The sequence below is a fragment of the Chromobacterium sp. LK1 genome (assembly GCF_001043555.1).
In the GTDB taxonomy this organism is placed as follows: Bacteria; Pseudomonadota; Gammaproteobacteria; order Burkholderiales; family Chromobacteriaceae; genus Chromobacterium; species Chromobacterium aquaticum.
In genome coordinates this window covers 1-56,891 of record NZ_LDUI01000008.1, presented here as the reverse complement: position 1 = coordinate 56,891, position 56,891 = coordinate 1, and the positions used below count along the sequence as shown (strand labels likewise).

At 61.9% G+C, this 56,891-nt stretch carries 53 protein-coding genes and 1 tRNA gene (1 of these 54 running past the window's edge); 35 read left to right on the top strand and 19 right to left on the bottom strand.

Going from position 1 to position 56,891, the window contains the following annotated elements; all coding sequences use genetic code 11:
• Nucleotides 1-1,408: the 3' portion of an APC family permease gene (locus VI26_RS04880; protein ID WP_197081387.1), read on the top strand. Its footprint begins 230 nt before the window's first position; only the last 1,408 of its 1,638 coding nucleotides appear in the window; its start codon lies off the left edge, out of view; its stop codon occupies nt 1,406-1,408.
• A gap of 18 nt (nt 1,409-1,426) precedes the next feature.
• On the opposite strand, the gene cynR is transcribed toward VI26_RS04880, so the two are convergent.
• Nucleotides 1,427-2,353 (bottom strand): transcriptional regulator CynR, encoded by a 927-nt coding sequence (cynR, locus tag VI26_RS04875; RefSeq protein ID WP_048408628.1) that lies wholly within the window; start codon nt 2,351-2,353, stop codon nt 1,427-1,429.
• A gap of 109 nt (nt 2,354-2,462) precedes the next feature.
• Here cynR and VI26_RS04870 point away from each other — a divergent pair, with 109 nt between their 5' ends.
• The 5 genes from VI26_RS04870 to VI26_RS23105 all read left to right on the top strand — a co-directional run bounded on the left by VI26_RS04870 (nt 2,463) and on the right by VI26_RS23105 (nt 7,766).
• Nucleotides 2,463-3,098: a carbonic anhydrase gene (locus VI26_RS04870; RefSeq protein ID WP_048408696.1), complete on the top strand. Its 636-nt coding sequence runs from the start codon at nt 2,463-2,465 to the stop codon at nt 3,096-3,098.
• A gap of 39 nt (nt 3,099-3,137) precedes the next feature.
• Entirely contained in the window at nt 3,138-3,608 is a 471-nt protein-coding gene (gene cynS, locus VI26_RS04865) for a cyanase (protein WP_048408627.1), read from the top strand.
• A 384-nt stretch (nt 3,609-3,992) separates the two neighbouring features.
• Nucleotides 3,993-5,552, top strand: a complete 1,560-nt coding sequence (locus tag VI26_RS04860) for an OPT/YSL family transporter (RefSeq protein WP_048408626.1) — start codon at nt 3,993-3,995, stop codon at nt 5,550-5,552.
• A gap of 11 nt (nt 5,553-5,563) precedes the next feature.
• Nucleotides 5,564-6,541, top strand: coding sequence for a DUF1177 domain-containing protein (locus VI26_RS04855; RefSeq protein ID WP_048408625.1), 978 nt, complete (start codon nt 5,564-5,566; stop codon nt 6,539-6,541).
• Between the two features lie 109 nt (nt 6,542-6,650).
• Nucleotides 6,651-7,766 carry a diguanylate cyclase gene (locus VI26_RS23105; protein WP_156183744.1) on the top strand — a complete coding sequence of 372 codons (1,116 nt, stop codon included), beginning with the start codon at nt 6,651-6,653 and terminating at the stop codon, nt 7,764-7,766.
• A 76-nt stretch (nt 7,767-7,842) separates the two neighbouring features.
• On the opposite strand, the gene tpx is transcribed toward VI26_RS23105, so the two are convergent.
• Entirely contained in the window at nt 7,843-8,340 is a 498-nt protein-coding gene (gene tpx / locus VI26_RS04845) for a thiol peroxidase (RefSeq protein WP_048408624.1), read from the bottom strand.
• 248 nt (nt 8,341-8,588) lie between these two features.
• Here tpx and VI26_RS04840 point away from each other — a divergent pair, with 248 nt between their 5' ends.
• On the top strand, nt 8,589-9,137 hold the full coding sequence (locus VI26_RS04840; RefSeq protein ID WP_048408694.1) for a cupin domain-containing protein: 549 nt from the start codon (nt 8,589-8,591) through the stop codon (nt 9,135-9,137).
• A 287-nt stretch (nt 9,138-9,424) separates the two neighbouring features.
• Here VI26_RS04840 and VI26_RS04835 read toward each other — a convergent pair whose 3' ends face one another.
• From VI26_RS04835 to VI26_RS04820, 4 genes are all read right to left on the bottom strand, one after another.
• A complete protein-coding gene (locus VI26_RS04835) occupies nt 9,425-10,861 on the bottom strand; it encodes a sodium:solute symporter family protein (protein ID WP_048408623.1) in 1,437 nt (478 codons plus the stop codon).
• 315 nt (nt 10,862-11,176) lie between these two features.
• Nucleotides 11,177-13,987, bottom strand: coding sequence for an AAA family ATPase (locus VI26_RS04830; RefSeq protein WP_048408622.1), 2,811 nt, complete (start codon nt 13,985-13,987; stop codon nt 11,177-11,179).
• The gene (locus tag VI26_RS04825) at nt 13,987-14,739 is read right to left on the bottom strand and encodes a hypothetical protein (RefSeq protein WP_048408621.1); all 753 of its coding nucleotides are present in this window, start codon (nt 14,737-14,739) and stop codon (nt 13,987-13,989) included. Before VI26_RS04825 ends, VI26_RS04830 begins: the two co-directional genes overlap by 1 nt.
• The gene (locus VI26_RS04820) at nt 14,739-16,016 is read right to left on the bottom strand and encodes a hypothetical protein (RefSeq protein ID WP_231464035.1); all 1,278 of its coding nucleotides are present in this window, start codon (nt 16,014-16,016) and stop codon (nt 14,739-14,741) included. The genes VI26_RS04825 and VI26_RS04820 overlap by 1 nt, the downstream gene beginning before the upstream one ends.
• Nucleotides 16,017-16,169: 153 nt before the next feature.
• On the opposite strand from VI26_RS04820, the gene VI26_RS04815 reads away from it, so the two are divergent.
• Together VI26_RS04815 and VI26_RS04810 are read left to right on the top strand one after the other, a co-directional pair.
• Nucleotides 16,170-17,297: a succinylglutamate desuccinylase/aspartoacylase family protein gene (locus tag VI26_RS04815; protein ID WP_048408619.1), complete on the top strand. Its 1,128-nt coding sequence runs from the start codon at nt 16,170-16,172 to the stop codon at nt 17,295-17,297.
• 18 nt (nt 17,298-17,315) lie between these two features.
• A complete protein-coding gene (locus VI26_RS04810; protein ID WP_048408618.1) occupies nt 17,316-17,552 on the top strand; it encodes a DUF333 domain-containing protein in 237 nt (78 codons plus the stop codon).
• Between the two features lie 111 nt (nt 17,553-17,663).
• Here the strand turns inward: VI26_RS04810 and hisP are convergent, their stop codons facing one another.
• The 5 genes from hisP to VI26_RS04785 all read right to left on the bottom strand — a co-directional run bounded on the left by hisP (nt 17,664) and on the right by VI26_RS04785 (nt 21,897).
• Entirely contained in the window at nt 17,664-18,431 is a 768-nt protein-coding gene (gene hisP, locus VI26_RS04805; protein WP_048408693.1) for a histidine ABC transporter ATP-binding protein HisP, read from the bottom strand.
• 15 nt (nt 18,432-18,446) lie between these two features.
• On the bottom strand, nt 18,447-19,160 hold the full coding sequence (locus VI26_RS04800) for an ABC transporter permease (protein ID WP_048408617.1): 714 nt from the start codon (nt 19,158-19,160) through the stop codon (nt 18,447-18,449).
• The gene (locus VI26_RS04795) at nt 19,157-19,846 is read right to left on the bottom strand and encodes an ABC transporter permease (protein ID WP_048408692.1); all 690 of its coding nucleotides are present in this window, start codon (nt 19,844-19,846) and stop codon (nt 19,157-19,159) included. The genes VI26_RS04800 and VI26_RS04795 overlap by 4 nt, the downstream gene beginning before the upstream one ends.
• 293 nt (nt 19,847-20,139) lie before the next feature.
• Nucleotides 20,140-20,919, bottom strand: a complete 780-nt coding sequence (locus VI26_RS04790) for an ABC transporter substrate-binding protein (RefSeq protein WP_048408616.1) — start codon at nt 20,917-20,919, stop codon at nt 20,140-20,142.
• Between the two features lie 525 nt (nt 20,920-21,444).
• Nucleotides 21,445-21,897, bottom strand: a complete 453-nt coding sequence (locus VI26_RS04785) for a helix-turn-helix domain-containing protein (RefSeq protein ID WP_048408615.1) — start codon at nt 21,895-21,897, stop codon at nt 21,445-21,447.
• 111 nt (nt 21,898-22,008) lie between these two features.
• Here VI26_RS04785 and VI26_RS04780 point away from each other — a divergent pair, with 111 nt between their 5' ends.
• Nucleotides 22,009-23,244 (top strand): MFS transporter, encoded by a 1,236-nt coding sequence (locus VI26_RS04780; RefSeq protein WP_048408614.1) that lies wholly within the window; start codon nt 22,009-22,011, stop codon nt 23,242-23,244.
• A gap of 164 nt (nt 23,245-23,408) precedes the next feature.
• Here VI26_RS04780 and obgE read toward each other — a convergent pair whose 3' ends face one another.
• The 3 genes from obgE to rplU all read right to left on the bottom strand — a co-directional run bounded on the left by obgE (nt 23,409) and on the right by rplU (nt 25,313).
• A complete protein-coding gene (obgE, locus tag VI26_RS04775; protein WP_048408613.1) occupies nt 23,409-24,569 on the bottom strand; it encodes a GTPase ObgE in 1,161 nt (386 codons plus the stop codon).
• A 144-nt stretch (nt 24,570-24,713) separates the two neighbouring features.
• Complete coding sequence (rpmA, locus tag VI26_RS04770; RefSeq protein ID WP_048408612.1) at nt 24,714-24,989, bottom strand: 50S ribosomal protein L27; 276 nt, start codon at nt 24,987-24,989, stop codon at nt 24,714-24,716.
• A gap of 12 nt (nt 24,990-25,001) precedes the next feature.
• The gene (rplU, locus tag VI26_RS04765; RefSeq protein ID WP_039753142.1) at nt 25,002-25,313 is read right to left on the bottom strand and encodes a 50S ribosomal protein L21; all 312 of its coding nucleotides are present in this window, start codon (nt 25,311-25,313) and stop codon (nt 25,002-25,004) included.
• A 230-nt stretch (nt 25,314-25,543) separates the two neighbouring features.
• On the opposite strand from rplU, the gene VI26_RS04760 reads away from it, so the two are divergent.
• From VI26_RS04760 to VI26_RS04705, 13 genes are all read left to right on the top strand, one after another.
• The gene (locus VI26_RS04760) at nt 25,544-26,473 is read left to right on the top strand and encodes a polyprenyl synthetase family protein (RefSeq protein ID WP_048408611.1); all 930 of its coding nucleotides are present in this window, start codon (nt 25,544-25,546) and stop codon (nt 26,471-26,473) included.
• A 155-nt stretch (nt 26,474-26,628) separates the two neighbouring features.
• Nucleotides 26,629-26,703 (top strand) — tRNA-Arg (locus VI26_RS04755).
• Between the two features lie 197 nt (nt 26,704-26,900).
• Nucleotides 26,901-28,103: an integrase arm-type DNA-binding domain-containing protein gene (locus tag VI26_RS04750; RefSeq protein WP_048408610.1), complete on the top strand. Its 1,203-nt coding sequence runs from the start codon at nt 26,901-26,903 to the stop codon at nt 28,101-28,103.
• A 25-nt stretch (nt 28,104-28,128) separates the two neighbouring features.
• Complete coding sequence (locus tag VI26_RS24310; RefSeq protein ID WP_156183743.1) at nt 28,129-28,845, top strand: hypothetical protein; 717 nt, start codon at nt 28,129-28,131, stop codon at nt 28,843-28,845.
• 97 nt (nt 28,846-28,942) lie between these two features.
• Nucleotides 28,943-29,173 carry an AlpA family transcriptional regulator gene (locus VI26_RS04745; protein ID WP_048408609.1) on the top strand — a complete coding sequence of 77 codons (231 nt, stop codon included), beginning with the start codon at nt 28,943-28,945 and terminating at the stop codon, nt 29,171-29,173.
• Nucleotides 29,173-29,934 carry a KilA-N domain-containing protein gene (locus tag VI26_RS04740; protein ID WP_048408608.1) on the top strand — a complete coding sequence of 254 codons (762 nt, stop codon included), beginning with the start codon at nt 29,173-29,175 and terminating at the stop codon, nt 29,932-29,934. Before VI26_RS04745 ends, VI26_RS04740 begins: the two co-directional genes overlap by 1 nt.
• Before the next feature lie 281 nt (nt 29,935-30,215).
• Nucleotides 30,216-30,419, top strand: a complete 204-nt coding sequence (locus VI26_RS04735; protein ID WP_019102716.1) for a hypothetical protein — start codon at nt 30,216-30,218, stop codon at nt 30,417-30,419.
• Between the two features lie 90 nt (nt 30,420-30,509).
• Nucleotides 30,510-33,383 carry a DUF927 domain-containing protein gene (locus VI26_RS23100; protein ID WP_053074231.1) on the top strand — a complete coding sequence of 958 codons (2,874 nt, stop codon included), beginning with the start codon at nt 30,510-30,512 and terminating at the stop codon, nt 33,381-33,383.
• Nucleotides 33,380-34,114, top strand: a complete 735-nt coding sequence (locus tag VI26_RS24305) for a hypothetical protein (protein WP_156183742.1) — start codon at nt 33,380-33,382, stop codon at nt 34,112-34,114. The genes VI26_RS23100 and VI26_RS24305 overlap by 4 nt, the downstream gene beginning before the upstream one ends.
• Nucleotides 34,111-34,464 carry a hypothetical protein gene (locus VI26_RS04720; protein WP_048408606.1) on the top strand — a complete coding sequence of 118 codons (354 nt, stop codon included), beginning with the start codon at nt 34,111-34,113 and terminating at the stop codon, nt 34,462-34,464. The genes VI26_RS24305 and VI26_RS04720 overlap by 4 nt, the downstream gene beginning before the upstream one ends.
• 616 nt (nt 34,465-35,080) lie before the next feature.
• A complete protein-coding gene (locus VI26_RS23625; RefSeq protein WP_082150888.1) occupies nt 35,081-35,572 on the top strand; it encodes a Panacea domain-containing protein in 492 nt (163 codons plus the stop codon).
• Nucleotides 35,573-36,247: a hypothetical protein gene (locus VI26_RS24300; protein WP_156183741.1), complete on the top strand. Its 675-nt coding sequence runs from the start codon at nt 35,573-35,575 to the stop codon at nt 36,245-36,247.
• A 350-nt stretch (nt 36,248-36,597) separates the two neighbouring features.
• Complete coding sequence (locus VI26_RS04705; RefSeq protein ID WP_048408603.1) at nt 36,598-37,662, top strand: S9 family peptidase; 1,065 nt, start codon at nt 36,598-36,600, stop codon at nt 37,660-37,662.
• A 32-nt stretch (nt 37,663-37,694) separates the two neighbouring features.
• Here VI26_RS04705 and VI26_RS04700 read toward each other — a convergent pair whose 3' ends face one another.
• Nucleotides 37,695-38,648 carry a LysR family transcriptional regulator gene (locus tag VI26_RS04700; RefSeq protein WP_053074230.1) on the bottom strand — a complete coding sequence of 318 codons (954 nt, stop codon included), beginning with the start codon at nt 38,646-38,648 and terminating at the stop codon, nt 37,695-37,697.
• Between the two features lie 84 nt (nt 38,649-38,732).
• On the opposite strand from VI26_RS04700, the gene VI26_RS04695 reads away from it, so the two are divergent.
• The 3 genes from VI26_RS04695 to VI26_RS04685 all read left to right on the top strand — a co-directional run bounded on the left by VI26_RS04695 (nt 38,733) and on the right by VI26_RS04685 (nt 41,263).
• Nucleotides 38,733-40,229 (top strand): MFS transporter, encoded by a 1,497-nt coding sequence (locus tag VI26_RS04695; protein WP_048408602.1) that lies wholly within the window; start codon nt 38,733-38,735, stop codon nt 40,227-40,229.
• 76 nt (nt 40,230-40,305) lie between these two features.
• Entirely contained in the window at nt 40,306-40,806 is a 501-nt protein-coding gene (locus VI26_RS04690) for a hypothetical protein (protein ID WP_156183740.1), read from the top strand.
• Nucleotides 40,807-40,810: 4 nt separating this feature from the next.
• A complete protein-coding gene (locus VI26_RS04685) occupies nt 40,811-41,263 on the top strand; it encodes a GNAT family N-acetyltransferase (protein WP_197081386.1) in 453 nt (150 codons plus the stop codon).
• Between the two features lie 15 nt (nt 41,264-41,278).
• Here the strand turns inward: VI26_RS04685 and VI26_RS04680 are convergent, their stop codons facing one another.
• The 3 genes from VI26_RS04680 to VI26_RS04670 form a co-directional block, all read right to left on the bottom strand.
• The gene (locus VI26_RS04680; protein ID WP_048408600.1) at nt 41,279-42,337 is read right to left on the bottom strand and encodes an ATP-binding protein; all 1,059 of its coding nucleotides are present in this window, start codon (nt 42,335-42,337) and stop codon (nt 41,279-41,281) included.
• Complete coding sequence (locus tag VI26_RS04675; RefSeq protein ID WP_048408599.1) at nt 42,334-43,071, bottom strand: response regulator; 738 nt, start codon at nt 43,069-43,071, stop codon at nt 42,334-42,336. The genes VI26_RS04680 and VI26_RS04675 overlap by 4 nt, the downstream gene beginning before the upstream one ends.
• A 435-nt stretch (nt 43,072-43,506) precedes the next feature.
• A complete protein-coding gene (locus VI26_RS04670; protein ID WP_082150896.1) occupies nt 43,507-44,865 on the bottom strand; it encodes an efflux transporter outer membrane subunit in 1,359 nt (452 codons plus the stop codon).
• Between the two features lie 131 nt (nt 44,866-44,996).
• Between VI26_RS04670 and VI26_RS04665 the strand changes: the two genes are divergently transcribed.
• The 9 genes from VI26_RS04665 to VI26_RS04635 all read left to right on the top strand — a co-directional run bounded on the left by VI26_RS04665 (nt 44,997) and on the right by VI26_RS04635 (nt 55,503).
• Nucleotides 44,997-45,551 (top strand): TetR/AcrR family transcriptional regulator, encoded by a 555-nt coding sequence (locus VI26_RS04665; RefSeq protein WP_053074229.1) that lies wholly within the window; start codon nt 44,997-44,999, stop codon nt 45,549-45,551.
• Between the two features lie 24 nt (nt 45,552-45,575).
• Nucleotides 45,576-46,709 (top strand): efflux RND transporter periplasmic adaptor subunit, encoded by a 1,134-nt coding sequence (locus tag VI26_RS04660; protein WP_053074228.1) that lies wholly within the window; start codon nt 45,576-45,578, stop codon nt 46,707-46,709.
• Complete coding sequence (locus VI26_RS04655) at nt 46,706-49,789, top strand: efflux RND transporter permease subunit (protein ID WP_048408598.1); 3,084 nt, start codon at nt 46,706-46,708, stop codon at nt 49,787-49,789. Before VI26_RS04660 ends, VI26_RS04655 begins: the two co-directional genes overlap by 4 nt.
• 446 nt (nt 49,790-50,235) lie before the next feature.
• Nucleotides 50,236-51,804 carry a diguanylate cyclase gene (locus tag VI26_RS23620; RefSeq protein ID WP_082150885.1) on the top strand — a complete coding sequence of 523 codons (1,569 nt, stop codon included), beginning with the start codon at nt 50,236-50,238 and terminating at the stop codon, nt 51,802-51,804.
• A gap of 238 nt (nt 51,805-52,042) precedes the next feature.
• Nucleotides 52,043-52,462, top strand: a complete 420-nt coding sequence (locus VI26_RS25295) for a very short patch repair endonuclease (protein WP_082150884.1) — start codon at nt 52,043-52,045, stop codon at nt 52,460-52,462.
• On the top strand, nt 52,459-53,679 hold the full coding sequence (locus tag VI26_RS04645) for a DNA cytosine methyltransferase (RefSeq protein WP_048408597.1): 1,221 nt from the start codon (nt 52,459-52,461) through the stop codon (nt 53,677-53,679). Before VI26_RS25295 ends, VI26_RS04645 begins: the two co-directional genes overlap by 4 nt.
• Nucleotides 53,676-54,332 (top strand): Eco29kI family restriction endonuclease, encoded by a 657-nt coding sequence (locus VI26_RS23610; protein WP_082150883.1) that lies wholly within the window; start codon nt 53,676-53,678, stop codon nt 54,330-54,332. The genes VI26_RS04645 and VI26_RS23610 overlap by 4 nt, the downstream gene beginning before the upstream one ends.
• 407 nt (nt 54,333-54,739) lie before the next feature.
• Nucleotides 54,740-55,120: a hypothetical protein gene (locus tag VI26_RS04640; RefSeq protein ID WP_048408596.1), complete on the top strand. Its 381-nt coding sequence runs from the start codon at nt 54,740-54,742 to the stop codon at nt 55,118-55,120.
• 23 nt (nt 55,121-55,143) lie between these two features.
• Nucleotides 55,144-55,503 (top strand): hypothetical protein, encoded by a 360-nt coding sequence (locus VI26_RS04635; RefSeq protein ID WP_048408595.1) that lies wholly within the window; start codon nt 55,144-55,146, stop codon nt 55,501-55,503.
• Between the two features lie 526 nt (nt 55,504-56,029).
• Here VI26_RS04635 and VI26_RS04630 read toward each other — a convergent pair.
• Nucleotides 56,030-56,719 (bottom strand): Crp/Fnr family transcriptional regulator, encoded by a 690-nt coding sequence (locus tag VI26_RS04630; protein WP_048408594.1) that lies wholly within the window; start codon nt 56,717-56,719, stop codon nt 56,030-56,032.
• Between the last annotated feature and the right edge of the window lie 172 nt (nt 56,720-56,891).

Sequence of the window (56,891 nt, the reverse complement as noted above, 5' to 3'; positions counted from 1 at the left end):
CCGCTACTCCCACGGCTCCCTGCTCGGCTTCATCGCCGGCTGGGCCAACTGGATCGCCATCGTCTCGGTGATCCCGATCGAAGCCGAAGCCTCGGTGCAATACATGAGCTCCTGGCCCTATGCCTGGGCGCAGCATTTGTATTCCCAGGGCGAACTGACCCCGCCCGGCCTGATGCTGGCCGCGCTGCTGGTCATCGTCTACTTCATGCTCAACTACTGGGGCGTCAAGCTGTTCGCCAAGGCCAATAGCGCCATCACCATCTTCAAGGTGATCGTGCCGGCGCTGACCGTGGGCGCGCTGATCTACAGCGGCTTCCACCCCGGCAATCTGGGCGGCGCCACGCCGGGCGGCTTCGCGCCGTTTGGCTGGGCCAGCGTGATGACCGCGGTGGCCACCAGCGGCATCGTGTTCAGCTTCAACGGCTTCCAAAGCCCGATCAACCTGGCCGGCGAGGCCCGCAATCCGGGCAAGAGCGTGCCCTTTGGCGTGGTCGGCTCCATCCTGCTGGCGGCGGTGATCTATGTGGCGCTGCAAGTGGCCTTCATCGGCGCGCTGTCGCCGGCGGACCTGGCCCACGGCTGGCAAGGCCTGAACTTCAGCTCGCCCTTCGCCCAGCTGGCGATGGCGCTGGGCCTGAACTGGCTGATGCTGCTGCTGTACTTCGACGCCTTCGTCAGCCCCAGCGGCACCGGCGCCACCTATATGGCCACCACCTCGCGCATGATCTACGGCATGCAGCGCAACGGCACCATGCCGGAGATCTTCGGTCGCATCCACCCGCTCTACCACATCCCGCGCCCGGCGATGTGGTTCAACCTGGCGGTATCCTTTGTCTTCCTGTTCTTCTTCCGCGGCTGGGGCACGCTGGCGGCGGTGATCTCGGTGGCCACGGTGATTTCCTATCTGACCGGACCGATCAGCGCGGCCGCGCTGCGCCGCTGCGCCGCCGATCTGCCGCGCCCCTTGCGCCTGGCCGGCCTAGGCGTGGTCGCGCCGTTCGCCTTCGTCTGCGCCTCGCTGGTGCTGTACTGGGCGCGCTGGCCGCTGACCGGCGAGATCATCTTCCTGATCGTGGCCGCGCTGCCGGTGTATTTCTGGTACCAGGCCCGCGCCGGCTGGCCCGAGTTCGGCCGCGAGCTGAAAGGCGCGCTGTGGATGGTGCTCTACCTGCCGACGATGGCGCTGCTGTCTTATATCGGCAGCCGGGACTTCGGCGGCATCGGCCTCTTGCCCTACGGACCGGACATGGCGGTGGTGGCCGCGGTAGCGCTGGCCTTCTACTACTGGGGCGTCAACAGCGGTTGGCGCACCCGTTACCTGGACGCCGAGCACGACGCCCGCGCCGTCGCCGACATGGAAGCCGCCGAGAACGCGCCGCGCGGCAAGCTGGCCGGCCAGCAAGCCTAAACCCCTGCCGGGAGCCGCTCAGCCGGCTCCCGCCGCGGGCGGCCTCGCGCCGCCCTCGGCTTCCATCTCCTCTCCCAAAGCATCCAGCACTGGCAGAAGCGCCCGCAAGGCGGCGCTGCGATACCCGCCCTTGCGCGTCAGAACCGCCGCGGTGCGCGCCGGCAACGGCGTTTGCAATCCCAGCGCTCCCAATTCCGGATGCCGCCGCGTGATCGCCCACGGCAGGATGGTGGCGCAATCGCCGTGGCGGACCATTTCCAACACCGCGCCTATGCTATTGGCTTGCGCCGCGATCCGCGGCTTCAGGCCCAGGGCCTGGAAATAGCGATCGATATGGCCGCGGGTGGCGAAATCCGCGCTCAACAGCGCCCACGGCGTCTGCGCCAATGCCTCCGCGCCGAGCGCCTGCGTCCGCTGTCGCCACGGGTGGAGGCCGCCCACCACCACGGCCAGGGTTTCGCTGAATAGCGGGCGCGCGTCTATCTCCGCTGAGCGCGCCTGATCGAAAGCGATTCCCACGTCGATCTCATCCGCCAGCAAGGCCAGCTCGATCGCGTCCAGCGTCGCCTCGCGCACGCATAGCTCGATGCCGGGGTAGAGCCGGCGCAGCCGCGCCGCCAGCGGCCCCAGCAGATAACTGGCGAAGGTCGGCGTCATCGCCAGCCGCAGGCTGCCGCGTGACAGATCGCCGACGTCCCGGGTGGCGCGCTGCGCCGCCTCCAGTTCGCGCAGCGCGCGGCGCGCGTATTCCAGATAGGCGGCGCCGGCATCGGTGGGCCGCACCATGCGTCCGCCGCGGTCCAGTAGCTGCGCGCCCACCATCTCTTCCAATTGCTTGATCTGCTGCGACAGCGTGGGTTGCGACACATGCAGCGCCTCGGCCGCCCGAGTGAAATTGCCGTGCTCGACCACGGCCTGCAGATAACGGATATGTCGGAGAATCATGCGCCCAAACTATAGGAAATAATTATGGATATCATTTTATATCGGTCTTGGACCCTATAGAGAAAAAGCCTCATCCTTGGCGCATCCCTTCCCCGCCAAGGAGCAAGCCATGCAAGCCCTCATCGACGGTTTTCTGAAATTCCAACAAGAAGCCTATCCCCAGCGTTCGGCGCTGTTCCGCCAATTGGCCGATAGCCAGGCCCCCGGCGCGCTGTTCATCACCTGCTCGGACAGCCGCGTGGTGCCGGAGCTGCTGACTCAGCAAGAACCCGGCGCGCTGTTCGTGATCCGCAACGCCGGCAACATCGTTCCCTGCTACGGGCCGGAGCCGGGCGGCGTCACCGCCTCGGTGGAATACGCGGTGGCCGCGCTGGGCGTCGCCGACATCGTGGTCTGCGGCCATTCCGACTGCGGCGCGATGACGGCGATCGCCAATGGCTGCTGCCTGGACCATCTGCCAGCGGTGGCGGGCTGGCTGCGCCACGCCGACTCCGCCAAAGTGGTGAACGCGGCGCGCCGGCACGACAACGCCCGCCAGCGGCTGGACGACATGGTCAGGGAAAACGTCATCGCCCAACTGGCCAATCTCAAAACCCACCCCTCGGTGGCGCTGGCGATGCGCCAGGGCCGGCTGACCCTGCACGGCTGGGTCTACGACATCGAAACCGGCGCCATCCTGGCGCTGGACCACGCCAGCCAGCGCTTCGTTTCCCTGGCGGATTTCCCGCTGACCCGCGCCGCCTGAAAGCGGCGCCTCCCGCAAACCACAAGAAAGGACCATCCCATGCAACAATCCAATATCAGTCAGGACCTCCGCGTCGAACTGACCGCCCGCGCCCTCGCCGCCAAGGCCTTGAAGGACCTGAGCTGGGAGCAGTTGGCCGCCGGCACCGGCCTCAGCCTGGCCTATGTCACCGCCGCCGTGCTGGGCCAACACGCGCTGCCCAAGCTCGCCGCGGAGCTGGTCTGCGAACGGCTGGGCCTGAACGCGGCCGACGCCCTGCAACTGCAGGCCATTCCGCTGCGCGGCAGCATACCCGGCGGCATTCCCACCGATCCCACCATTTACCGCTTCTATGAAATGATCCAGATCTATGGCACCACGCTGAAGGCCTTGGTGCACGAGAAGTTTGGCGACGGCATCATCAGCGCCATCAATTTCAAGCTGGACATCCGCAAAGTGGAAGACCCGGACGGCGGCGAACGCGCGGTAATCACCCTGGATGGCAAGTTCCTGCCCAATAAGCCCTACTAAGAACCTGTTTACGATCTGCTGCGCGTCGGCGATACGGCGTTGAAAACAGCTTCGAAATGCTCATGTACCACACGTACATTCCGCTTTCTCAGCCGCAACGCCTTGTCTCGCTCTAGCTCGCGAGATCGTAAACAGGTTCTTTAAGAAGCGCTCCCGGCTCTTTCCGGCATCAAGCCCACTCGGATAACCATGGGCCTGCCCATACGGATATCCGGCGAGGCGGGGCCTCCCCGCCTGTTGCCTGGCGGCGCATCTTGCGCCGCCATCTTTTTCCCGCCGGCAGCCGCCGACCAAGGCCGCTTGACACTGCTGGCGCCACCCAATTAGTTTGCAAGTTAATTTTCTCCAGCCCGCCGCGCCGCCAGTCCATCAGGGGGTCACGCCATGCAGAACGACAATCCGCTCAAGCACATCCCCACTCTGGCGATGCTGATCGCGCTGTCCATCGCCGGCGCCATCATCGGCATCCAGCTGCTGTGCACCCTGGGCATCACCCCGAGCACCTCCATCATCGGCGCGCTGCTGGCGATGCTGCTGTCCAGGCTGCCCTGGGCCGCATTCCGCCACTACCGCTCCATCCACACCCAGAACCTGGCGCAGACCGTGATTTCCTCCGCCACCTTCGGCGCCGCCAACAGCCTGCTGATGCCCATCGCCGTGCCCTGGGCCATGGGCATGCCCGAGCTGATCCTGCCGATGTTCTGCGGCGTGGCCGCGGCCATGCTGCTGGATGGCTACCTGCTCTACCGCCTGTTCGACACCCGGGTCTTTCCGGCCGGCAATGCCTGGCCGATAGGCGTGGCCACCGCGGAAGCGATCCAGGCCGGCGACCAGGGTGGCCGCAACGCGCGCCTGCTGCTGGCCGGCATTGCCGCCGGCATCGCCGGCGCCATGCTCAAAATCCCGATGGCGGCCTTTGGCACCGCCTTCATCGGCAATATCTGGGCGCTGAGTATGCTGGGCCTGGGCCTGCTGCTGCGCGCTTACGCCGAGCCGGTCGCCGGCATCGACCTCAACGCCCGCTATGTTCCGCACGGCGTGATGGTGGGCGCCGGCCTGGTCGCCCTGTTCCAAGTGGCGCGCGTGATCCGCGCCAAGCAGCCCGACGGCGGCCGCGCCGCTCGCCCGGACCGCGAAGTGCGCCACGCCTTGGGCCTGGGCGCGGCGGGCTATCTGCTGATTTCCATGCTGCTGGCGCTGGCCGGCGGCCTGTGGAGCGAAATGACGCTGCCCATGCTGCTGCTGTTCGTGCTCTACGCCGCGTTCGCCGCCTTCGCCCATGAGTTGATCGTGGGCATCGCCGCTATGCACTCCGGCTGGTTTCCGGCCTTCGCCGTGGCGCTGATCACCTTGATCGTCGGCATCCTGCTCGGCTTTCCTCCGCTGGCGCTCTGCCTGCTCACCGGCTTCACCGCCGCCACCGGACCGGCCTTCGCCGACATGGGCTTCGATCTGAAAACCGGCTTCATCCTGCGCGGCCACGGCCGGGACCTGGCGGCGGAGCTGCATGGGCGACGCATTCAGATGTTCGCCGCCATCGGCGCCTTCCTCATCGCCATTCCGGTGGTGTGGCTGGTCCATGCCGGCTATTTTGCCCAGGATCTGCTGCCGCCGGCGGCGCGGGTGTTCGCCAAGACCATAGCCGCCGGCAGCCAGGCCAACCTGGCCTACACCCTGGGGCTATGGGCTCTTCCCGGCGCCATCATCCAGCTGGCCGGCGGGCCTGGGCGCCAGTTCGGCGTGCTGCTCGCCACCGGCCTGCTGATCAACAACGCCGGCGCCGGCTGGGCGCTGCTGCTCGGCATCGCTTTGCGCATCTATATCAGCCGCCGCTGGGGCGCCGCCAGCCGCCCGCCGATGGAGGTGATCGCCGCCGGCTTTATCGCCGGCGACGCGCTCGCCAGCTTCTTCGCTTCCATCGCCGCCACGCCCGGCAAACGTTAAGGACACACGCCATGAGCTTGCAACAAACCCTGCAGGTATTCGAACTGATGGACAGCGCCAAGGTGAGCGGCGCGGACATCGTCGAACTATTCGCCGCCGATCCCGGCATCCGTGCCGTCAGCCGCCGCGTTCAGGGCGTCAAGGGCGGCACCGACTTTGTCCGCATCGACATCCCCGGCGCCAACGGCAAGAACGCCGGCGGCGCCGCGCCGACGCTGGCCATCATCGGCCGCCTGGGCGGCATCGGCGCCCGTCCCGACCGCATCGGCCTGGTTTCCGATGCCGACGGCGCCATCGCCGCCGTCGCCTGCGCGTTGAAACTGGCCCGGATGCAACGCAACGGCGACGCTTTGCCCGGCGACGTGATCGTCACCACTCACATCTGTCCCGACGCCCCCATCCTGCCGCGCCAGCCGGCGGATTTCATGGATGCGCCGGTGGACGACACGACGATGAACCGCCACGAAGTGCCGGCGGAAGCGGACGCCGTGCTGTCGATCGACACCAGCAAGGGCAACCGCATTCTCAACCACAAGGGCTATGCGATTTCGCCCACCGTCAAGGAGGGTTACATCCTGCGCGTGGCGGAAGACCTGCTGCGCATCATGGAACAGAGCAGCGGCCGCGCGGCGGTCACCTTCCCCATCACCACCCAGGACATCACGCCTTACGGCAACGGGGTCTACCATTTGAACAGCATTTTGCAGCCGGCCACCGCGACAAGCGCGCCGGTCGTCGGCGTCGCCATCTGCGCCGAAACCGTGGTGCCGGGCTGCTGCACCGGGGCCAGCCATGAAACCGATATCGCGCTGGCGGTGAAGTTTGCGCTGGAGGTGGCCAAGGCGTTCGGCCGCGGCAACTGCCGTTTCTACGACGCGGACGAGTATGCGCGCCTGCTCGAGCTATACGGCAGCCTGCGCCATCTGCAACTCAGGCAAGCGACGGAAACGGATGGCGTGGAAGGGACGATAATGCCGGCCACCAGCTAAAGCGCAGCAGCCAAAACCGGAACGAACACATGGCCAAAACCGCGCTGGCTTGACCGGTACCGGGCTTTGGCTATGCTGTGATAGTCCTCTCCCGTTTCCGGTTCCATGTGTGTCGCTGATCGTCGCTTCCCTCATTGTGGCCTGCATCGGCGTGATCACTTGGCAGCACTCGGTGCGCGCGGAATTATTACTGCCAAGAAAACGCTGGCTGCAAGCTTCCTTATTACTATCCGCCGGCATGCTGCTGGAAGGCGAGATATCCACCCAGCGCGACTGGCTCCTGGCGGTGGGCAGCGGTTTCAGCAATGCCGGCATCAGCTTGCAACTGACCATCATCGCCCGCTTGATCGGTTTGCGCCCGCCGCGCTGGCTATGGCTGGCGGTGGGCGTTTACTCGGCCATCGACAAATGGGTGCCCAATCCGCTGCTCAGCACCCTATTGGACGCGCTGGAAATTCCCTTGCTTTATCTGTACGCCAGCTGGCTGTTCATGGCGGCGGAACAGCGCATCTGCAATAACCGCTATAGCCTGACCGCCTTATTGTTCCTGCTCGGCGCCATGGTGTACGGCTGGCGGGACGGCCATGGCATTTACCAGCAATACCTGGGCTTTGGCTTCATTCCGCACCAGGAACTGCCGCTGCACGCCCTGGCCTTGACCCTGGCATCCGCGGCCCAGGTGTGCGGTTCCGTGGGTTTTCTCAATATCGTGCTGCAAAAACAGAACAGCCGGCTCCAGGATGTCGCCAGCCTGGACCCGCTGACCTCGGCCGGCAACCGGCGCGCCTTGCAGCACTGGCTGGATCATCTCGACCCGTCGATGGAAATCGCCTGCGTGATCATGCTGGACATCGATCACTTCAAGGCCGTCAACGACCGCTATGGCCACTTGGCCGGCGACCAGGTGCTACAGTCCTTGAGCCAAGAACTGCGCGGCCACATCCGCGATCAAGACCTGCTGATCCGCTATGGCGGGGAGGAATTCTGCCTGGTGCTGCCAAATATAGGCATCAGCAGCGGCGAGAGAATCATAGATCGGCTGCGGCGGCAGTTCAGCCAGTTGCAGCCGCTGACGCAGCACCCCGAGGCGCGCTGCAGCTTTTCCGCCGGCATCCATCTGTGGCGCTGCCAGCAGCAGGACTTCGGCCAGGCCCAGCAATCGGCGGATCAGGCCTTGTACCAGGCGAAACAGGCCGGCCGCAATCAAGTGGTCCGCTCACGCTGAGCATCGGGCATGGCCACAAAAAAACCGCCGGGTTTCCCCGGCGGTCGTCGTGTGCAAGGGCTGAAGGCTGACGACTTTAGAGCACGGCCAGCGCGGCGTCGTAGTTCGGCTCTTCGCCGATCTCCGCCACCAGCTCGCTGTGCAGCACCTTGTTATCCTTGTCCAGCACCACCACCGCGCGGGCGGTCAGGCCGGCCAGCGGGCCGGAGGCCAGCTTGACGCCGTAATCGGCGGCGAACTGCGGATTGCGGAAGGTGGACAGGGTCACCACATTGTCGATGCCTTCGGCGCCGCAGAAGCGCTTCTGCGCGAACGGCAGGTCGGCGGAGATGCACAGCACCACGGTGTCGGCCAGCTTTGCCGCGCGTTCGTTGAACTTGCGCACCGACATCGCGCAGGTCGGGGTGTCCACGCTAGGGAAAATGTTCAGCACCTTGTTCTTGCCGGCGTAGTTGTCCAGCTTGGTCTCGGCCAGGTCGGCGGAGGTCAGGGTCAAGGCCGGGGCTTGCTGGCCCTTGGCCGGCAGCGCGCCGGCCACTTCAACCGGATTGCCGCGCAGAGTCACTGTTGCCATGTGGAGAGTCCTCGATAGGTTCTTAAAGGGGAAAGACTCCGCTAGTGTGCGGCAGAATCGCCAAAATTCAACCCCGCACAAAGTAGGGCCAAGGCGACGCATCCTTATGAAAATGCCCGCCGCGCCATGGGAAAGCGCAAATCAGCCTGACGTCGCGGCAGCGGCATCAGTATACTGTGGCGCTATTCGAAAACTTGTCGAAAATACTGAGCAGAGGCCGGCAACGGCACGCCATCGAGGTGATAGGCATGGACATTGGATTACGCGTCAAACAAGTGCGCGAGCACTTCTCGCTGTCGCAGCGCGAGCTGGCGAAACGGGCCGGCATGGCCAACGCCACCATCTCGCTGATAGAGCAGAACCGGGTCAGCCCGTCCATCAGTTCGCTATTGAAGCTGATCCAGGGTTTCCCGATGACGCTGACCGAATTCCTGACCTTTGGCGAACCGCCGCCCAGCGACCCTTACACCTTCCGCCGCGAACAGCAGCCGGACCTGGGCCGCGACGGCCTGAAGCTGCTGCTGATCGGCGCGTCCAATCCCAATCGTCAAATGCGCATGCTGCGCGAACTGTATTCGCCGGGCGCGGACACCGGCAAGGAAATGATCACCCACCCGGAAGGCGAGGAATGCGGCGTGGTGGTGCGCGGCAGCGTGGAGCTGACCGTGGACGGCCACATCAGCATCCTCTCCGCCGGCGACGGCTATTACTTCCCCAGCACCCTGCCGCACAAATTCCGCAATATCGGGCCGGACGAGGCGGAGATCATCAGCGCCAACACCCCGGCCAATTTCTGATAACCCGTTTACGATCTGCTGCGCTTCGCGCAGCATTGCACGGTGAGTACGGCTTCGAAACGCTCATATACCTTAATGACCATTCCGCTTTCTCAGCCGCTTTCGCCTTAGAGCCTGTTCAAAGTCTCGCGAGCAAGGGCGAGACAAGGCGAAAACGAGCGAAAAAGCGGAATGTACTCGTGGTACATGAGCATTTTGAGCTTGGTTTCAACGCCGTATCGCCGAAGCGCAGCAGACTTTGAACAGGTTCTTAGCTCGCGCGATCGTAAACAGGCTCTAACGCCGGATCAGGCGCGACCCACCGCGGCCAGCGCCCCGCGTCCCAGCCGCTGCGGCAGCAAGCTGCCGGCCACCATGCCGAAAATGCTGAAGCCCAGGCCCACCAGCTGCGGCGGCCAGAACGCGTCCGCCGGGCCGAACCAGTCCAGCGCCAGCCAGCTGGACAGGCCGAAGGCGATGGCCAGCAGCGCCCCCTGCGGCGTGGAACGCTTCCAGAACAGGCCGGCGAACAGCGGCGCCACCGCCGACACCAGCGTCACCTTGTAGGCATTGCCCACCATCTCGTAAATGGTGGCGTCCGACACCAGCGCGAACACCGTGGTGACGATGGCCAGGCCCACCACCGTCAGCCGCATCGCCAGCAGAAACTGGCGGTCCGACATCACCGGGATGAAGCGGCTGAGCACGTTCTCGGTGAAGGTCACCGACGGCGCCAGCAAGGTGCCGGACGCGGTGGACATGATGGCGGACAGCAGCGCGCCGAAGAACATCACCTGCGCGAACAGCGGCGTGCGCTCCAGGATCAGGCTGGGCAGAATCATCTGCGCGTCCTGCTGCATCCAGCGGCTCACCATGGTCGGATCGATCAGCGTGGCGGCGAAGCCGATGAAGATGGGCAGCATGCAGAAGGTCAGATACAGGCCGCCGCCGACGATGGACGCGCGCGCGGCGACGTTCTCGCTCTTGGCCGACATCACCCGCTGGAAGATATCCTGCTGCGGGATGGAGCCCAGCATCATGGTCAGCAAGGCGCCGACGAAACCGACGATGTCCTTGGGCGCCATGCTGGGAATCATGGTGAACTTGTCCTGCGCCGCCGCGTGCTGCAGCACCTTGACCGGGCCGCCGGCCATGTCGCCTATCAGCCAGGTCAGGTAAAGCAGGCCGGCGACGATCACCGTCATCTGGAAAAAGTCGGTCAACGCCACCGACCACATGCCGCCGAACAGCGTGTACACCAGCACGATGGCCGCGCCCAGCAGCATGCCGGCGTTGGCGCTGATCGCGCCCTGGGACAGCACATTGAACACCACGCCCAACGCGGTCAGCTGCGCCGCCACCCAGCCCAGGTAGGACGCGATGATGCACAGCGACACGAACAACTCCACATTGCGGCCGAAGCGCTGCTTGTAGAAGTCGCCTATGGTCAGCAGGTTCAAGCGGTACAGCGGCCGCGCGAACAGCAGGCCCACCAGCACCAGGCACATGGATGAGCCGAACGGGTCTTCGACGATGCCGGCGAAGCCCTTGTCGATGAAAGTGGCCGGGATGCCCAGCACCGCCTCCGAACCGAACCAGGTGGCGAACACCATGGCGGTGACGATGGGAAACGGCAGGCTGCGGCCGGCCACCGCGAAATCGCGGGCATTGCGCACGCGGGTGGCGGCATACAGGCCTATGCCCACGGACAAGAGCAGATAAACAACGACGAAGCCAATCAGCATGGGAAGGATGTTCCTCTTCTGGCGGCGCGCGCACGCGCACAAACGGAAGCCCAAAAGCAAGAGGCCGGCGGGGGCATCTGACACCCCGCCAGCCTCTCTCAATTCCTGAAAACCTTGATATCTTGCTTTGCCATCAAGGGTTTGGGGGGCGATGATAACGCAGCTTTTTCCCGCTGTGTACCCATGAAGGAATGGTTTTTTTACGCAGGCGGCAAATTGCCCGGATGTCATCCGCGGCCAGCCGCCTGTCAGCGCCCGGCGCGGCGGTGGCGGGGTCAAAAAAAGCCGCCCAGGCGGGCGGCTTTGGCGTCAGGCTCAGGCGGTTTCGCCGCCGTCGACGCGGCGGCGGGTTTGCAGGATGGGCGGCGCCCATTGCTCGCCCGGCCGTTTCTTGCGCGTGGCCAGCGTCAGTTCCGACGGCGCGAAGATATTGATGTTGTGGGTATTCGGCGTGGTGATCAGATACTGCGCCTCGGTGGCCTTGAGGAAGCCGGCGACGCGGTCGATGTTGAAGATGTCCAGGTGGGCGAACGGTTCGTCGATGAAGACGAAGCCGGACGGGTTGGACTCGTCCATCATCAGACCTATCAGCAGGATCAGCGACTTCATCACCTGCTGACCGCCGGAGGCCTCGCCGTCGTTCATGCCCATCAGGCCCTTCTGGTCGAAGTTGAACTTGAGCACCAGGCCAGCCTGGGCCAGCGCCGCGTCGTCGTTGGACAGCTGCGGCAGCTCCACTTCCACCTGGATGCCGGCCAGCTCGCCCAGACGCTTGACGTTCTGGCCGTAGGCGCGGACGGTGGCGCGCAGCTTGCCCATATAGGCGGCGCGCGCTTCGTCGGTCAGCTCGCGCGAACGGTCCACCTCGCTCTGGCGGCGCTGGCGCTCGCGGTCCAGGCCGCTCAGGTCTTCCACCAGCTTGTCCTTCAAGGCCAGCACCGCTTCATCCTGTTCCCAGTCGCCGTTCTGCAGCCGCTCTTCCAGATAGTTGAGCTGGTGCTTGGCGTCGGCGGCGGTGTCGAACTCGCTTTCGAGCGCCGCGACGTTCTCGCTCGCCAGCGCATTGGCCGGCAGCCGCTGCGCCCATTCGCGCAGCTCGGCCAGTAAGCGGCGCACCTGGCGGCGCGCCTGCTCCACTTCCTGCTGTTTGCGCTGGAACACCGCCAGGCTGTCCTGCTCGCGCTGACAGACGCGGTCATGCGCCAGCCGCGCGTCGCTATAGCGCTGATCGGCGGCTTCTTTCTCGGCGCTGGCCTCGCCCAGCGCCGCGCCCAGGCGCGCCACTTCCGCTTCCAGCCCCTGTTTGCGCGTTTCCAGCGCGGCGAACTCTTCGGCGCGGCTGTCCAGCTGGCGGATGGCGTCCATGCCGCCCAGGTATTCGGCCAGGCCGGCGGCTTCGCGCGTGGCCGCCACCAAGCGTTCTTCGTCGGCGAGGATGCGCGTGTTCAGCGTCTTCAGTTCTTCGCGAAGCGCCAGCAGCCGCGATTGGCGCGCGGCTTCGCCGAAGGCGAATTCATGCGCCGGCACGCCGATGTGGCGCGCGCCGCGGCGCTCGCGGAAATAACCGTCGCGGGTGATCCAGTCGCCATTGATGTCGGCGCCCTGCTCGGCGTTGTCGACGCGGCTGACGCTGTTCATCTGCCGATACAGCCATTCCGGCGCGTCGGCGGAGAAGCGCACCACTTCCATCAGACTGCCGGCATTGGCGCGCGGCGGGCTGCAGCGCTCCGGCACCACGAAATGGCGGTAGCGCAGTTTCTCGCCGATGCGCCAGGCGTCGCGGCGGTCGCTTTCCCGCTCCAGCAGCACCACGTGGCGATAGCCGCGCAGCAGCGCTTCCACCGCCGCCTGCCAGTTGGGGTCCAGCACTTCCACGATGTCGGACAACATCTGATGGCCGATGCCGGCATCGTCCAGCGCCGCCTTGAACTGGCGCACGTCTTCCGGCGAGCGGCCGCGGCCGATTTCCAGCGCTTCCAGGTGCTGGGAGCTATCCTGGCGCTGCTTTTTCAGTTCGCGCAGGCCGTCCTTCAATTGCTCGGCCTCGCCGCGCAAGGAGGCCAGCTTGTCGGCGAGCTGGGCGGCGTCGGCGCCGTATTCCTTACTGGCCAGCGCCTGCAGCCGGTCGCGCTCCTTGAGCTGGCCGGCCACGCCGGCGTGCTCGCCCTTGGCGGCGACAAAGGCTTCCTGCGCGCCGACGCGCGAGGTTTCCGCCGCCTTGCGCGAGGCGTCGGCGGCCACTTCCGCCGCCTTCAGCTTGGCCACCAGTTGCAGGGTGTCGGCGTGCTCGGACTGGGCCTGGTTCAGCACATGGTAATTGGCGCGGTAGTTCTGCCAGACATTGCCCAGCGAGGTCTTGGCGTCCAGATAGGCCAGCACCGGCAAGGCCTCGTCGCGCAGCCGGGCGATGCCGGTTTGCAACTGCCGCCATTCCAGGTAGCGGTTGGCGCGCGCCTTCATGGTTTCCACCCGCGTCTGCAAGGCTTCTTCCTGGCGGCTTAGCGCTTCCAGCTCCAGCTCGGTGGCGCGTTGTTCGTCGCGCGCGCGCTGGTAGTTGTCCAGCACATCCTTGTCGCCGAAGACCTGGAACACCAGGTCCAGCAATTGGCGCGGGCTGTATTCGGTGAGCTTGTCGGTGTCGCCCTGTTCCAGCGCCAGCACTTCCGCCACCGCCGGGGTCAGGCCGGCCATTTCCAGCCGGCGGCGGTATTCCTGCACCCCCAGCCATTGGGCCTGGCCTTCGGCCAGCTCCAGCGCCACGTCGCCGTCCAGGATCGCGTAGTGGCGCACCCAGTCGCCGCCCTGTTTCTTGACCCGGCACAGCAGGGTCACGGTGTCGGAGACGATGGGGAAAAAGGGTGTCGGATACAGGCCGCCGCTGGGGCGGCGCGGATTGTCCACCACGCCGCGCAGATAGGCGAAGGGTTCCTTGTTATTGCGCACATAGCGCTTGTAATCGCGCTTGCCCGAGCATTTGATCGCCAGCAGGGTGCGCATCGCGTCCAGCAAGGTGGTCTTGCCGGAGCCGTTGGGGCCGATGATGGTGACGATCTGCGCGTCCAGCGGCACGGTCAGCCGCTGCCAGAAGTCCCAGTGCACCATTTCCACCGATTTCATCTGGAACATCAGCGCGTCTCCTCTTGCGCCGCGTCGTCGGGCGGCAGATCAAACAATGGGCCGGCGGAAGCATCGTCGGCTTCCGGCGCTTCCGGCGCGGCTTCGGCGCGCTTGTCGGCCAGCGCGTCGCGGCCTTCGCGGCGCAGCAGCACATCGGCCAGCGCGCCTTCGATGATGCGCGGCGCCAGCTGGGCGTAATCTATCATCAGGTCCAGCATCGGCCCCTCGTCCAGCCAGCGGCTGCGGCGGACGATGAAGCCGAGATTGACCAGGCGGCCGAGGTTGGCGTTGAAACGGGTGCGGCCGCCCAGCGCCTTGCCGAAGTCGGCGTAGAGCGCGTCCTCGGACAGGCCGGTGGACACGGTTTCGCCGGTTTCCAGCGGCTTTTGCGCGCCGAACATATCGCTCTGGTTTTCCTTGCCGGCTTCGACGCGGGCGATCTGACGCTCGCGCTTGGGCAGGATGATCAGCGCCCACAGAATGACCAGCAGCGCCACGCCGTCGCGCGGCAGGCCCAGGTTGTTATTCAGCCAGGCGTCGCCGGAGCCGAACACCGGTTCGGTCATTTCCGGCAGCAGCGCCACCGCGATGTGCTCGGCGTAAGGATTCTCCACCAGGCGCAGGCCGACTGCGGCCAGGCTCTTGTCCAGCTCCAGGCGGAAGCTGTCGTCCAGCAGCGCCTTCTTCGCCAGCGCGTCGCCGCGCGGCACCACCCGGTGCGCCAGCAGACGGGCGGTCAGGGTTTTGATTTCTGTTTCCATTAAGAACCTTTTTGAGCCGCGCCCACCAGCCGCGCGTCGGACAGCGTGGCCACTTCGGGGTGTTCCGGCTCGATCACGCCTTCGCCGCCTTCCAGGCTGAACGGCAGCTTGGCCAGCGCGGCGACTATGCTTTGGTCGTTGCGGGTTTCCGGATCGCCGATCAACGACAGCAGCGACAGCCGATAAGCGGTTTCGTCGTAACTGTCGGCCAGCACCGCCTGGCTGATGTGGACATCGGCCGCGCCGGCCATGCCCAGCTCCAGCAGCACGTCGTACATGGCCTCGGCCTCCAGCAGGCGCTCCATTTCCGGCGCGTCCGCCAGCGGCGCGGCTTCGCCGCCCGGCAAGCTCATGTCGCCGGCCTTGGCGCGCTCGCGCGCCAGCAATTCGAATTCCGCCACATCGCCCAGCTCCGGCGTGGACAGGAAGGCCGGCTCGGGATTGATGTCCAGGCAACCGTCCAGCTTGTGCGCCAATTGCCCGGCGGCCATGCGCCGCAGCCAGTCGGCGATGTCGGTGGACGTGAGGCCGGAGCCGCCCAGATGCACGCGCTGCGCCGCCAATTGCGCCAGCCGGCGCTCGAAGGTGCCAGCCAGCGCCAGCATGCGGCTTTGCGCCAGCGCGATGGCCTGGGCCTGGTTGAGCACCAGCAGGCTCAGCGTGTCGTCCTGGGTCAGCCCCTTGATCACCTCGGTGGACTTGGCCACCCAGCGCCACACCGCCTCCAGGCGGTGCTGGGCGGCGCGGATGCGGAATTCCGACTGCGACTCCAGCGCTTCCTCGAACTCGACGTACAGCTCGTTCAAGCGCGCCAGCAAGTGTTTCAAGGCCTCGTCCGATACCTGGCCCACCGCCTGGCCGGCGGCCACCTGGCTGGTCAGATAGCCCAGCTCGACGTCGTCGCCGGCGAAATCCACCATGGTGGCCAGCGCCGCCAGCGCGATGCGCGCGCCCTCGGACAATTGGTAGACGCCGCCGTCGCTGTCATAGACCAGCAAGCCGCCCTCGCGCAGCCGCCCCAGGATGGTGGCCAGTTTGGTGTCGTTCAGATAGGCGAAACGCTGAGCGATTTCCTGCGGCGTCCACAATGGCGCTTCGGCGCGGCCGCCCAGCTCGCGCAACACCAGCAGCCGCATCAGCACTTCCTCGTCGCCGCCGCGAAACAGGGTGACGAAGACGGACAGATAGGGCCAGGCGCCGGTCAGCCGCGACACCGCCTGCAAGGAGGCGGGCTCGATGCCGGGCTGGAAAAAATCGGAGAGAGAATCCAAGGGCACTCCACCACGCGCGCGGGCGTGGAATGGCAAAAGCCATGATTGTCCGGGGGGCTTGGGCGTTCGTCAACGCATGCCCTGCGGCGGCGCTATCTTGGCCGGCCCGGTTTGGCATAAGATTCGACGATGGAGCCGCACACCGCGAGAGGAGAAGCCATGTACACCCACCGCCAGCCCTTGCTGTCGCCCAGCCTGGGCAGCCAGCGCGAGCTGATCAGCTTTCATTTCGGCGTGCCGCAAAGCGGCGAGAAAATCTATATCCAGGCCAGCCTGCACGCAGACGAACTGCCCGGCATGCTGACCGCCTGGCATCTGAAACAAGCCTTGCAGCGGCTGGACGCCGCGGGTCTGCTGCGCGGCGAAGTGATCCTGGTGCCGGTGGCCAATCCCATCGGCCTGAACCAGAACCAGAGCGAAAAGCTGCTGGGCCGCTTCGATCTGCAAAGCGGCCAGAACTTCAACCGCCATTACCCGGTGCTGTCCGAGACGGTGTACGAGGAGGTGAAAGCGCAACTGAGCCGCGACGGCAAGGCCAATACCGCGCTGATCCGCGCCGCCGCCCGGCGTCAACTGGGCGCGCTGGCGGCCGGCAGCGAATTGCAATCGCTGCGCCACACCCTGGCCAAGCTGGCTTTCGACGCCGACGTGGTGCTGGATCTGCACTGCGATTGCCGCGCCGATCTGCACCTCTACACCGGCACCCCACTGTGGGAGCAGTGCGAACCGCTATCGCGCTATCTAGGCGCTTGCGCCACCTTGCTGGCCACCGACTCCGGCGACCATCCCTTCGACGAAGCCTGCAGCCAGCTATGGTGGCAGCTGCGCGACCTGGCGGCCGCCGAGGGCCTGGACGTCCAGATCGACATGGCCTGCCTGGCGGTGACGGTGGAGCTGCGCGGCGAACGCGACGTGCATCACGATTACGCGCGCCGCGACGCCGAAGGCATTCTCAACTTCCTGCGCCACCGCGGCGTGATCGCCGAGGCCGCGCCGCCGCTGCCGGAACTGCGCTTCCCGGCCACGCCGCTGGCCGGCTCGGAAAACCTGTACGCGCCCCACCCCGGCGTGGTGGTCTACCACGTCCAGCCGGGCAGCGAAGTGGCCAGCGGCGAGCTGCTGGCCGAAGTAATCGACCCGTTGAACGACCGCTGCAGCGAAATCCGCGCCAACCGTCCCGGCATGCTGTACGCCACCAGCGATCGCCCCTACACCACCACCGGCCTGTCGCTGGCCAAGGTGGCCAGCCGCGAGGCGTTCAAATCCGGCAAGCTGTTGTCGGCCTGAATCAGAAAGGAAATCGATATGAGAATCTTGATCTGCGCGATCGCGCTCCTGGGCCTGAGCGCCTGCAGCCAGACCAAGGCCCCGGAGCAGGCCAAGGTGGGCATGGCCAACCCGGCCTCGGTGTATTGCGGTGAGAAGGGCGGCAAGCTGTTGCCGCAGAAGGACGCCCAGGGCAATGAGTACGCACTGTGCCAATTGCCGGACGGCCGCACGGTGGAGGAATGGACGCTGTTCCGCGCCGATCACCCCCAGTAAAGGGCTTATCCACAGCCAACGGCAAAATCCAAACTTATCCACAAAACAACAAAACCGCCGGCCATCGTGCGCCGGCGGCTTGTATCCCCCTTGAGCAGGGTAAGGCTCAAATCACTTCAGGCTGCCCGACAGGAAGGCCTTCAAGCGCTCGCTCTTGGTATTGCCGAACACCTCGTCCGGATGTCCTTCCTCTTCCACCCGCCCCTGGTGCAGGAACATCACGTGGTTGGACACATTGCGGGCGAAACCCATCTCATGGGTGACCACGATCATGGTGCGACCCTCCTCGGCCAGCGCCTGCATCACCTTCAGCACCTCGCCCACCAGTTCCGGGTCCAGCGCCGAGGTCGGCTCGTCGAACAGCATCACCTCCGGCTCCATCGCCAGCGCGCGCGCTATCGCCACCCGCTGCTGCTGGCCGCCGGACAAATGCGCCGGGTACTTGGCCTGGGCGCGCTCGTCCAACCCCACTTTCTGCAGGTATTTGACCGCGCGCTGGGTCGCCTCCTCCTTGGAAATCCCTAACACGTGCACCGGCGCCTCGATCACGTTTTCCAGCACCGTCATATGCGCCCACAGATTGAAATGCTGGAACACCATGGCCAGCTTGGTGCGCATGCTCTGCAGCTGCTTCTGGTCCGCCGGCATCAGTTCGCCTTGCTTGGTGGGGCTGAGACGTATCGCCTCGCCGTTCAGGCTGATGCTGCCCTGATTCGGTTTTTCCAGGAAATTGATGCAGCGCAGAAAGGTGCTCTTGCCGGAACCGGAGGAGCCGATGATGCTGATCACGTCGCCGGCCTTGGCCTGCAGCGAGATGCCCTTGAGCACTTCATGGTTGCCATAGCTTTTGTGGATGTTCTGGATATTCAGCTTGTCCATCATGGAATCCGTTTCTCAGTGTTTCGTCGGCTGCAGATAGGCCAGCCATCTGGTCTCGGCCTTGCGGAACAGCCCCACCAGGATGAAGGTGACGCTCAAATAGATCAGCGCGGCGAGGCCGAAGGCATTGAAGGAGTCGTAGGTGGCGGCGTTGACGTCGCGCGCCACTTTCAGGATGTCCGGCACGGTGGCGGTAAAGGCCACGGTGGTGGCGTGCAGCATCAGGATCACTTCATTGCTGTACGCCGGCAGCGCGCGGCGCAGCGCCGACGGAATGATCACCCTCCGGTACAAGGTGAACTTGTTCATGCCATAGGCGCGGCCGGCTTCGATCTCGCCGTAAGGGGTGGCCTTGATCGCGCCGGCGAAGATCTCGGTGGTGTAAGCGCAGGTATTCAGCGCGAACGCCAGAATGGTGCAGTTATAGCCTTCGCGGAAGAAATGGTTGAGGAAACCCACCTCGCGCACCGCGTCCAGGCTGTACATGCCGGTGTAGAAGAACAGCAGCTGCACATAGAGCGGCGTGCCGCGGAACACGTAGGTGTAGAACCAGACGCTGCGCGCCAGCCATTTGACCTTGGATACCCGCGCCACCGCCAGCGGAATGGACACGACGAAGCCGAAGGCGATGGACAGCACCAGCAACCACATGGTGACGGCCAGGCCGGACAAGTGATAGCCGTCCGACCACAGGAAGGGGCGCCAGTACTGCTGAATGATGTCTATCATAGTTCGGCCTCCCGCACGCCCATGGAATAACGGCGCTCCAGCCACATCAGCACGAAATTGGACACGGTGGTGAGCAGCAGATAGATCACCCCGGCCACCAGGGTGAAGAAGAACACCTTGTAAGTGCTCTTGCCGGCGTCTATCGACACCTTGACCACGTCGGTCAGGCCGATGATGGACACCAGCGCGGTGGCTTTCAGCATCACCTGCCAGTTATTGGAAATGCCGGGCAGCGCGAAGCGCATCATCTGCGGAAACTGGATGCGGCAAAACACCTGCCAAGGATTCATACCATAGGCGGTGCCGGCCTCCAGCTGGCCCTTGGGCACCGAGATGAAGGCGCCGCGCAGCGTTTCGGTGAAATACGCGCCGTAGATGAAGCCCAGCGTCACCACGCCGGACACGAAGGGATTCAAATCTATCCGCTCCATGCCCCGCCACTCGGTCAGACGGTTGATGCCGATCTGCAGGCTGTAGAAGATCAGCAGCATCAGCACCAGGTCCGGTACGCCGCGGATCAGCGTGGTGTACAAGGTGGACACCCCGCTCAGCAGGCGATTGCTGGACAGCTTGGCGCCGGCGCCGACCAGGCCGATCAGAAAGGCCAGCAATAAGGACAGCACCGCCAGCTCCAGCGTCACCAGCGTGCCTTCCCAGATAATGGAACCGAATCCATACAAAAACATGCTCATCCCCTTTCAGGAGCGGCGGCGCAACGCGTCGCGCCGGTCCTGACTTGCGCAAAAGACGAGCCGCCGACAAAACGGATGGCCTATGGCGGCCACGGAAGCGCTGCGGGTTCCAATGCAGCGGTTTTGTCGGCGGCTGGCTAGAACCCGTTCAAAGCCTGCTGTGCGTCGGCGATACGGCGTTGAAAACAGCTTCGAAATGCTCATGTACCACTTGTACATTCCGCTTCCTCAGCTGTTTTCGCCTTGTCTCGCCTTAGCCCGCGAGGCCTTGAACAGGCTCTTAGCGTTTACTTGCCGTAAACGTCGAAGTTGAAATATTTCTTCTCAAGCTTCTTGTAGGTACCGTCTTTGAGCATGCCGGCGATGGCCTTGTCGATGTCGGCCTTCAATTCCTTGTCTTCCTTGCGCAGGCCGATGGCGGCGCCTTCGCCCAGGGTTTGCGGATCCACCAGCTCCTTGCCGGCGAAGCCGAAGCCCTTGCCGTCCGGCTTCTTCAGGAAACCTTCGTCAGCCTGCACCGCGTCTTGCAGCGAAGCGTCCAGACGGCCGGCCACCAGGTCGGACAGCACTTGGGTCTGGTTCTGGTAAGGCACCACTTCCACTCCGGCCGGCGCCCAGTGTTTCTTGGCGTAGGCTTCCTGGATGGTGCCCTGCTCCACGCCCACGCGCTTGCCCTTCAGCGCGGCCGGAGTCGGCATCAGGCCGGAACCGGTCTTGGCCACCATCCGTGTCGGGGTGTTGAACAATTTGGCGGAGAAGCTGATCTCTTTCATCCGCGCCTCGGTCACCGACATCGAGGACAGCACGCCGTCGAATTTCTTGGCTTTCAAGGCCGGGATCATGCCGTCGAAATCGTTTTCCACCCATACGCATTTGGCTTTCAAACGCTTACAGATTTCATTGCCCAGATCGATGTCGAAGCCGACCAGCTGGCCATTGGAGGCCTTGGATTCAAACGGCGCGTAGCTTGCGTCCACGCCGAAACGGACTTCCTTCCAGTCCTTGGCCCATGCCCCAATCGATGCGGTCATCAGACCCAAGGCCATCACAGCCAACGCTTTCTTCATTTGCTTCTCCTCATAGACTTCATCTACAGCCAACGGTGAAAACCCCGAGCCGACAGCCCGGCATATGCATTTCACAAGATAAAGCGCTTGGGGCTTTTGCCCTCTGGTTTGGTCCAGCTCCGCGAGGGGCTGAGCGGTTCATGTTATATAAATAGAGCAATTTGTCTATACCGTCTCCGCTGCCCGCCGCCAACACCGCCCTTATCTAAGCTTACGTCATGTCATCTGAAAAAATTAATGACTGGGTATTTCAGCGATCCGGCGAATTCGCGGCCTGTTGAGGACAAAATACAACATCCAAGCGCCCACACAAGTAACGCTTGGTATCGGAATGGGTGTACCTGCAAGTGAAAAAGTCTTCACATGAACAAACTACCGTCCCCTGCCGGGGGCGCTGTTCAAATGGCAGACGAGGACAAGGCAGACAGGTAAGAAGGCGGGAAGGGTAAGGGGCCGCAGCCCTGAAACATGAGGGAAGGATCAGCCCAGCGTCTGGCTGCGCGGCGGCTCCGGCGGCCTATCGGCTCACGCCAGCTTGCGCACCTCGGTGGCCTCAGGCGCAAGCTCGACGCCGTCCGCGTCCCTGGGCGACATCAAGGGCACGGGCTGGCCGCTCTGCTTGTCCACCAATAAGGAATGGCGCTCGCCCGGCGCGAACAGATGCCGCTCGCCCCACTGGCGCAAGGCCAGCACCACCGCGAACAGGCTTTCCCCCTTCGCCGTCAGCACATACTCCTGATAAGCGCTGCCGTCCGAAGCCGCCTTGGTGGCGAGGATTCCGGCATCCACCAGCTTGCGCAGCCGGTCGGACAAGATGTTGCGGGCCACGCCCAGGCTGCGCTGGAAATCGCCGAAGCGGCGCATGCCGTCGAAGGCGTCGCGCACGATCAGCAACGACCAACGATCCCCCACCACATCGACGCCGCGGGCGACGGGACAAGGCTCATCTTTCATGGTCATGATCTTGCGGGGCGACATCGGCTTTCCTTGCATGCGGTGGTGAATGGGGCAATCAGTTGCATTTTAAAACCAGATGTCCTAGTATTCAATCGGTTTCATTTTGCAACTAGATTAAATGAACTCGAGACCATGAACGCCAGGCACACACCATCGTCACCCTTGAAGCGCGCGCCGGCGCGCCCGGCCAATATGCCCGCCGGCCTGCTATGGCTGTTTGCCGTCGCCAGCGGCCTGAGCGTGGCCAACGTCTATTACGCCCAGCCCCTGCTGGACGCGCTGGCCCGTGATTTCGCCATCAGCCAGGCCGCCATTGGCGGCGTGGTCACCGCCACTCAGATCGGCTGCGCGCTGGCCTTGCTGCTGCTGGTGCCGCTGGGCGATCTGCTGGAGCGCCGCCGGTTGATGAGCGCGCAGCTGCTGGCGTTGGCAGCCGCGCTGGCGGCGGTGGCCATCGCGCGTTCCGCGCCGGCGCTGCTGGCCGGCATGCTCGCGGTCGGCCTGCTGGGCACGGCGATGACGCAGGGGCTGATCGCCTACGCGGCCAGCGCCGCCGCGCCGCATGAACAAGGACGCGTCGTCGGCGCGGCGCAAAGCGGCGTCTTCATCGGCCTGCTGCTGGCGCGGGTGTTCGCCGGCGCCGTCAGCGACCTGGCCGGCTGGCGCGGCGTCTACCTTGCCGCCGCCGCGCTGATGCTGGCGATTGCGCTGCCGCTGTGGCGACGGCTGCCCGCGCTGGCCGTCGCCAAGCCCTCAATGCGCTACCCGGAGCTGATCGCCTCCATGCTAACGCTGCTGCGGCGGGAAAAGACGCTGCAAATCCGCGGCATGCTGGCGCTGCTGATGTTCGCGGCCTTCAACATTTTCTGGAGCGCGCTGGTACTGCCCTTGAGCGCACCGCCCCACAACTACTCCCACACCGCCATCGGCGCCCTGGGCCTGGTGGGCGCCATCGGCGCGCTGGCCGCCGCGCGCGCCGGGCACTGGGCCGACCGCGGACATGGCCAGCGCACCAGCGCGGCGGCGCTGGCTCTGCTGCTACTGGCCTGGTGGCCGCTGGCGCTGATGCCGCAATCGCTGGCGGCGCTGCTATTAGGCATCGTGCTGCTGGACCTGGGCGGCCAGGCGCTGCACGTCAGCAACCAGAGCCTGATTTTCCGCGCCCGGCCTGATGCCCATAGCCGGCTGGTCGGGCTGTACATGCTGTTCTACGCGCTGGGCAGCGGGCTGGGCGCAATCGGCACCACCGCCGTCTATGCCCATGCCGGCTGGCAAGCCGTATGCTTGCTCGGCGCCGCCGTCAGCCTGCTGGCGCTGTTGTTCTGGTGGGCGACGCGGCGGGCGATGCCCGCGATGGCGGATCGATAAAGAAAAAGGCCAGTCGCGAGACTGGCCTTCTTGCTTGCAGCGGATGCCGAACCCGCCCAAAGTCTAGCGAGCAAGAGAGAGGCGGCTGAGAAAGCGGAATGTACCTAGGTACAAGACGGATTCAACGCAGCATCGTCTAAGCGCAGCGGACTTTGGACAGCTTCTTACTCTTCCGTCGTGTCCTGATGCATCGCCGCATCCGGAGTAATCATGGTCTGACGCGCGGCGGCGGCCTGCTTCTGAGCCTCGTCCGCCTGCTTGCGCTGCTCGGCGCGCACCACGTCCAGATAGGACATGATGGCGAAGGTCAGTTCGCGGGTGCCTTCATGGTTCAGCGCGGAAATGCTGAACACGCGCGGCGCCGTGAGATCGAAGCCGAAGCGGTCGTCCGGCTGCTGTTCCGGCCAGCCATAGGCCTTGAGGAAGGCGGACACCGTCAGTTCACGCTCATCCGGCGGCAACATGTCCACCTTGTTCAGCACCAGCCAGCGCGGCTTGCCGTGCAGCTCATCATCGTACTTCTTCAATTCCTCGACGATGGCGCGCGCCTCGCGCACCGGATCGACATTGGGATCGAACGGCGCCACGTCCACCACGTGCAGCAGCAGGCCGGTGCGCTGCAAATGCTTGAGGAAGCGATGGCCCAGGCCGGCGCCTTCCGCCGCGCCCTCGATCAGGCCGGGAATGTCGGCGATCACGAAGCTGCGGGTATCGTCCATGCGCACCACCCCCAGATTGGGATGCAGCGTGGTGAACGGATAATCCGCCACCTTGGGGCGCGCCGCCGACACCGCGCGGATGAAGGTGGACTTGCCGGCGTTGGGCATGCCCAGCAGGCCGACGTCGGCCAGCACCTTCAACTCCAGCTTCAGCGTGCGCTGCTCGCCCTGCTCGCCCGGCGTGCACTGACGCGGCGCGCGGTTGGTGGAGGATTTGAAATGGATATTGCCCAGGCCGCCCTTGCCGCCGCGCGCAATCATGATGCGCTGGCCGTGATGGGTCAGATCCGCCACCAGCTCGCCGGTGTCGTGGTCGGTGATCACCGTGCCCACCGGCATTTTCAGCTCGATGTCGTCGCCGCCCTTGCCATAGCAATCGGCGCCGCGGCCGCGCTCGCCGTGTTCGGCCAGGTATTTCTTGACGAAGCGGAACTCCACCAGGGTGTTGACGTTCTCGTCCGCCACCGCGTACACGCTGCCGCCCTTGCCGCCGTCGCCGCCGTCCGGGCCGCCGAAAGGAACGAACTTCTCGCGGCGGAAACTGGCCACGCCGTTGCCGCCGCGGCCCGCGAACACTTCAATGCGGGCTTCATCGATAAATTTCATGTTTTCAACCTCTGTTCTGGCGAGGAGTCAGGGGTCAGGATGGACTCGCGGCCACCCTCACGCCTTGCCCCTCGGGTATGAAAAAAGCCCTATCACAGGATAGGGCTTTCCCCGGAGGATCCATAGATCCCTAAGAAAGCGAATTTATTCGCCGTCTACGCCGGTGTACGGAACCACATTAACGATCTTGCGCTTCATTGCACCTTTAACGGTGAATTCAACGTAGCCGTCAACCTTGGCGAACAAGGTGTGATCCTTGCCCTGACCAACGTTTTCACCAGCGTGGAAGCGGGTGCCGCGCTGACGCACGATGATGGAACCTGCCGGAATCAGTTCGCTGCCGTAAACCTTAACGCCCAGGCGTTTGGCTTCGGAGTCACGACCGTTGCGGGAGCTACCGCCTGCTTTTTTGTGTGCCATGACTGTTTATCCTTACTTCGAAATCGCGTCGATGCGGATTTCGGTGAAGTTTTGACGATGACCCTGATGTTTCTGGTAGTGCTTACGACGACGCATCTTGAAGATGCGGATCTTGTCGCCACGACCGTGGGAAACAACGGTGGCCTTAACAGTAGCGCCGGCAATCATCGGGGCGCCTACAACAACCTGTTCACCGTCAGCAATCATCAGCACTTCTTCAAGTACGATCTGGCTGTCGACGTCTGCAGGTATCTGTTCTACTTTGAGTTTTTCACCAACGACAACTTTGTACTGCTTGCCGCCGGTTTTTATGACCGCATACATTCGCATGTGCTCCTGATAATAAAATCTCGCCGCTCTAGCGCGGGAGAACGCGAAACTATACGGACCCGCCATCAAGTTGTCAATGATTTCATCGACTTAGTCCGGCAGTACGCGGCCCATGGCGGCTGGAGCGGCTTTTCTGGTAACATTCCCGGCTTTGGCGTACCCAATTCATATAACTGGTTGAGATCGTGTCCACCCCGCTTTTCCGTACACTGATAGCCGACGACATGCAGGCGGTCGACCGCGTCATCCGCGCCCGACTGCACTCCGATGTCGTCCTGATCCGCCAGGTAGCGGAATACATCATTTCCGCCGGCGGCAAACGCCTGCGCCCGGTACTGACCCTGCTGTCCGGCCGCGCGCTGGGCCACGGCGACGCGCAGCTGCACGAATTGGCGGCGATGATCGAATTCATCCACACCGCCACCCTGCTGCACGACGACGTGGTGGACGAATCCGACCTGCGCCGCGGCCGCGAAACCGCCAATGCGCTGTTCGGCAACGCCGCCAGCGTGCTGGTGGGCGACTTCCTCTACACCCGCGCCTTCCAGATGATGGTCACCACCCGCAATATGGACATCCTGGCAGTGATGGCGGAAGCCACCAACATCATCGCCGAGGGCGAGGTGCTGCAGCTGCTCAATATCGGCAACACCGACGTGACCGAAGACGAATACCTGCGCGTGATCAAGTACAAGACCGCCAAGCTGTTCGAAGCCTCCGCCCGCGTCGGCGCGCTCAGCGCCGGCGCCAGCGCCGAACAGGTGCAGGCGATGGCCGAATACGGCATGTACCTGGGCACCGCCTTCCAGATCATCGACGACGTGCTGGACTACAGCGGCGACGCCGACACCATAGGCAAGAGCCTGGGCGACGACCTGGCCGAAGGCAAGCCGACGCTGCCCCTGATCTACACCATGCGCAATGGCAGCCCGGAAGCCTCCGCCACCGTGCGCGACGCGCTGGAACACGCCAGCCGCGATCGTTTCCAGGACGTGCTGGCTGCGGTACAATCCTGCGGCGCGCTGGACTACGCCCGGGCCGAAGCGGTCAAAGTGGCCGAACAAGCCGTTGCCGCGCTGGCGCCGATTCCGGAATCGGACACCCGTCAGGCCTTGGTGGAGTTGGCCCGCCTGTCGGTGGACCGCAGCGCCTAAGGACAAAAGTCTGCTGCGCGTCAGCGATACCGCGTTGAAAACGTCTTCAGAATGCTCATGTACCGTATGTACATTCCGCTTCTTCAGCCGTTTTCGCCTTGTCTCGCTCTAGCTCGCGAGCCTTTTAATGATTTTTGAATCAAGCTTTTCACAGCGTCTCCGTAGTTAAATGGATATAACGGCCCCCTCCTAAGGGGCAGTTACAGGTTCGATTCCTGTCGGGGGCGCCAAATTAATTTCCCAAGCAGTCCTAGCAGTTCCACGAAACCCGCACAGCACAAGGCTCTGCGGGTTTTTTGTTGTCCTAAGCATACCTATCGAAGCCGTTGAGTTCCGGGGGCACCAAGGGGCATAATCGGGGGAACCTCACTCAGGGGTATTTTTTGATGCCCCCAGTGCCCCCACACCAGCTCTAGAGGATGCCCCTATGCCCCTCACTGACCGCACCTGTAAAACTGCTGAACCGCGCGAGGATGGCAAGCCCCTGCGCCTAGCTGACGAGAGGGGTATGTACCTGGAAGTGATGCCGAATGGCTCCAAGTACTGGCGGCTGAAGTATCGCTTTGGGGACAAGGAAAAGAGGCTAGCCCTTGGCGTCTATCCGAACGTCAGCTTGAAGGAAGCCCGAGAGAAGCGAGACGAAGCTCGCAGGCAATTACAAGATGGCCAAGACCCAGGCGCCATTCGCAAAGCCGGCAAGCTGGCAGCGAAGGTTGCTGCAGCCAACACCTTCGAAGCTATATGCAAAGAGTGGCACGCCAAGGAAAGCCACGAGTGGAGCGCCGCTCATTCTGGTCGCGTCATGGCGGCGATGGAGCAACACATCTTTCCCTTCATAGGCCAACGCCCCATTTCCGATATCAAGCCCTTGGAACTGCTGGAGGTGATAAGGAAAGTCGAGCAGGCCGGAAACATCGACACCGCCACACGCCTGCGACAACGCTGCTCCGCGGTCTTCCGCTTAGGCATTCTGACCGGCCGCTGTGACAGCGACCCGGCGGCGCCGTTGGTAGGTGCACTCAAGACACAACAGGCCCAACCAAGGAAAGCACTCAAGCGCGATGAAATACCGGACTTCCTAGCCGCCCTTGAGAAGTACGACGGCACCAAACAAACCAAGTTGATGATGCGCTTGATCTTGTTGACCTTTACCAGAGTGGGAGAGCTGGCCGCAGCCAAATGGAAAGAAATCGACTTTGACGCCGCGCTTTGGACGATCCCACCTGAGCACCGCAAACTCACAGAAAAGAGCAAGAAGACGGCCCCGCCCCACCTGGTGCCCCTGGCTCCGCAGGCCATAGCAATACTGCAGGAGCTCCGCACAATCAGCGGTGGCCGAGAGCATGTATTCCCTAACCGCAACCAACCAAGCCGTCCTATGTCTCCTGAGACATTACGCCGGGCCCTCCACCGCATGGGCTTCAAGGGCAAGGCAGATGTCCACGGCTTCCGCTCCACTGCTTCAACCATCTTGAATGAAGGCGGGTTCAACCCTGACGCCATCGAGCGCCAACTAAGCCACATCGAGCGAAACAAGGTGCGTGCTGCCTACAACCGGGCTGAGTACATGGAGGAGCGTCGTTCCATGCTGTGCTGGTGGGGTGATTACATTGAAAGCCTACAGAAATAGCTTAGATTGTAATACTTAATTCCCAATGAAAGATGAGCCGAAAATGCGACCTAAAGAGCCACTAAAGTTTAATCTCCCTTATCGGGAATACCACCGCCTAGAACAAGGAGCCACTATTTTAGGGTGCACAACTGATGATTTAATTCATTGGGCAGCCCACGGCGCTATAACTCTTTATGCAAATCTGTACGGACAAATAACCCTACTCAAGAAAAGTCGTTGCTTCATAGACAGCGAAAACACTCCAAAATCTGAAGACATAACCCCGGATGGAATATATATCGTCCACTCAGACGACATGAGGACATTTGAACTAGAGGGCCACTGTGAAGCAACCGAATTCTATCAAGTAGATAAACATGGCGATTATTGGTATGCCGAAACTGACATCCCCATCGAACTACACTTAAGAAACTTATTCTTACCCGAATGGGAAATTGAAAACCTACAACAAGACACCCCCAGCAAATCAATTCACCACGGCCTCAATACAAACCCGCCCAAAGGACCACACCCCACTGCAGAAAGGTTTGCGACATACCGAGAGCAAATACTTCGCGCAGCAATTTATTGCTTATGCAATTGGCCAGAAAAATGCAAAGAATCTAATCGTGATTGGGCAGGGTTTATTGATGAGAAAGCCCCTCTCTTTTGGCCACAAACAGGAAGGCCCCCTCTCACAAAGGATAGAATCGAGAGACTTTTAGGAGAGTGCCAGCGACTACACATTGACGTGGAGTAACCTCTACTCCACGTCGATCATGACCTACTCGACAGCTTTTTTTATTGCATAGGGATTACCTTACGCCTTCCCAATAGGAATCCAAGGAAGGCTGAGCATGACCGGTATATTCCAAAACACCCCAGCAATTCTACGTCGCAAGCAAGTCGAGACTCGCACGGGCCTTTCCCGATCCACTATCTACGATAAGCTGAATCCCAACTCTCCGCGCCACGACACCAACTTTCCTAAACCAATCAGCTTAGGCACTGGCGCCGTTGGTTGGATCGAATCAGAAGTGACCGAATGGATTGAGGCCCGCATCTTGATGAGCAGGGAGGCCGCATAATGGCCAAGCTCATTCAAGTCCAATACCAAGGCCTTGCCCAGCACTTCACCGCGGACGCATGGTTCAACGCCACCCGCGCCGCCGGCCACTTTGGCAAGGAGCCCAGCGACTGGCTCCACCAGCGCGATACCGTCGATTACCTGGCCGCACTGGCCCAGCACCAAGGCAATTCCGAGTTTGTGCAGGAGTTGAATAAAATCAGCATCTTGCCCAGCACATCGGGGGCGTCTCGCGCCAAGCTCCTGAAACTGGCCAAGCAAACCGGCTTCGTCAGAAGCAAGCCCGGCAACCCCGACACCGGCGGCGGCACCTGGCTGCATCCTAAGTTGGCCACCGCCTTTGCCCGCTGGCTGGATGTGCGCTTTGCCATCTGGTGTGATGAGCAGATAGACCAACTCATCCGCGGCGACAGCAGTCCAGAGAGCTGGGCCCTGGCCCGCCACGATGCCGGCGCGCGCTTCCGTGGCGTGTGCGACATGGTGAACCTCTCTCGGATGGCGGCCGGCAAAAGCACCGCCCAGCACCACTACAGTAATGAGGCGCGGCTACTCAACTGGGTACTGACCGGTCAGTTTGATTCGGTGGACCGTGACCGGCTAAGCAAGGCCGATTTGCGCCTGCTTGAACTGCTGGAAGCCCAAGATATGGTGCTGCTGGGCATGGGTAAAAGCTACGATGAGCGCAAGCACGACCTGCTAAGCTTTGCTCAGGTCCAACGCCAGCGACTGGCCGCCAACGACACCGGGAGGCTTTCCGCATGAGCCGCCTTGCCACCTTCCCCCTACCGCGCAATAATGCCCATGTCCCGCCCTCTTGCGGGACCGGGTTTGGCGACCTGGATCACAATGGCGGACTGCCGCCACATGCGGCATTTTTTGCGTCCGTACACCGCTATAGTCACGTCCAGTTTCGGGCAGGCCGTAGCGGGGAGCCCGATAAGGGCTGCCAGTTCCATTGTGCTGGTTCGCCAACCCCGTTACGTGCCTGCTCTCTCCGTTTGGCGACGGGAGGCAGGTTCCAAACTCACAATGGAAACCTACTCATGTCTATCACCAACCACACCCATTCCGTCCCCGGCACGCGCGACGCCACCGGCAAGACCGTTCACGCCCACTTGGCAATCACCCTATATACCGATGGCAGCATGCGCTATCACAGCCACGGCAGTACCGCCGACATGCTGGCCGCCTTCAAGCGGGAGATCGAGCGCATGGACGCCGGCACGCCCACCGCCACCCCAAGCTAACCCTCTCTCCACAATTTGACTTGGGGCGGCCCTGACCACCGAACGGACACGTTTCCGGGCGCGGGCCTCCCTACGTCCGAAAGGCATGCAATGAGCAGCAACACCGAGCACATTCGCCAGGCGCTCCAGCACCTGGACGCCCATGAGCGGGAAGGCTGGGTGCTGATGGCCATGGCCATCAAGTCCGAGCTGGGCGAAGCCGGCTTCCCTATCTGGGACGACTGGAGCCAGACCGCCAACAACTACCAGGCCAAGGCCGCCAGAGCCGTCTGGAAGTCGATCAAGCCGGCCGGGCGCGTCACCATCGCCAGCCTGTTTGCCGAGGCCATCCGCCAAGGCTACCGTCCAGAGCAGCCCTACACCGCACCGAGTACTGAGGAGCGGGCCCGCCTGGACGCTGAGCGCGCCGCGGCACTGGCCGAGGCCGCAGCACTGGCCGAACAGCAGCGCCAAGCAGCCAAGCTCAAGGCCGCCCACCTGTGGAGCCGGGGGCATAGCATCAGCGCCCAGCACCCCTATCTGAGCCGCAAAGGCATAGTGCCGACCGGCGCGGCCCAACTACGCGACATGCTGCTGATCCCGCTGCGAGCCGCCGGCGAACTGGTCAACCTGCAGATCATCGGCGCCGACGGCGGCAAACGATTCCTGACCGGTGGCCAGGTCAAGGGGGCATCGCTGGTGTTGGGCCGGCTCAAGAACGCTGACACGGTGCTGATGTGCGAAGGCTGGGCCACCGGCTGCAGCTTGCACCAGGCCACCGGGCGGCCGGTAGTAGTGACCTTCAACGCCCACAACCTGGTGACGGTGGCGGAGCGGCTGGCCAGCACCCTGCCGCCGGCGGTGCACGTCATCGTCTGCGGCGACAGCGACACCAGCCAGACCGGCCAGCAGGCTGCCGCCAAGGCGGCCACCTTATTACAGCCACGCGCGCAGGCCGTGGTTCCGCCGTTCTCCCCCGAGCTGGTGGCGCAATTCCAGCAGCAGCATCAGACACTGCCGAGCGACTTCAACGACCTGCACCAACTGGCCGGCCTGGAAGCCGTCATCGAGAGCGTTTTTCGGGGTGACTGTTTTTTGGTGGGAACAGTGGGAACAGTGGGAACAGAACCGCTACAACCCAAGCCAGACGAGGCTTTCAGCCGTTCCCATTTTTCCGTTCCCACTCCCGAGTGTTCCCACTTTTTGCCGGCAAACAGCCCTTCCGTGCCGGCGGATGGCTCCCCTTTCTTCATCGTGGAAGGCATTCCCTGGCAGCGAGATGGCGTGTATTGGGTGCCACCGGCGGAGGACGGCAAAGACCCGGCGCCACCCTGGTGGCTGGCCTCGCCACTGCATGTGCTGGCCGAGACGCGCGATGCCCAGCAGTCCAATTGGGGCCGCTTGCTGGAGTGGCGCGACAACGACGGCCACGCCCACCGCTGGGCCTGCCCAGTAGAGATGCTGGCCGCCAGCGACACCACCGACTTTCGCCGCGAACTGGTGCGGGGTGGCCTGACCATCTCCACCAGCACTAAGGCGCGTCTGAAGCTGGTGGACTATGTGCTGAGCCACCGCCAGGCCGCCGCCACCCGGCTTCGCTGCGTGTCCCGCATCGGCTGGCATGATCTGCGCTATGTGCTGCCCGGCCAGGTCTTTGGCCAGCAGGATGGCGAAGGCGTGATTTACCAGGGTGCGGACAGCGGTGACTTTGACCAGGCCGGCACCCTGGCCCAGTGGCAAGCGCACGTCGCCGCGGCGGCGGCCGGCAACAGCCGCATCGTGTTCGCTATCGCCGTCGCCTTCGCGGGGGTACTGGCCGACATGGCCGGCGAGTCCGGCGGCGGCTTCCACTTCGTCGGCACCACCTCCAAAGGCAAGACTTCCACCCTGCTGGATCCGGCGGCCAGCGTCTGGGGCCACCCTGACCAGTTCGCCAAGAAGTGGCGCACCACCCAGAACGGACTTGAGGCGCTGTGCCTGGGCCGCAATGATGGCTTGCTGATCCTGGATGAGCTGGCGCAGATTGCCGCCGCTGACGCCGGCGGCGCGGCCTACCTGATCGCCAATGGCCAGGCCAAGGCGCGCATGAACAAAGAAGGCGGCAACCGACCGGCCCACACCTGGCGCGTGATGTTGTTGTCTGCCGGCGAGATCGACTTGGCCCAGCACATGGCCGAAGCCGGCAAGCACGCCAAGGGCGGCCAGATCGCACGCTTACCTGCCATCCCTGCCGATGCTGGCGCAGGCCTGGGCACACTGGAGCAGCTACACCAGCACGACAGCGGCCAGGCCTTTGCCGACGCCATGAAGGCCCACACCCGGCAATTCCACGGCACCGCCGGCCCGGCCTTTCTCGCCGCGCTGACTCCGCCCGAGGCACTGGACGAGATCCGGCACGACATCAAAGCCAGCATCACCGGCTTGATTGAGTTTCTGGGCGTGCCGGCCGGCGCCGCGCAAGAGGTGGGCCGAGTCGCCGCGCGCTTCGCCCTCGTGGCATTTGCCGGCGAACTGGCCACCCGTTACGGCGTCACCGGCTGGCGCCCGGGCGAGGCCGCACAGGCGGCCCGGCGTTGCTTTCGTGAATGGCTGGCCGAGAACAATACCGGCATGGCCGCCGATGACCGCGCGCTGTTCGCTCAAGTCAGCGGCTTCATGCAAGCCCACAGTTCGACGCGCTTCCCTCCGCATGACGCGGCGCCGGAGGTGCTGGCCCGACACCTGAACCGCGCCGGCTTCACCTTCACCGACGATCAAGGCGTGCTGCAGTTCTGGGTACTGTCCGAACCGTTCAAGAAAGAGTTGTGCCGCGGCTACACACCATTAATCGCCGCCCGGGCGCTGCTGCGTTGCGGCTGGCTGCTACCCGGCGACACCGAGGGCAACAAGCGGCGCAGCACCCGCAAGAAGCGGATCAAGGCGCTGGATTCTGCAACCGTGAACGTGTACGTGCTGACCAGCGCGACACTGGAGGGCGAAGAATGACCTTACCCAAATGGCTGAGCACCACCCTGCACCCGAACGACAAAACCGCCCCGGACAACACAAAAAGTGGGAACACGGGAACGGGGGAACAAAAAGTGGGAACGTCTGAAAGCCAAGCCCAACAAGGGTTTCAGGAAGTTGTTCCCACTGTTCCCACTGTTCCCACCAAAAAACAGTCACCCCTGAAAATTGATCAGGAGGAGGAAAAAACACCCCCTGGCCTGCCCGATGACCTTCGGCGACGTGTTGCCCAGATTTGCCAACTTGAGCGCTGGGATGCTGCCGCACGCATCGCATGGCAACACACCCTGCGCCGGCAACTGGATCTGGACCGGGTGCCGGTGGCCGAGCTGGTGTCTTGCCTGGATGCCCACCTCACGCGACACCATACCCGCCCTGCCGACCGCGAAGCTTTCGAAGAGCGCGCCGCCATCATGGAGCACGACGGCGGCGTGCCCCGCGCGCTGGCCGAAACACTGGCCGCACAAGAAGGCAACTGCATGAACTGCGCCCATTGGCTGGGTGTGCAGGCTTACAGCGAGAACCGGTACCAGGCGCTGACCGCCGCCGGCCTGCCGGGCAAACCGCGCTCCGTCGTCATGGGCCAGTGCCGCCATCATCACCGCCCCTGGCGCGTCAGCAACCTGCCATCTGACCCAGGCTATCAGCACTGGCACTTCATCGGCATCTGCCACTACCAACCCCTCCAGCACTGGGAGCAAGCCGCATGACCTCATCCATTGATACCAACGACCATTTCAAACCGAACCCGGAAGACCCTGAGGGCGGCTACCTGCTGAGCATGCCGGCCACGCTCCTACTACTTGCCGGCCTGATGCATGACCACAGCGACGGCACACCAGAAGGCCGGGACCGAGCACGACGCATCTTGGAAGCCACCATCGCCCTGTTTCGTGCCCACCAATACCCTCGGACCGAGTATCTGGAAACCTGGCTGATGAGCGAACAGGTCAACACTCGCCGCGCCTTCCCGCTGCTGGTGGAAGCCTGCGCGGCGGTAGGCAATCAGGCGGTAACGGAGATCATTCAGCGCGGGCTGAGCGAGATCCGGAAACCCTAGGCCACGCCACCAAACCGGCACATATGGGGCGCCGGTGCGCCCCATTTTGTACTCAACCGCAGGAGAAACACGCATGGTTCCACCCCGCCCCAGCCGACGCGCCAGCCTGTCGCAACGCGTTCTGTGGTTGGTTGAGGACGCCGGCGCACACCGCCGCGGGCTGACGCTGAACGAGATACAAACCTACCTGGAAGACTATGAGGAACTGGGGGCACTGTCGGCCTGTATGGTACGCCTGGTAAGGCTGGGCCGCGTTCGGGCTGAGTTCACCGAGCGAACCACCGCGCGCGGCCGGCGCCAGGTGAAGTGCTACCGCTTGGAAGCCCCAAGGGAGGGGGGGTGAAATCCTTCAGGGATACCGACACAGGCGGAACCGCGTGCTTCGGTCTGTATTTTTTACCGCGAAATAAAAAATTTAGGGATGGACCAAGCTTGCCACTTTGCGAAGGCCCCGCCTCACCTTAAGCGGTTAAGTTACAACATCACCACTTGAAATCAACTTTTAGAACCAAAACTGCTATGTCATTGACACGATTCATGTATCAAAAATGATGAACTGTATGCCACAATCACATTCTAACCTTCAAGTAACCCACTCAACCTTATGGAGGAATGCATGGCCTACTCTGCAATGGCAGTTGCCAACGCCTTCGTCAGGAGGGCGCAAGAAGGAGCACTAGTCGATCTGACCCCGATGAAGCTCCAGAAACTGATGTACTACGCTCAAGGCTGGCACCTGGTTCACTATCGGGTCCCCTTGATTGATGATTTCTTTGCACGCTGGCCCTATGGCCCCGTCATACCATCCTTGTACCATGACTTCAAAGAATATGGTTCCAACAGGATCGCAGACTATGGCGGACATGTTGTGCTCGAGAATGGTCAGTATGTCCGCAAAAGCCCAATCATTCCCGACACCGATACAAGTAGCTGGCATATGGTCAACTCCATCATTCAGTCATATGGCGGTTATAGTGGCCCACAACTTTCCTGGCTAACACATCAACCAGGGACGGCATGGCATGACGGAGGTCAGGCCAATGGCACTGTCATCACAAATGAGGAGTTAAAAGATAGCTTAGAGAATAGTGTTGTAAGAGGAAACTAAGTGCCGAATTCACCAAAAGAAAAAAAGCCTTCCTCTGGTCAACTTGAAGATATGCCTTCTCCTGCTGCTGAACTCCCCCCTCCGGAGGCAGCTGCTGCACCAGCGGCACCTCAAGATGTAAAAAAACCTCAGAAGAGAAAGCCCTCACGGAGCCGTGGATCCACGGCTTCCTCTTTGTCTTTACCCAATATACCGAAGCCTACATTTCCTCCTGGAAATTCAGAATTTTCCATTCCTCAAGAGGATATCCCACCATCAGCACCTGTTGTGTCAACAAGTGCTGGAGATGCAGCACAACCTGAACAGACGACAACAATCACTGAAGAGAAGGTCGAGTCCAACCCTCTCCAGCAAGAAGACATTCAAGATCGCCAAGCAAATAGAGAGCTACGAGATAAATATGCACATAGAGCCTATAGCCTTGCCCAAGGAAGTATCTGCTTTTGGATGGTTGTTGTTTCCGTAAACGGCTTACTTGCAACAATTCTACCTAAGCCACCCATCAGTGATAATGTGATCTTCGCTCTCACAACGGGCGTGACGGTTAATGTCCTTGCTGCGTTTTTAGGAGTCATTCGAGGGCTTTTCCCTGTTTCAGCTAGCTGCAATGGCAATGGTGCAAACAAACCCAAACAGGATAAGAAATCGCCAACATCTGGCAAGAAAAAGCACTAAGCTTCTCGTTTGAGGGGCATTTTTGGGGGCATTTTTCCAAATAAAACTCTATGCAACCTTAAAAACAAAGGCTCATATCCAATAGTTCTGTTGCTGTCGGGGGCGCCACTTCGGCTCCAAACCGTCCACGCCATGTCTAAGCCGCATCCCAATCAGGATGGCGGCTTTTTTCATGTCCAACGCCTATCCGGCCCGCCCGGCATGCCCGCGCCGAAACCCGCGGCGCGGCAAAGGTTTGCAAAACAGTAGTACTCAATGGGAATATCCCTGGATCTTTGCAAACCCACGCCCCGGACAGCATGACCCGCCTTGCCGCCCGCCGCGGCGGGACGATGCCGGACACCCTTCTCATGAAAAAAACCCATCTACTGGCCGCCTTATTGCTGAGCGGCCTGCTCTTGGCCGCCGCCGTCTTCTTCAGCAGCCATATCGACGACTTCGAGCTCAACGGCATCAAGTCGGAAGAGCTGACGTTTCAGCACAATGGCCAGCGGCTTTCCGGCACCTTGCTGCAAGCCGAGAACAAAACGCCGGATGCCGTGATCTTGCTCATCCATGGCGACGGGCCGATGGATCGCTATGCGAACCATGGCTATTACCCCTTGTTCAATCTGCTGCTGTCCGAGAACCTGGCCATCTTCAGCTGGGACAAGGCCGGCATAGGGAAAAGCCAGGGCAATTGGCTGCATCAATCCATGTCCGACCGGGCGGACGAAGCCATCGCCGCGCGGGAAATGATCGCCGGCCATTACCAAGGCCAAAAGATTCCCGTCGGCTATTTCGGCTACTCGCAAGCCGGCTGGGTCATTCCCATTGCCGCCTCGCGCCAGGCCAGCGATTTTTCCGTGATCATAGGCGGCGCCGCCAACTGGCGGGACCAAGGGCAGTACTACCAGGCTCTGCGCTATCGCAGCCAGGGTAAAAGCCCGGAGGAGATCCAAGCCTTGCTCGCGCGGGAGCGGCAAGAAAACGACGCCCTGTTCGGGCCTGCGGCCAAGGGCCAGGTGGCGCAACGCAGCGATATGTCGCCGGACCGCTTGATCTTTGTGCAGAAGAATTACCAAAGCGACTCGCGTCCGTTCCTAAGCCGCATGCAAGGCCCCGTCCTGATCGCCTTGGGCGAGGACGATTTGAATGTCGACGCCAAGACCGACAGCTGCCGCTTTCAACACAGCTTGCACGCCAAGCCCGATGCCAGCGTGGCGCTGATTCCCGGCGGGACGCATAACTTGATGAAGGCATCCAGCTTCAATTACCAGCTCGAATCCGACTGGCCATGGTACAAGCAAGCCTACTTCCTGTATCAGGGCCGGGAATCGTATTTGCCCGGCGTCTATCGGCAGATCGGCAATTGGATCAAGCACCCAGACCAAGGCCTGGCGCGCTATGCGCCGCGCTGCCCCAGCGGCTCATAAGGCTCAGCTTTCACGCGCCAGGCATGCGCTTCTCAAGCGGCCGTGCCGGAGGCCGCCCCCAGCCGCCCATCCGCGCTCTGCCCGGTCAACGCGGCCCGCACGAATTGATGGACCAGATCCTGATTCACCCGCGGATGCCAGAGCAGCTCCACGTCTAGCTGCAAGCTGGGCTCGTCTATCCGCGCGCTGGCAATGCCCGCGTGATGCCGGCCGATGATGGCGCAAACGGCGGCGGGCAGCACCGCCAGCGCCGGCACCGCCGCCAGGATCGGCGGGATGGCCAGCAGGCTGGCGGTGCGGACCAGGATGCGGCGCTGCAAGCCGTGCCGCTGCAAATAGTGGTCGATCAGGCTCACCGCTTCGCCGGTATAAGAGGTGTAGACATGCGGCCAGGCCGCCACCTCGCCGGCCCCCACCTCTGGCGGCAACTGCAGTTGATCGCGGTGATAGAGGCAGGCGAAGCCATTGCGCAGCAAGATCTGCCGCTCCAGTCTTGGCGTGGGATAGGGAAAATAGCCGACGGCGTAATCAATCTGCGCCGACTCCAGCGCCGCCAGCGCCTGGGCGGAAGACAGCGCCGCCACATCCACGCTCAGGCCCGGCGCCTGCTCGCGGCAAGCCTTGAGCAGGCCGGGCAGCAAGGCCGCCTCCAGCGGATCGGGCAGCGCCAGCCGCACCGTCCTCTCCACCTTGTCCAGCTCGGTCTGCCGTTGCCGGAACAGGCGCTCGCCGGCGCCCAGCCAGGCCTCCAGCTCCGGCAGCAGCGCCTCGGCGAACGGGGTGGGCATCATCCCCTGGCCGTGCCGGCACAGCAGCGGGTCCTGCAATTGCTCCCGCAACTGCTTGAGCAAATGGCTGACCGCCGGCTGGCCCAGGCATAGCCGCCGCGCGCTTTCGCTGACGCTGCGCGTGCTCAGCAGGGTATGCAGGGCCACCATATTGTTGAGGTCCAGCCGCCGCAGCCACAGCGCGTCTATATCATTCATTTCGATAGCTACCATGTAAACAATCGATTTCATTGAATTATAGCCGGCTCCGATAATGGGGACACCATCCCGAGTGTCTATCCCATGAATGCCGAACGCCCCCACCCCACCCGCTGGTATCTGATTTCCATCATGCTGGTCGCCTGCCTGGAATTCTTCCAGAACGGCCTGCTCAACTTCGCGTCCAGCCAAGTGATGGGCGGCGTCGGCGCCGCGCCGGAAGAATTCAGCTATGCGGCGATGGCCTATGCCAGCGCCGCCATCCTGGTGCTGTTGCAGCACGAATGGCTGAGCCGCCGCCTGGGCATGCGGCGCTATATCCGCCTGTCCATCATCGTGTTCGGCATCGGCGCGCTGACATGCGGTTTCGCCAATAGTCCCGGCCAACTGATACTGGGCCGGGCGCTGCAAGGCCTGGGCGGCGCGGCCTTCTTCACCGCGGCGCGGGTGGAAGTGAACGCGCTGAGCGACCAGGCCAAGATGCTGGGCCTGCTCTGCTTTGGCTATGCGCTGATGCTGGGCTCCGCCTGCGGCCCGCTGCTGGGCGCGGAACTGATCAGCCGCCAGGACTGGCGCTGGATTTTCTTCGCCGTGCTGCCGGCGCTGGCGCTGGCCTGGCCGGCCACCCGGCTGCTGAGCCAGCAGGCGGAGCCGGCCCATCCGCAGACCCAGGGCTCGCGCGCCTTTCTATTCATGATCATCGGCGTGCTGGCGCTGCAATGGCTGATACAGCAACTGCCCTACGACTTCTTCGCCCGCCCCGAATGGCTGCTGGCCATCCTCGCGCTGGCCCTGCTGGCCGGCTGGGGCTGGCAATACCACCGCCGGCGGCACCCGCTGCACCGGCAGGCGCTGTTTCAGCTGCGCTACCTGGCCGGCCTGGGTTTTTACAGCTGCTGTTATTTGCTGGTTTCCGCCAACAGCTACATCCTGCCGGTGATGGCGCAGCAGGCGCTGGGCTTCGACCTGCCGACCACCGGGCGCTTGCTGTCGGTGAGCTTTGTCGCCGGCATCCTGTTCTCCACGCTCTACGCCTTCTTATTGCTCAAGCGCCGGGCGCGCGGCGTGCGCACCATGATGGCGGCGGCCTGCGGCCTGCTGCTGCTCTACGGCGTGCTGATGTCCGGCCTCAATCAAAACGCGCCGGCCAGCCTGATCGTGACGATATTGATCTGCAACGGCGGCTTCATGTCCCTGTTCATCATGGCGGTGGCGCAGGCCACCTTCAGCCATATCGGCCAGCCCGACTTCGCCCGCGCCTACCAGACCAAGAACATCGTCCGCCAGCTGTCGCTGTCCATGGGCGTGGCCGCCAGCACCGTGTTCCTGCAAGCGCGCAACGCCTTGCACTACCAGCGGCTGTCCGAGGGCTTCAGCCAGCTCAACCCGGCCTTCAACAGCGCGCTGGACCAGTTGCAGCAGGCCTTGCCGGAGTTGAGCGCCAAGCAGAGGATCGCGGTGCTGGTCGGCCAGCTGATGCAGCAATCGCAATTGCTGTCCTGCCTGGATTTCTTCCGGCTGGAATGCATCATGGCCCTGGGTCTTATAGTGATAGTGCTGTGGCAACAACGGCTGGGCTGATGTTGAAGTGTTTTGAAGCGGCCATGGCCGGCTAGCCGGCCTCAATGCAAACCCCAAGATGGCGAAGGAGAACAGCATGCTATTCGGACTCACCCCCTTAGGCGTATTCCACACCATCATCAGCCTGCTGGCGGTCGTCTTCGGCGCCGTCGCGCTGTGGCGCGACGGTAGGATCAGCCCGCGCAATCGCCTGGGCCAGGCTTATGTGATCGGCACCTTGATCAGCTGCGTCACCGCCCTGGGCATTTTTCAGCATGGCGGCTTCGGCAAGCCGCACGCGCTGGCCCTGATCACGCTGGCCACCCTGCTGCTGGCCTTGCTGGCCGAATTCAAAGGCGTCTTCGGCGGCAAGGCCGCCCATGTGTCCGCCATCGGCCTATCCGCCACCTTCCTGTTCCACTGGATTCCGGCCATCACCGAAACCTCCACCCGGCTGCCCCTGGGCCATCCGCTGCTGAGCAGCCCGGATGCGCCCAGCCTCCAGATCGCCACCGGCGTCTTGCTGCTGCTGTTCATCGCCGGCGCCGCCCGGCAGTGGAAAATCATCAACGCGGCCTTGAAAGCGGGCGCGGCATGACCACATGCAAACCATGCAAGAAATGGATATCAAGATACGGCGCGCGCAAGCGGCGGACCTGTCCGCGCTGATCAGCATCGACCCCATCGCGCAGCGAGAGCCTGGCCGGTGCCAGATGCTGGGCGAGGCCATCGCCGCGCAAAGCTGCTGGCTGGCTGAAGCCGCGGAGGTGCGGGGCTACGGCATCCTGGACCGCTCCTTCTTCCAACAGCATTTTGTCGCGCTGCTGATGGTGGCGGAAACCGCCAGAGGCCGCGGCGTCGGCCACGCGTTGATGAGCGCGTTGGAAACGCGCTGCGCGGGCGACAAGCTGTTCACCTCCAGCAATGCTTCCAATCTGCCGATGCGGCGCTTGCTGGATAAGCTGGGCTTCAGGGAAAGCGGGCGCATCGACAATCTGGACGATGGCGACCCGGAAATCGTGTTCATGAAATGGGCTGAACGCCGGGCCGGCTAGCAGGCCCGGCCAGGCTCATTCCGGCTGCGGCCACACCAGCTCAAAGCGGCTGCCGCCGCCCACGCGGCTGCAACGGGCCTCGCCGCCGTGAGCCAGCGCGATGGCGGCCACCACCGCCAGCCCCAGGCCGCTGCCGCCCTTGCCTCTTTGGCGCGCGCCGTCGGCGCGCCAGAAAGCCTCGAACACATGCGGCGCGAGTTCCTCCGCAATCCCCGGCCCCTCATCCTCCACCCGCAGCAGGCACTGGCCATCGCTCAGCCGGGTCTGGATGCGGATCGCGCCGGGCGACGCATAACGGCGGGCATTGTCCAGCAAGGCCAGCAAGGCCTGGCGGATGCGCACCGGGTCGCAACGCGCCATCTGGCCGTCCAGGTCCAGCACCGCTTGCTGCCCGGCCGCCAACAAGGCGTCCTCGAACACCTCCACCACCGCGCGCACTTCGGCGCCCAGATCGGTGTCGCGCAGCTCGATATCCAAATGCCCGCTTTCCGCCAGGCTGATCACCCACAAATCCTCGATCAACTGCGCCAGGCCCTCCACCTGCACCAGCAAACGGCGGAACTGGCTTTCATCCGGCGTGAACACCCCTTCCGCCAACCCCTGCAAGCGGCCGCGCAACACCGTCACCGGCGTGCGCAGCTCATGGGCGATGGCGGCGTTCCAAAACGTCTGCTCCTTGGTCATGCGCTGCAACTGGTCCGCCAGCGCGTTGAAATCGTCGGCCAGCGCCGCCGCCTCGCGCAGCGAACGGTCGCCGGCCGCGGCGCGCGCGTCCAGATCGCCCTGGGCGACGCGGCGTATGCTCTCCGCCACCGAGTTGAGCGGCACCAGGATGCGGCGCGCCAGGCGCAGGCCCATCGCCACCGACAGCGCCAGGCCGGCCATCGTGCTGGACAGCAGCCACACCCACTCCGGCATCGTCATCTTCCAGCCCGGCGTCTCGAAATGCACCGGCCAGTAAGTCATCGCCACATAGTAGAAAGAGAAGCCGGTCACCACCACCAGCACGGTCACGCAGAAAGCCATCGTCGCCATCGACAGCGCAATCTGCCGGCTCAGCCCCGCCAGCCTCATTCCGCGCCCCACAGCTTGTAGCCCACGCCGCGCACGCCCACCGGCACGCCGTCCACGCCGCGCTCCTCCAGCTTCTTGCGCAGCTTGCTGATATGGCTGTCCACGGTGCGCTCCAGCGCGTCGCCTTCCGGCAGGCAGGCGGCCAGCAGCTCGGCGCGGCTGAACACCCGCCGCGGCGCGCGCGCCAATTGCACCAGCAGCTTGAATTCGGTCAGCGTCAAGCTCAGCACATGGCGCTGCTTGCCCGCCATCACCGCCACCTCGTGATTTTCCAGATCAATCTCGAACGGCGCGGCGCGCAGCACGCGCGGCTCCGCCTGGCGCGCGGACGACATGGAGCGGCGCAGCACCGCCTGCGCGCGCGCCACCACCTCCGCCGGATTGAAGGGCTTGACCACGTAATCGTCGGCGCCGATGCGCAAGCCCATCAGCTTGTCGATGTCCTGATCCAGCGCCGTCAGCATGATCACCGGCGTATCGCCGCGATGACGCAGCTCGGCCAGCACCTGCCAGCCGTCGACATGGGGCATCTGCACATCCAGCAACACCAGATCCGGCTTTAGCGACAAATGCAGCTCCAGCGCTTGCCGGCCGTTGGCCGCGTGCACGCAGCGCATGCCGCTGCGCGTCAGATAGGCGGAGAGGATCTCCGCGATCTCGGGTTCATCCTCAGCCACGAGGATCAGGGCCTGGCGGCCTTGAATCGCGCCGGGCGGCCGCATGGTGGAAGCCATGGCGCCGCATTCGCACCCTGTTTGCATCACTATCGAATCTCCATGCTCCAACGCGGAAAGACCCATGCTGCATTGACATCCTGCCGCCTAATTTTTATGGGCAGCGCGCTGGCCATGCATGAGGGCAACACACCGAAGCCGCAAATCGCAACTGGAGACCGACGCCAGCAGCCGTTAGGTCTACGGCGACGCCGCGTTGCAGCGCGCCCAATACGCCGCCGTGCCGCGACAAGCGCTGGTGCGCACCGGCGGCAAGACCCAGCGATGGAGTGGACGCCACGAACCAGCCACGGCGCCATGCTCAGCTGCAAAATTGCCTAGAGCATTACCAGCAAGCCACACCCCACCAGAGTTTCCGTGTTTTTCGTTCCATCTTTTCCACACCAGCCCTTCAATGACTCAAGAGAGATGAGAACGGTTGGAGCAACACATGAATTAAATCGCGCCGGCAAACACTCTTCGCAAATTCACCGCCGCCGCCCATCGGGCACCCTCCGCCTGGCTCACTTCATCCTGTGCATGCAGATAATTACGCCGGGCATCCAGCACCGCGCTCTGATCACTCATCCCCGCATCGAACATCCGTCCCGCGTGACTGACTGCGACATTCCCTGCGGCCTCAGCCTTCCGCCACTCCCGCAGCGAGACCTCAGAAGCGGTCCACTGCACGAGTGCCGACTCCGCATCCGCCAATGCTTGCAACATGGTCTTCTCATACTCAGCCATCGCCTCCTTGGCGCGGGCCTCCTGTATCTTGATATTGCTGCGAATACGGCCCCCATCAAGAATGGGCAACGATAGCGAGACACCATAAGCAAGCACAATTTGCGGAGACGCCCCTCCACCAACGAGCGCCGTCCTCTCACGCGATCCAGCCCAATCGATCTGCAGCTTTGGGTACACCTCTTTACGCGCCACTCCGACACGAGCCAATGCGCCATCCAGGGCCCTGGCTTGGCGCAACACATCAGGGCGTCTTTCCAGCAATTCTCCAGGTAGCTTCAGGGCCGGAGGCGGAGGGGCCTCACCCGTGGCAAGCAGGCCCAGCACCGGAGCTTCTCCAACCCCCAGCAGCACGGCCAGCTGGCGATGATGTACTCGCCGTTGGCCATCCAACTGCGCGATGGTTGCCTGTTCTTGTGCCAGCTCAGTCCTCCAGCGCTCGACTTCCAATGCCGTGGTCTGGCCTGCGATGAACTTACGCTGGGCAACTTTAAGCTGATTTTCCGCCACCAGACTCGCCTGTCGACGCAGCTCCACTCTTTGCGCCAAGGTGCGCAATTCAAAATACGCAGCAGCCACATCGGCGGCCAGGGCGATCTGCGCGGCTTCCAGCGCATGTTGGCTTGCTTGGGCATCCGCTTGGCTTGCGTCGACCGCTAATGCTCCACGACCAAATAGATCCACTTCCCAACTGGCGCGCATGCCAACGCTGCTACGCTCAGTTTTTGGATCAAGACCATTATTCCTGCCGCGCTGCGCACCCGCCACGGCGTCCAGTTGCGGACGGCGATCCGCCTGTGCCCTATCGGTCAATGCGCGAGCCTGCTCCAGACGAGCTGTTGCGATCCGCAAGTCTCGATTCGATGCCAGCGCAGTCCTGATCAGATCATCCAGCTCATGAATGCCAAAGCCATGCCACCAGTTGCTCGCATCGCTTCCCTTACTGTCGCTCACAACTTCGTTCCACTTAGCCGGCACCGCGACTGAGACTTTTCCAATTGATGAACTTGGCTGCATTGAGGTGCAGCCCGTCAAGCTCAGTACGGCACACGCGCCCACACTAAGTAGCATCTGACGAGTGATGCGCGGGGATCCAAAGCCCGAGACAGAAGATTTGGGATGCATCCGATAACTCCATGATTGACTAGTTGATTTCAACTACTATACTATACGTACAGTACAGTGAATGTAAAGGAATTATCTTGCCCCCGTCTAATAGCACCAACTCTCGCGACACTATCCTTGATGCGGCCGCCGCGATTCTGACCAAGCATGGCGTTAGCAATGTAAGCATCCAGGCAACCGCCACCGCCGCAGGCATCACTAAAGCGGGTCTGATTTACCACTTCAAGACGCGTGACGAGCTTTTGAGCGCGCTGCTTGAACGCATGGTGACTGAGCTGGATGCACAAATTGGCATCCCTGTCTCAGACCAGCCCCAGATCGTCTCACCTCAGGCCAAGATCGCCGAGTTAGTGGACTTTACCTTCGACATGCCCGCTAGCCAGAAACAATTGCTCGCCAATATGTTGGTAGCTGCCACCGCACACCCGCACCTGCTTCCCCAGGTACAGGCATTGTTTTCCCGCGGCTATGACGCCTTAGGCCGCAGCCCTAATCCCGCGCTCTTTCAACTGTTGTCATTAGCCATGGATGGCTTGCTGCTGCTCGAATTGCTCCAACTACACAAGTTCACGCCAGATCAGCGCGCGGCTATGCGAGAGACGCTACTGGAGTTGGCGCGCGAATTGCCTTAACCCCCGCCCACTTGAGATTCAGTCATGCATTTACAACACTCTTTGCCTTCAATCAGCGCCATAACCTTAGCTGTGGCGGCATCCGCTTTCATGCTCAGCGCCTGCTCCCAATCCACGCAGCCTGCAACAGCGCTACCCAAAGTAGTCAAAACCGAGATTGTCGGCACGGCTCAGACCCAAGCAGCAAGCAACAATTTTGTTGGCACTCTGCGTGCTCGTCAGCGTAGCGACCTGAGCTTTGAAACTGCTGGCCGCATTGTGGCTATCCAAGTAGAAGTAGGCGATCGCGTGCGCGCGGGCCAACTACTCGCACGCTTGGACGAGGCCCCCGCGCGCTGGCGATTGGACAAAGCCGAAGCCGACCGCGCCGCCGCGGCGGCCACGCTCACGGAACGCAGTGCCCAGCTAGAACAGCAACAGGCACTGGCTCGTGACAAAATCATCTCCCCCACGGCCTTACAGTCCACGCAAGCCGCCTACCAACAGGCCCGCAGTCAACTGGACGCGGCCAACGCGGCCCTTTCCACCGCCCGGCGCGACCTAGCCCACAGCCGGATTACCGCCCCCTTTGACGGCGAGATCGTGGCTCGCCAAGCACAGCCGTTCACTGATGTGGCAGCAGGCCAGAGCATCTTGCAAATTCAGTCTGGCAACCAACTTGAAGTCGTTGCCATGCTCCCGGAGTCGGTTACCGCCTCCCTGACCCCCGGCAGCAGCGCACGCGGCAAAAGTGGGAACGAGACCTTTCCGCTATCGTTGGAGCGCGTGTCTGCACGCAGCGACAATGGCTCTTTGGTGCAGGCAATCTTCCGCTTGCCGAAGGCACCGGCTTCATTGCGTAGCGGGGGCGTGATTTCCGTGGAACTGCCCAATCCGCACCCAACCGACAAAATCAGTCTGCCCGCATCGGCGATCTTGCCGGCCTCACAACCGGGGCAAGCCGCGGTTTTCGTTCTGACCCCCGCGGGCAAGCTACAACATCGCACCGTCCACACCAGCACTGGCATGCAAAGCGGCGGCCGCATCACCATTACCCAGGGCCTCGCCACGGGTGAGCGTGTGGTCGTAGCCGGTGCGGCTTTTCTACATGAAGGTCAGCCCGCCAAATCCTACTCGTCGGAAACCTTGCTCCCATCCGCACAAGGAGCCGAGCGATGAGATTGACCGAAGCTGCTCTCAACAATAGTCGCCTGACCTTTTTTGCTGCCTTATTAGTCTTGGTAACCGGGGTGTTCACCTTTCTGAGCTTCCCGTCGCAGGAGGAACCTTCCACCACAATCCGAGACGCAATCATTTTTGTCTCCAACCCGGGCATGCCGGCCGAGCGCATGGAACAGCTAGTGGCGCGCCCGCTGGAAGAAAGACTGCGCCAGCTGCCTGAAATCAAGCACGTGACCAGCACGGTTCGATCAGGCAGCGTGGCGGTACGGGTTAGTCTGCGGGATGAAATCAAGGACCTGATTCCGGTGTGGCAGCGCATGCGCGCCAAAGTGGGCGAAGCCACCCCATCGTTCCCTGCAGGGACATTGCCGCCGCAGATCAATGACGATTTCGGGCGGGTTGCCATCGCCTCGATCGCCATCACCGCCCCAGGCTTCTCCATGAGCGAGATGCGCGAACCGCTCAAGCGCCTGCGTGAGGGCATCTACGGCATCAAGGGAATTCAGGGCGTCAGCTTCCACGGTTTGCAGGACGAGCGGATCTACATCGAGTTCGATCGCAATCGCCTGGCAGGCCTGGGGCTGGGCACCAGCGCGGTGATACAGCAACTTCAACAGCAGAACGTGGTGCTTTCAGGCGGCCAAGTGGTCATGTCCGGCCTAAACGCAGCGGTTGTTGCTTCCGGCGAAATACGCTCGATCGAAGCGCTGCGCAATTTCATGCTGACGCCTCCTACCGGCCCTAACGCGGTAGCGTCCACCGTGCGCCTGGGAGACATCGCCCAAGTGAAAGTGCTCCCCGCGGACCCTCCGGAGTCCGCAGCCATCTACCGCGGAGAAAATGCCGTGGTGCTGGGTGTTTCCATGCGCCGAGGCCAGAACATCAAGGAACTGGGCAAGGAACTCAAGACACGGGTAAGCGAACTGCAAGAGCAACTGCTACCCACTGGATTCATGCTGGACTACGTCTCATTCCAAGCCGACGTGGTTGAGCATGAAATGGGCAATATGAACAGGGTGATGGAAGAAACCATCCTGATCGTGATGACGGTAGTGGTGCTGTTTCTCGGGTGGCGAGCAGGCATTATTGTTGGCAGCATCGTACCGCTGACCATCTTGGCCACGCTGCTGGTGATGCGCTCTCTAGACATCGAACTTCACATCGTATCGATGGCGGCGATCATCATCGCGCTCGGCCTACTGGTTGACAATGGCATCGTCATCGCCGAGGACGTAGAGCGGCGCTTGGCCGCTGGAGAGGAACGCAAGTCTGCCTGCATCCAGGCCGGTAAAACCTTGGCCATTCCTCTGCTGACGTCCTCTCTCGTCATTATCTTCGCCTTCTCGCCATTCTTTTTTGGCAATACCACGGTCAATGAGTACCTCCGACCACTCGTGGTCGTAGTGACGCTGTCATTGCTTGGCTCCTGGCTGCTGTGCCTGACCATTACGCCGCTGCTGTGCTACTACTTTCTCAAGGCCGGTCACCACGACAACGATGCCCCAGCGAAAGACAGCCGCTTTTACACCGCTTATGCCCGAGTCATCCGCAAAGTACTAGACCACAAAGGCCTCATGCTGGCGGGCATGACCTTGCTGTTTGTCTGCTCCATGGGTCTGCTGTCGCAAGTGCCCACAGGCTTCCTGCCGCCCTCGGATCGGCCGCAATTCCAGGTCGTTGTCGAGCTGCAGCCCGGCAGCGATGCCCGCAGGACCCAAACCGTTGTGCGCGATCTCAGCCGCTGGCTGAGCGATAAGAAAGCGAACCCCGAAGTCACCACCAGCATCGGCTATGTGGCGGATGGCGGCCCCCGTATCGTCCTGTCGCTCAACCCGCCATTGCCCGCCTCCAATATCGGCTATCTCACCGTCAGCGTTCGCGATAGCGATGAATTGGAAAGCATGATCCAGCGCACCCAGCAATGGATGGCCCGCAAGTACTCCGACGTGCGCGTGGATGCCAAGCGCTTCTCGCGCAGCACCAACGATGCCGGCCTAGTGGCCTATCGGATCAGTGGGCCGGACGAAGCGGTATTGCGCAATATCGGTCAACAAATCCAAGCGGCGCTGCGCCCGCTGCCGGGGCTGGTGCAAGTCCGCAATGACTGGGGACCACGCGTTCCTCGCGTGGATGTTGAAATCGACCAACGCAAGGCGCGGCGCCTGGGGATCAGCAGCGAAGATATCGCAACCGCATTGGGCATGCGCTATACCGGCGTGGAAGCCTCCGTGCTGCGCGACGGAGATACGCTGGTGCCGATGATCATCAGGGGTAGCGGCGCCGAGCGAGCCCATCCGGAAGATTTGGCCAACACCCTCATCTACCCGGCCAATGGCGCGGCGCCGGTGCCCTTGTCAGCAGTGGCAAGCGCGTCGCTTGCGTCCGAACCGTCAACCATCATACGACGCGACTTGGTGCGCACGCTCACCGTAGAAGGACGCAGCACCACCGCCACCGCGCAGCAGACGGTTGACCGCGCGGCACCGAGCATCAAGCAAATCAAGTTGCCACCCGGCTACCATATCGAGCTGGGAGCGGAGATAGAAGAAGCGGCGGACTCCAGCGCTGCATTGGAGAACTACCTGCCGCATGCGGTGGTAGCCATGCTGCTGCTGTTTATCTGGCAGTTCGGCTCCTTCCGGAAATTGACACTGATCGTAGGCATCATCCCGTTTGCCATGATCGGCGTTGCCCCGGCGCTGCTGATAGGCGGAGAACCCATGGGCTTCATGGCCAACTTTGGCTTACTCTCCCTGGCGGGCATCATCGTCAACAACGCTGTTTTGCTGCTTGAACGAATCGAAGTGGAACTGGCCACCGGCAAGCCTATACGCGATGCGGTGGTAGCGGCGGCGGTGGCACGTCTTCGCCCTATCGTGATGACCAAGCTCACATGCGTAGCCGGCTTGGTACCGTTACTGATCTTTGGCGGCAGCCTGTGGGCCGGCATGGCCTTGACCATCATGGGAGGCCTGCTGCTGGGCACGCTGATCACCCTAGGCGTGGTGCCGGTACTTTATGAGCTGCTATTCGGCGGCCGGCTGGCAAGTTGGCTGCAGCGCCGTAGCCATCAGTAATGAAAGCGCCAAGAGGCTGCCATAGCCTCTTGCATCCCTCCGAGGCCTTCACCAAGGCCTCGGAACTTCTCTTCAGAGCCCAATCCGCTCCCCCCTCCTCCACCGACCCTCAGCCGTAGACCCTGCTTACGATCTGCCGCGCGTCACGGGCGCCTTACACGGTGAGTACCGCTTCGAAATGCGGATATACCATCGACACATTCCGCTTTCTCAGCCGTTTTCGCCTTGTCTCGCGAGATCGTGAACACGCTCTTAGTTGAGCACGGCAAAACCATGGCAGCGCAACGACAAATAATTACAGCAATCAAAATTAAAATACCATAAGCATCAACAAGAATTTCCCATCGCTATCCCGCTAGTCAGCCACATCGACTCAACATCCTCCAACTTGCATTTTTTCACCACTGGGTACAAACATTAAGTAACACCCTCCCATTGGTTCCACCATGAAAAGTCACTCCTTTCGCTTTCTGAGCAATTTTCGTTTACAGCTAAGCCTTGTTTTTGGAGGACTTTTTCTGCTGGCCACCCTACTGGATATTGCAATAGAGCCTTTTTTGAACGAGACCTTAATCGAAAACAAGGGAGAGGCACTGCTAAGCACTGCACAAATCATCTCCAAATCACTCGATATGGAATTGCTTCAACGCGAGCAGAAGCTTAGATTGCGAACTCACAATAAAGCATTTTCCACTACCTCCATCAGGAGCCAAGCACTAACAAACGAACTCGTCCAGATAAAACAGGAAAACCCGGACATCAAATGGCTAGGCATCATCGCTGAAGACGGAAAACTGGCCACCGCCATTGGCACCAAACCTTCACCCTATATAGAGTACGCCGTTTCAATTTATGATGACGCAGGAGCCTTGCGTGGCACACTGGTCGCGCAGAATTCATGGTCCTGGGTATCGGCCATGATTGCCGAACTCTTACCTCGAAATAGCGCTGAATACGCAACACAGGTGTTTATTGTCAATCAGCAAAACATAGCACTCTTTTCAACAAGCGCGGATGAACCAACAACACTACCGGCGCCGCTTGTCAATCAACGCTATCGCCAGGAAGATTGGCCGGACGGCACAAACTATCTCTATGCCGAAGCCAAAATAGAAAACCCTGCCAAAAAAGGCTGGCGTGTTCTTATCCGTGAATCTCCACCTCAATTCCTGGCCTCATTTCACCGGCTCCGCTCAGAACTCACCCTGCCCAGCTTGATTATTACCCTTTTACTGGTTGTTTTGGTTTACCGCATAGCAGCATCAATCAGCAGCCCGCTGGAAGCGCTTGTAAGCACCGCACAGCGCATCAGCGCAGGAGAGGAACATGTGGAGTGGAAAATAGACGCCTCTTCACATGAGTTTAATAAACTCTCCTTGGCGATACGCCAGATGGCCACCACCCTGCTGGCGCGCCGCGGCGAACTGGCCGCCATCAACGCCAGCCTGGAGAAAAAAGTGGAAGAGCGCACCGAAGCGCTAAGCGAAGCCAACCGCCAACTGGCCGAACGCGCCACGCTGCTGGAACAGATGGCGCGCAGCGATGCGCTGACCGGCCTGGGCAACCGCATGGCCGCCGCGGAACGGCTGACCGCGGAATACCAGCGCTTCCGCCGCAGCCATGCGCCCTATTCAGTGCTGCTGATGGACGCCGACCACTTCAAGCGCGTCAACGACACCTACGGCCACGCGGTGGGCGACCAAGTGCTGCAACAGATTGCCGCCACCCTGCACAGCGTGGCGCGCACCACCGACTTTGCCGCCCGCTACGGCGGCGAGGAATTCCTGCTCCTGCTGCCCGACACCGACGCCGAAGGCGCCATGGTGCTGGCCGAGCGCGTGCGCACGGCGATATCCGCCGCCTCCGACACCGTGGCCGGCGTCATCACCGTCAGCATAGGCGCGGCCAGCGCGCAGGAAGAAGACGACACCCACGAAACCATCGTCCAGCGCGCGGACGAGGCCTTGTATCGGGCCAAGGCCAATGGGCGGAATCGGGTGGAGGGGGCGGGGTGAGGGGAGGATGCGTGGCAATGCAGCCACAGCACAAGCCCATGAAATCCTCCGTCACAAACTAGTAAGGGAGAGGGGCTACTGTTAGAATCACCGCCTTAAGTTGCCTTCAGCGCTTAGGGCTCTGATCGAAACCACCATGGAGCTCTCCATTCAGGAGGGCTTTTTTCATGCTAAAGCCGCAATCCATCTGTAGCGCTCACTTGCGTGTCTAACCTCGGAATGCGCTAAGCTAACGGCCATGGATACGCTTACACCCAAGGAGCGAAGCCAACGGATGGCGAGGGTTCGCTCTGTGGATACCAAGCCTGAAATGTTCGTTCGGAAACTCATCCACGGCATGGGATACCGGTATCGCCTACATTGCCGCGATCTACCAGGTAAGCCTGATTTGGTTTTCCGATCTCGAAAAGCCATTATTTTTGTACATGGCTGTTTCTGGCATCGCCATGAGATGTGCTCTCTGGCCAGAATGCCAAAGTCACGTGTCGAGTTTTGGTCGGCAAAGCTCGAGGGAAACCGACTAAGGGATGCCCGCAAAATCGCGGCATTGCAAGCCTCGGGTTGGCGAGTCCTCATAGTTTGGGAATGTCAGTTGAAACTCAAGGAACAACTTGCCGAACGCTTACGGCAGTTCCTTGATGAAGGGGAAACAAGATGAAATGTGTTGAGTTGTTCGCTGGCGCGGGAGGACTCGCAATGGGCGTCCACCTCGCCGGTTTCGAGCCTCAGGCCGTTGTCGAGTGGGACAAGTGGGCATGCGACACAATCCGAGAGAATGGTGCTCGTGGGTATCCTCTGGTTGAAGGATGGAACGTGGCTGAGGGCGATGTTCGCCACTTCGACTGGTCTGGCCTGGGAGATGGGATAGATCTCGTCGCGGGCGGCCCACCATGCCAACCATTTTCGATGGGAGGTAAACACAAGGCCCATGATGATAGTCGAGACATGTTTCCCGCAACGGTGGATATCATTCGTAGGCTACGTCCGCGCGCATTCATCGTGGAAAACGTGAAAGGCCTGACGCGCTCATCCTTTGCTAACTATTACCAATACATTCTGCTTCAGCTTACCTTTCCCGAGATTGGAAGACTCGGCTCCGAAGGTTGGTATGAGCACTTTCTTCGCCTCCAGAAGGAAAAAGCATCCGGAAACGCCTTTAACTCGGGCCTAACCTATAATGTTGTTCCAACACTGGTGAATGCGGCGGACTATGGCATTCCACAAAAGCGGGAACGTGTTTTTATCGTCGGTTTCCGCTCTGATCTAGGCATCGAGTGGTCATTCCCCAAAGCCACACACAGTTTTGATGCCTTGCTATACGAACAATGGGTAACTGGTGAATATTGGGAACGGCATTCCATTCCCAATAATATGCGGCCACTCCCCCCGGAGAAACTCCAATCGCGCATCAACAGCCTTGAGTTTTTACCACCCGAAACTCTCCCATGGCGGACTGTTCGTGATGCATTATTAGGCCTACCCGACCCGCGCAGCAAGAAAGCAAAACATATTGCCAACCACTTCTTTCAAGATGGCGCGCGAGTATACCCCGGTCACACCGGCAGTCCACTCGACCTGCCTGCAAAGACCTTGAAAGCGGGAGCTCATGGAGTACCCGGCGGGGAGAACATGCTAGTCCATGAGGATGGATCGGTTCGCTATTTCACAGTCAGGGAAGCCGCTCGCATTCAAACCTTCCCCGATGGCTACCATTTCCATGGTTCATGGACTGAAACAATGCGACAGCTCGGAAACGCGGTTCCCGTGATGCTGGCTCGCGTCGTAGCATCCAGTGTCGCCGAACGCCTTCTTGTTTCCCAGATGCTAGAGCTTGAGGCTCAGTTGTCCAAAAATAAAACAAAGGGTGTCGCATGACCGCAGAAGTCATCCCATTCATTCCATTCAACCCACTCGACAAGAAAAATCTAGGCGCTTCGGTGGCCGAAGCCCTTCTCGCAGGCAAAATTTATCCACTAGATAATCTTCCCAAATTTCGTGGCGCGGGCATATACGCAATTTATTATTCTGGAACATTTTCTCCATACGAAGAAATTGCCAAACGGAACCAGCAATCCAAGCAAATTCCGATTTATGTTGGCAAAGCAGTCCCCTCTGGATCTCGTAAAGGAGGGGAACCCGCCGTTAACAGTAAGGCGGGGAAAGCTCTACTTAGCCGCCTATCAGAGCATGCGGAAAGCATCCGCGCGGTTGACAACCTAGATATAAATGACTTTACATGTCGCTTCCTAGTCGTGGAAGACATTTGGATTCCTCTAGGCGAATCATTACTGATTGCTCGGTATTCGCCAGTATGGAACTCCTTGGTAGATGGATTTGGCAACCACGATCCCGGAAAAGGACGCCATAATGGTAAGCGACCACGCTGGGATGTACTTCATCCAGGACGTGACTGGGCCGCAAAGTGCAAAGATAGGCCTGAAACATCCGAAGATATTATCAGGGAAGTTGAAAGCCACCTGAGGAACATGACCTTCCCAACCTCTGACAAATTCATCCTTCCAGAATAAATAAAAACGGCGATAATACATATCGCCGTTTTTATTTTTATAAGTTCAGCCCTAACCCGACTATCTCCTGTTTTAACCATATCGGCGAACTAGGCAACTGGACACCCAAGACGTTCAAATCAATGCCCCCACCTTGACGCCCCCTCCCAGCCTGTTTAGGCTTGGTCCCGCGTCGTGCTCAATCACACGGCGCAGGGCTGGTAAACCCAAAACTGACTTTCCCGCAGACTCAACAGTCCGCTTTGGCACTGTTACGTCTGCTGCCACGCCGTACCCATTCGGGGCGGGCCGTGGCAGGGAATCCGAAAGGATTGCCGGTCACTGGAAAGTCAGCCGGTTTTGCCACCTTGTCACGTGCCTGCCCTAGCCTCGCCTAGGCAGGTTTCCAAACTGACATGGAGACCGTGATGACCTTCGCTACTTTTCCTTCCGCTCTTTCCCCTCCCGCCTGCCCGCTGTGCGCAGGAGAACCGCACGACCCCAACAGCGCCGCGCCGCTGGAACAGCTACGCCTATGCCTGCATCAACTGCCGTCCGCCGCTGGCGATATGGTGGCCTTGGGCGCGCTGGGCCGGCAGTTGAGCCGCAGCCACGCCGAGCTGGATGCCCTGCTCTTGCAAGGCACGATCGATCTGCGCGCCGCCCACCTGAGCTTGCAAGCCCTGCTCACTCTGCTGCAACGCCGCGACGAGCCGCTGCTGTTCAGCAGCGAGGAAGCGCTGGCCTTGCTGGAGCCGGTGCAGCAGCGTTTGCAGCTGGGGCTGCAGCGCATCAATCGCGTGTTTTGATCTGTCGGATGGGGAGCATTGCCATGATGAAGCTATTGAAGCAGCACAACGACGCGCTCAAGCGCGCCGCGCGTTTGCTCATTGTTTATGAGGCGCGCAGCGGCGTAGTCGCCTTGGCGGACGACTGCCCGGCCCATCCAGCCAATTCCACGGCCATTCTTCAGGAGATCCAGCTGGCGCTGGCGGAGTTTCGCCGTTGGCAGCAACGTTATGGCGAGCAGGAATACGCCCGCGCCGCCATCCTGGCGATGTGGGCGTCCGGCGCATGGAGCAACCGCGATACTTGCGCGCGGCTGTGTTATCGGCAGGCGGGGTTCAGCAATATGGCGCTGGCGCGCCAGGCCTTGGTGGGAGCGCCGCCGCCGGAGGGGGCGCCTCCCTGAACGGGCACGATGCGTACCTATCCTGAAGCGCTGTAAATACGCGGGAAACCACGAATCCCACGCGCGCAGGCTCTCTTCAAGCCTGCCGCCGGCTGGTCTTTAGAGGTGGAGGGGATATTTGGCCAAGCCACTATCTCCTCCCTGCTTGACTCCCTCGCGACGGTGCTTGCCTGGCTCGGTCAGGGCGGAACCGGCCCTGAACCATCATCCGCGCAGTGGATCCAATGTCTTGAACAACGATCTCTCTCGGAAAGATCGTAAACAGGTTCTAAGAACCTGTTTACGATCTCGCGAGCTAAGGCGAGGCAAGGCGAAAATGGCTGAGAAAGCGGAATGTACAGGTGGTACATGAGCATTTCGAAGACGTTTTCAACGCTGTATCGCCGACGCGCAGCAGATCGTAAACAGGTTCTAAGAGCCGCTAACAAAACCGCGCAGCGTACCTGAGCCAAGGCGCGCCGACGCAGGCAGTACGAGTAGTACGACAAGGAGGCGCAACGCAGGATCAGGGGTTTTGTTAGTGGCTCTAAGCGCAGTTGCCGAAGGCCTTCAGCCGCTCCACATCCACCAAGGTAATATCGCGCCCATCCACCTGGATCAGCTCCGCCTCGATCAACTGGTGCAGCATGCGCGAGAAGGTTTCCGGCGTCAGGTTGAGCCGGGACGCGATCAGGCTTTTGTTCACCGGCAGCGATACCTGCGGCGTGAGGCTGCCGCCGTCTTCCGGGATGTGTTGCAGCAGATAACCAATCACCCGCTGCAAGGAGCTTTCGATGGAGTAGCGCTCCACGTCCCGCACCAGGCCGTGCAGGCGCAGCGACAGGCCGGCCAGCAAGCGCCGGGCAAACGCCGGGTCGTGGTCTATCGCTTGCAGGATGCCGGCCGCTTCCACTTTCAGCAGCATGCCGTCTTCCAGGAACTGCGCCATCACCGGGCAGGGCCGGCCCAGGAACATCACCGCCTCGGCGAAGCTCTGGCCGGGGTGGATGATTTCCATCACTTTTTCACTGCCCTGCGCCGAGGACAACGCCAGCTTCACCCGGCCGTACACCACCAGGAACATGCCGTCGCAAGGGTCGCCCTTCTGGAAGATCACCTGGCCCTTGAGACCGCGCAGTTCTTGGGTGTGCGGCACCAGCGCCTGGATTTGCTCCGGGGACAGTTGCTGGAACAGCGGCTGGTGGCGCAGGAAGGATGGGATGTCCAGATGGCTCATGACGGTTTGGCTCGATGATGGGGTAGGTTCTCACTATAAAAGCGCGCTCCGCCAAGGACCATGGGCCATTGGCAGCAGCCGCCTAGTTCGATGTGATTAGAGCCGCCAACAAAACCGCTGATCCTGCGTTGCGCCTCCTTGTCGTACTACTTGTACTGCCTGCGTCGGCGCG

Coding starts and splice junctions, on each gene's coding strand:
- VI26_RS04750 (WP_048408610.1), top strand. CDS start 26,901: ATGCCCCTCACTGACCGCACCTGTAAAACTGCTGAACCGCGCGAGGAT.
- VI26_RS23620 (WP_082150885.1), top strand. CDS start 50,236: ATGAAAAGTCACTCCTTTCGCTTTCTGAGCAATTTTCGTTTACAGCTA.
- VI26_RS04680 (WP_048408600.1), bottom strand. CDS start 42,337: ATGAGGCTGGCGGGGCTGAGCCGGCAGATTGCGCTGTCGATGGCGACG.
- VI26_RS04670 (WP_082150896.1), bottom strand. CDS start 44,865: ATGCTACTTAGTGTGGGCGCGTGTGCCGTACTGAGCTTGACGGGCTGC.
- VI26_RS04735 (WP_019102716.1), top strand. CDS start 30,216: ATGTCTATCACCAACCACACCCATTCCGTCCCCGGCACGCGCGACGCC.
- VI26_RS04790 (WP_048408616.1), bottom strand. CDS start 20,919: ATGAAGAAAGCGTTGGCTGTGATGGCCTTGGGTCTGATGACCGCATCG.
- VI26_RS04870 (WP_048408696.1), top strand. CDS start 2,463: ATGCAAGCCCTCATCGACGGTTTTCTGAAATTCCAACAAGAAGCCTAT.
- VI26_RS23610 (WP_082150883.1), top strand. CDS start 53,676: ATGACCGCAGAAGTCATCCCATTCATTCCATTCAACCCACTCGACAAG.
- VI26_RS04780 (WP_048408614.1), top strand. CDS start 22,009: ATGAACGCCAGGCACACACCATCGTCACCCTTGAAGCGCGCGCCGGCG.
- VI26_RS04740 (WP_048408608.1), top strand. CDS start 29,173: ATGGCCAAGCTCATTCAAGTCCAATACCAAGGCCTTGCCCAGCACTTC.
- VI26_RS04830 (WP_048408622.1), bottom strand. CDS start 13,987: ATGTTCCAGATGAAATCGGTGGAAATGGTGCACTGGGACTTCTGGCAG.
- VI26_RS04760 (WP_048408611.1), top strand. CDS start 25,544: ATGCAGGCGGTCGACCGCGTCATCCGCGCCCGACTGCACTCCGATGTC.
- tpx (WP_048408624.1), bottom strand. CDS start 8,340: ATGGCAACAGTGACTCTGCGCGGCAATCCGGTTGAAGTGGCCGGCGCG.
- cynS (WP_048408627.1), top strand. CDS start 3,138: ATGCAACAATCCAATATCAGTCAGGACCTCCGCGTCGAACTGACCGCC.
- VI26_RS04815 (WP_048408619.1), top strand. CDS start 16,170: ATGTACACCCACCGCCAGCCCTTGCTGTCGCCCAGCCTGGGCAGCCAG.
- VI26_RS04685 (WP_197081386.1), top strand. CDS start 40,811: ATGCAAACCATGCAAGAAATGGATATCAAGATACGGCGCGCGCAAGCG.
- VI26_RS04840 (WP_048408694.1), top strand. CDS start 8,589: ATGGACATTGGATTACGCGTCAAACAAGTGCGCGAGCACTTCTCGCTG.
- VI26_RS04745 (WP_048408609.1), top strand. CDS start 28,943: ATGACCGGTATATTCCAAAACACCCCAGCAATTCTACGTCGCAAGCAA.
- VI26_RS23100 (WP_053074231.1), top strand. CDS start 30,510: ATGAGCAGCAACACCGAGCACATTCGCCAGGCGCTCCAGCACCTGGAC.
- VI26_RS24310 (WP_156183743.1), top strand. CDS start 28,129: ATGAAAGATGAGCCGAAAATGCGACCTAAAGAGCCACTAAAGTTTAAT.
- VI26_RS04860 (WP_048408626.1), top strand. CDS start 3,993: ATGCAGAACGACAATCCGCTCAAGCACATCCCCACTCTGGCGATGCTG.
- VI26_RS04655 (WP_048408598.1), top strand. CDS start 46,706: ATGAGATTGACCGAAGCTGCTCTCAACAATAGTCGCCTGACCTTTTTT.
- VI26_RS04825 (WP_048408621.1), bottom strand. CDS start 14,739: ATGGAAACAGAAATCAAAACCCTGACCGCCCGTCTGCTGGCGCACCGG.
- VI26_RS04785 (WP_048408615.1), bottom strand. CDS start 21,897: ATGTCGCCCCGCAAGATCATGACCATGAAAGATGAGCCTTGTCCCGTC.
- VI26_RS04720 (WP_048408606.1), top strand. CDS start 34,111: ATGACCTCATCCATTGATACCAACGACCATTTCAAACCGAACCCGGAA.
- VI26_RS04640 (WP_048408596.1), top strand. CDS start 54,740: ATGACCTTCGCTACTTTTCCTTCCGCTCTTTCCCCTCCCGCCTGCCCG.
- VI26_RS25295 (WP_082150884.1), top strand. CDS start 52,043: ATGGATACGCTTACACCCAAGGAGCGAAGCCAACGGATGGCGAGGGTT.
- rpmA (WP_048408612.1), bottom strand. CDS start 24,989: ATGGCACACAAAAAAGCAGGCGGTAGCTCCCGCAACGGTCGTGACTCC.
- VI26_RS04690 (WP_156183740.1), top strand. CDS start 40,306: ATGCTATTCGGACTCACCCCCTTAGGCGTATTCCACACCATCATCAGC.
- VI26_RS04855 (WP_048408625.1), top strand. CDS start 5,564: ATGAGCTTGCAACAAACCCTGCAGGTATTCGAACTGATGGACAGCGCC.
- VI26_RS04695 (WP_048408602.1), top strand. CDS start 38,733: ATGAATGCCGAACGCCCCCACCCCACCCGCTGGTATCTGATTTCCATC.
- VI26_RS24305 (WP_156183742.1), top strand. CDS start 33,380: ATGACCTTACCCAAATGGCTGAGCACCACCCTGCACCCGAACGACAAA.
- VI26_RS04705 (WP_048408603.1), top strand. CDS start 36,598: ATGAAAAAAACCCATCTACTGGCCGCCTTATTGCTGAGCGGCCTGCTC.
- VI26_RS04810 (WP_048408618.1), top strand. CDS start 17,316: ATGAGAATCTTGATCTGCGCGATCGCGCTCCTGGGCCTGAGCGCCTGC.
- VI26_RS04675 (WP_048408599.1), bottom strand. CDS start 43,071: ATGGCTTCCACCATGCGGCCGCCCGGCGCGATTCAAGGCCGCCAGGCC.
- hisP (WP_048408693.1), bottom strand. CDS start 18,431: ATGGACAAGCTGAATATCCAGAACATCCACAAAAGCTATGGCAACCAT.
- obgE (WP_048408613.1), bottom strand. CDS start 24,569: ATGAAATTTATCGATGAAGCCCGCATTGAAGTGTTCGCGGGCCGCGGC.
- VI26_RS04630 (WP_048408594.1), bottom strand. CDS start 56,719: ATGAGCCATCTGGACATCCCATCCTTCCTGCGCCACCAGCCGCTGTTC.
- VI26_RS04645 (WP_048408597.1), top strand. CDS start 52,459: ATGAAATGTGTTGAGTTGTTCGCTGGCGCGGGAGGACTCGCAATGGGC.
- VI26_RS04795 (WP_048408692.1), bottom strand. CDS start 19,846: ATGTTTTTGTATGGATTCGGTTCCATTATCTGGGAAGGCACGCTGGTG.
- VI26_RS04660 (WP_053074228.1), top strand. CDS start 45,576: ATGCATTTACAACACTCTTTGCCTTCAATCAGCGCCATAACCTTAGCT.
- rplU (WP_039753142.1), bottom strand. CDS start 25,313: ATGTATGCGGTCATAAAAACCGGCGGCAAGCAGTACAAAGTTGTCGTT.
- VI26_RS23625 (WP_082150888.1), top strand. CDS start 35,081: ATGGCCTACTCTGCAATGGCAGTTGCCAACGCCTTCGTCAGGAGGGCG.
- cynR (WP_048408628.1), bottom strand. CDS start 2,353: ATGATTCTCCGACATATCCGTTATCTGCAGGCCGTGGTCGAGCACGGC.
- VI26_RS04700 (WP_053074230.1), bottom strand. CDS start 38,648: ATGAATGATATAGACGCGCTGTGGCTGCGGCGGCTGGACCTCAACAAT.
- VI26_RS04635 (WP_048408595.1), top strand. CDS start 55,144: ATGATGAAGCTATTGAAGCAGCACAACGACGCGCTCAAGCGCGCCGCG.
- VI26_RS04800 (WP_048408617.1), bottom strand. CDS start 19,160: ATGATAGACATCATTCAGCAGTACTGGCGCCCCTTCCTGTGGTCGGAC.
- VI26_RS04835 (WP_048408623.1), bottom strand. CDS start 10,861: ATGCTGATTGGCTTCGTCGTTGTTTATCTGCTCTTGTCCGTGGGCATA.